Origin of the sequence: Komagataeibacter xylinus NBRC 15237 (assembly GCF_001571345.1) — a bacterium.
Lineage (GTDB): Bacteria > Pseudomonadota > Alphaproteobacteria > Acetobacterales > Acetobacteraceae > Komagataeibacter > Komagataeibacter xylinus.
The window spans coordinates 1-57671 of sequence record NZ_BCTP01000012.1 but is presented as its reverse complement, the minus strand read 5'-3'; the positions used below and the strand labels follow the sequence as shown (position 1 = coordinate 57671).

Here is a 57671-nt window from a genome sequence, read left to right as displayed (position 1 = left end):
TTTTATGGCTCGGCGCCCGACCTCGATGTCCTGCATCCGGATTATCACATGGCCATTCCCTCCATGGGCAGCCCTTATGTGAATTACCGGACCAATTCGCACCAGATCGGCATGTACGCGCAGGATGAAATGCGCTGGAAAGGGCTGGTCGTAACCGGCAGCCTGCGCAATGACTGGTACAGGTCACAACAGAACGAATATGTCAGCCATACATCCACGCATGAAAATCCCCGTCAGATCACCTGGCGTGCGTCGGCCCTGTATCATTTCAACTTCGGCCTTTCACCCTATATCAGCTATTCGACCTCCTTCCAGCCGCAGTCGGGCATTGTCTCCAATGATGGCGGCAAAACGCAGCGCCAGGCCGATCCATCGCTTGGCAAGCAGCTTGAAGGTGGCCTGAAATACCAGGTTCCGGGCACGTCGCTGCTGTTTACGGCTGCGGGCTACCACATCGAACAGACCAATGTGCTCGTTGCCGTGGGCAATCTGGGCTACAGCACCCAGAGCGGGAGGGTCCATTCGGATGGCTTTGAATTTGAAGCCCATGCCGAGCCCTACAAAAACCTGATGATTACCGCAGCGGTGAGCGTGCAGAAAGTACGTGATGATTCGACAGGCAAGCCCCTGATCCAGTCCGGCAAGGGCAATGCGTCGCTGTTTGCATTCTACACCATGCCGTCGGGGCCGGTAAAAGGCCTGGGCTTTGGTGGCGGCCTGCGCTACTCCGCCAAGTCCTATGGCGGCGAGGCCAGTTATGGCAGCGTCTGGGTGCCGCAATACGCCGTGTTTGATGCGTCGCTGCGCTATGATCTTTCGCACCTTTCACCCAACCTGCGCGGATGGACGCTTGCTGCGAGCGTGCGCAACCTGTTTGACAAGAAGTATGTCTCCAACTGCCTGAGCTACGCATCCTATAATCAGGAATGGTGCTATTATGGCGAGCGGCGGAATGCGCAGGCGAGCATTGGCTTTAGCTGGTAACCTTTCGCCTGCTGCTCAGGCCCGGCTGAACGTCGCCTTGCGTGCGCTGGTGGCCGGGCCGGGCGGGTATGGTCTCGCATCGCTTGGTGGCATGGCGCTGGGCCTGTGGCTTCCCCTGTCACGGGCGGACAGGGCCATGGCCGGAACGCTTTCCGGGCTGCTGCTGTGGCCTGTCGTGTTCATTGCGGCCTTTGGCGTCTCCAGTCTCCGGCGGCTTATGCTGGGTGTTGGCGCCTGCATGGGGGCCTGCGCCCTTATGGTGCTTGTGGCCGGGTGGCGGCCATGAAGGGGTTATTCCGCGCCTCCATGGCATGGCTGCATACCACGCTGGGGCTTATCACCGGCTGGGTGCTGTTTGCCATTGCGCTGTCGGGTTCGCTGAGTGTCTATCGGCAGCAAATCACCCGCTGGATGCACCCCGAACTGGCCAGCCCGCCGGTTGATCCCGCGCAGGCCTGCAGCCGGGCGATTGACTGGCTGGGCCAGCATGCAGGCACGGCGGCGGCATGGTACGTGGCCTGCCCCACGCCTCAGGCACCCTTTGCAACCGGCATATGGCCCAATGCGCAGGGTGCATACAGTCAACGGGTTCTTGATCCGCAAACCGGCAGCCCGGACGGCCTGCGTGATACGCTTGGAGGCGAGTTCTTTTACCGTTTTCACTTCGAACTCCAGCTTCCCTATCCCTGGGGCAGGCTGATTGCGGCCCTCGCGGCCCTCGCACTTGTGGTGGCCCTTGTGACGGGCATCATCATCCACCGGCGCATTTTTGCGGATTTTTTCACGTTCCGGCCGAACAAGGGGCAGCGAAGCTGGCTTGACGCCCATAACCTGCTTGGGGTTGCAGTGCTCCCTTTCCATCTTATGATTTCGTTGACGGGGGCGGTAACGCTCGCCTCCCTGCTGCTGCCGTGGAGCACGCAGGCCGTCTATCATCATGATGAGCGGGAATCCTACACGGAACTGAACCCGGCTCTGTACGCCCGCCCCGCCAGCGGTCAGCCGGGGCATCTTGTGCCCATTCTTCCCCTGATCCAGATGGCAGACAGGCATTTCAGGGGCGCAGGCATTGCACAGATCTATGTCTTCAATCCGTCTGATCGTGCCTCTCTTGTCACTTTCATTTCTGGCAACAGCCAGACGGTCAGCACATCCGCCCGGATCATGACGTTCGATGGGGTAACGGGGCAGTTGCTGAACGCGCATACCGAAACGCGACCCGTCATCAGGCTCTATACATTTCTCTATGGCCTGCATGTCGCGCGCTTTGCACCGGCACTTACACGCGGGCTTTATTTCGTGTCCGGTCTGGCTCTTGCCGTGGTTATCGGTAGCGGGATGCATCTGTGGGCCATCAAGCGCCTGCGCCAGCGGCCTCATATCGGGCACGTGATTGTCAGTCGCCTGAATGTTGGTATCCTGGCCGGAACTCCCTTGGCCTTTGCCACCTATTTTCTGGCCAACCGGCTTCTTCCTCCCGCACTCGCGGGCCGGTCCGGATATGAGGTGCGATCCGTTTTCGTGATGTGGGCGCTTGCGCTTGTCTTTGCCCTTGCCCGCCGCCCTGGCCGTGCGTGGCCGGAACTGCTGGGTGGCAATATGCTGGCCTGTCTGGCCATAGCATTGCTCAGCATGCCATGGGCGAGTGCCGCGACACTCGGGGCTGGCAGCATCGCCCTCGGGCTGGCCGGGGCGTTTGGGTATGCCACTTTGCGCACGGCACACCGGGCATGATGATGGCCGCTATCCTGTGCGGGCAATGTGCCATGCTGCTACTGGCCATGGTCTCTGTGCGGGGCAGTGGCATCCTTTTACGCAAAGCCGTCACGCCGCTGGCATGTCGATGCGTCCGGGCGGCAGGGATCGTGCTGCTTGGCCTGAGCTTTTTGCTGCAGATGCAGACGGTGCAAACGCCGGTTATTGCGGCGATCAACTGGGTTGGAGTGATCAGTATTGAAATTGTCATGACAGCACTAACCTGTACGGTAATAAAAAACATACGGGAAAATGGCTGAAATATTTAATTCAGGACCAGACATCATTAATCTGATGAGCCTCAGTGGCGCAACCGCATAGTGCATGATCTTCGGCCGGTCCTGGCCCGCAGCAGGGGTGAGAACGCCAGCCGTCATGACAGACAGCGAGGGAACGGATCTGCGGCATGATGACCCTGTCACACGCGCAGACGTGTGAGGGCATTGGCGTGTTCTCTTGCTATGATCAGCGCCCTGATAACACGGACGGACATTGTCATGCAGGACGATACCCTTTTTTCACTTGCCGGAAGACGCGCACTTGTGACCGGAGCCTCTCGTGGCATTGGCCTGACCCTGGCCCGTGGCCTTGGCCGCTATGGGGCGAAAATTGTGCTGAATGGCCGCCATCCCCAACCACTGGAGGCCGCCCGCGCCATGCTGGAACGCGAAGGGGTGGAGGCTGCGATTGCCCCTTTTGACGTGACGGATCAGGACGCCGTCATTGCAGGGGTTGAAAAGATAGAGGCCGAATGCGGACCGATTGATATCCTGATCAACAACGCGGGCATCCAGCGCCGTGCGCCGCTGGACCAGTTCAGCCGGGCGGACTGGGATGCCCTGATCGCTACGAACCTTAACGCGGTTTTCTTTGTCGGGCAGGCCGTAGCAAAGCATATGCTGCCGCGTGGGCAGGGGAAAATCGTCAATATCTGTTCGGTGCAGAGCGAACTGGCACGCCCGGGCATCGCGCCCTATACCGCGACCAAGGGGGCGGTCAAAAACCTGACCAAGGGCATGGCAACGGACTGGGCGCGTCACGGCCTGCAGGTCAACGGGCTTGCACCGGGTTATTTCAAAACGGAAATGAATGAAAAGCTGGTAGCCGACCAGGCCTTCACCCAGTGGCTGTGCCAGCGCACGCCTGCTGGCCGGTGGGGGAATGTGGAGGAACTTGTCGGGGCGGCTGTTTTTCTATCTTCCGATGCCTCTAGTTTCGTCAATGGGCACGTGCTCATGGTTGACGGGGGCATAACCGCTTCCGTGTAGACAAAAAGCGGACTTCCTGCCCATTTCCGCCACCATGTCCGGGAGGAAATGGGTAGCCTCTTGTCACGTGCTCAGGGAGAGCAGGATCTTGGCGGCCTGCCTGCGGTCTGGCGCAAGGGCAAAGGCTGCGGCAAAATTGGCCAGGGAAAACTGCTGGGTGACCAGAATATCGGCAATTTCGGGCCGTTCAGCCAGTAAGGCCAGGGCTGCATCGAATTCGGTATCGAAACGCAACGTTCCTCTGAAATCGAGTTCACGGTTGATGATCTGGGCAATCGGCACGGGGATGTCACCTGGTGGGAACATGCCAACCTGCACCAGTATGCCGCCCCGCCGTGTGCGGGCTATGGCCGCAGGCAGGGCGGCTGGCACGCCCGTAGCCTCAAACAGGATATCGAATTCTTCTTCCACTGCGGCATGGCGAGTGTTGTAGCACCTGCTGGCACCCAGCCGGGTTGCGCACTGGAGTGGAAAATCCTCCAGGTCGGTTACCACAATCCGTCCTGCCCCGTGATGGACTAGCCCCGCCACGATTAACAGCCCGATTGGGCCTGCCCCCTGCACCATCACGCTGCGGTCGCGCACATCGCCTGCGCGCGCAATGGCATGCAGGGCGACGGATAATGGTTCGGCAAGGCAGGCCTGGCGGAGAGTCAGGCCGGGGGGAAGGGTATGGAGCTGTGTCGCCTTGACAGTCATCGCCCGCCGGAAGCCGCCATCGGTATGGGGATCACGTGCAGCACTTCCCAAAAACTGCATGTTACGACACAGATTGCGCTGTTTCCGCGCGCATTCGGGGCAGTGACCACACGGCTGGGCCGGGTGAATGGCAACGGCCTCGCCAACGGAAAAACCTTTCACATCGCGGCCCAGCGCGCCAATCGTGCCCGAGACTTCATGCCCCAGAACCATGGGGGCATGCAGAATGGATGCGCCAACGCCCCCATGCGCAAAATAATGCAGGTCCGAGCCGCATATGCCGCCCCAGGCCATATTCACCTGCACTTCATCAGGGCCGGGTGGTAGCAGGGGAGTTGGGTCCAGCCGCAGGTCATGCGGCGCATGGATCACCAGTGCCTCAGTCAGGCAGGAACCGACGTTGTTATGACTTGCTTCAGTATACACGTTCAGAATGCTCCCCGCCTGTAAACAGGGCTGTCGCTTTGTCGGGACAGGTTGAGCCGGCATGACGGCCTTGACAGGGCATGGCAAAGGGTAAGGGTTCTGCCCGCTCTAACGAGACAGCAGACAGTCTGGTTTCCGCCATGAAAAGAATGATGTGCGCCGCCTTCGTATCCGTGGCTGATCCGGGGCAGGTTTTATAATGCCGTGCGATAGGGCGCGATGCCGCGTCCCTCATTGTTGACATCAACCCGGTGGCCAACCATGGGCAGGGCGCGGTGATGACAGTTCTCGCGGGTGCACGCACGGCATCCCGGCCCGATGGGAATGATCATCTGCGGGTCATTCAGGTCCAGCCCTGCGGAATAGATAAGGTGCTCAGCATCGGCAATGGAGCAGCCCAGAACCACGGCAGTCAGGCGCGGACGGTCAAGGTAGGAGATGCTGCTGCGCCCGACCGTGCGGGCTATGTTGAGATAAAGCGCGCCATCGGTGGTCTGTGATAGCTGGACCTGCACCTGCTGGGGCGTGCTGAATGCACGGAAAATGTTCCATAATGGGCACGGACCGCCGAAGCGGGACTGGGTAAAGCGGTTCGCACTGAAACTCTTGAGGATATTGCCAGCAATATCCGTCTTGAGAAAGTAAAAGGGTATGCCCTGGCTTCCCGGGCGTTGCATGGTACTGAGCCGATGGCACGCCTGCTCGAAACTGACCCCGAAATGGCGCTGCAGCCGTTCCAGGTCATGGCGGACCTCACGTGCGGTTATCCGAAAACGCTCATAAGGCAGGAGCAATGCCCCGGCAAAATAATTGGTCAGATAGACACGCGCCAGTCCCCGTGCCTCACTTTCGCGCAGGCGGGAGCGGCGGATGGTGCGTGCAAACACGGCCTGATGCTCGATCTGTCCCAGCGCCTGCGCCATCCAGAACGTACTGCTTTCCGCCGGGAGGATGCGCGAAAGGAAGATGGTGCGTGCCCGCCGGTCCATCCGCCACATCAGGCCCCGCTGCCCCAGGCTGAGATCGGTTTCCGTGCGTATGCCATGATGGTCCAGAAGATAGCGGGTAAGCTGTTCGCGGGGGCTTCCTTCATCAAGCCGTATCATCTCGAACTGGCGTTCCGCCGTGCGGTCTACTTCATCAAAATAGTTGCGCTGGAACTGCACCCAGTCATTGACGGCCTCATAAGGTTCCACCCGATCGGGGGCATCATCCTGTCTGGCGGGCGATGGCGCGACCGCGCCGACCAGTGGGGCCGCCGTGTGTTCCTGCCGTAGCAGATAGGCACGATAGAGCCGCACAAACTGGGCGCATAGATCAGGTGCTGCGCGCATGGCGGCCTGGATACTGTCGAGCCTGATGCCGTCCGTATCGAATACGGGGTCGGTCAGTATTTCACGTAGTGCCTGTATGCCCCGTGTTTCTTCAGTATCACTGAAATAATCCGCCCCTACCGAAAAGATGTCGCACAGGGCACCAAGCAAAGGCAGGGGCAGGGGGCGTATGTCATGTTCGATCTGGTTAAGGTAACTGGCTGATATGCCCAGCCGCAGCGCCAGCGCGCTCTGTGTCATGCTCACACGGTTGCGTTGATGACGGATGCGTGACCCGGTGAAGGTTTTGGTGGCGGCTTTTTTCATCTTCGCAACCTTTGCAATTCGCGGCGCGGCGTTCGCCCCTTTAAACGGCAAAACATCTTCCGCCCGCAACCGGGATTTGTCACAGTCCGTGGTAACAAAAGCAAACAAGAGCACATCCTATGAAATGCCATGACGGGGCGCAGCCCCATACCGACAACAGCTTTTTGTGGAACCGGACCGCGCGGGTGACGGCCATCCGCTTCGGTTCCCGGTTGTGGCACGGCGCGCGTATCCGCCAGGTCGGCACACATCCGTCATCGCGTTTTTTCGCGTAAAGCACACGTCGCCTCTCTTTTAATTTATGACTGCATCGCGCGTGATCCGTGCCGGAGCAGTTGAACAATGGGGAACAGGTCCATGATCAGCAGGACTTATGACAACGTGTTCGTTCTGCCTGCCATCCATGCGCGGCAGCACCCTATTCAACCGGCCGCTCATGCAGTCTCGCTGCCTGTCGACCCGCTGCGGCAATATGCCTCGCCCATGCTGAATATCTCTGCCTTGTGCATTGACCGTCATCTCGGCGATCATGCGGACAGGGCCGCGATAATCTGGCCGGGATCAGGCGCGCGGCCTGAGGAACGGGTTTCCTGTCAGGCACTGCATGAGCACGTCTGCCGTCTTGCAAATGCCCTGCTGGACCAGGGCGTGCAGCGCGGTGACAGGGTTGCGATCCATATGCCGTTGATGATGGAAAGTATCGTTGCAGTACTGGCCTGTATCCGTATCGGTGCGGTGCATGTCGTGCTGGCCGGCGTATCGGATGTTCCTGCCCTTGCCGAACGGCTGGCGCAATGTGGCGCTGTTGTCGTTCTGACAGATATTGAAACAGGCGGCATAGAGGGTTCCGTATCGTCAAAGGCCAGACTGGACAGCGCTCTGGCCATTGCCGGTGCCCGCTGCCGGGTGCAGATGGTTCTGGTCGTGGCCCGCGCCGCGGCAGATGTGCCGATGAAGCCGGGCCGCGACCATTTTTATGATGCAGTGGTGGATTGGTACGAGCCTGATTTTCCGCCTGCGGTCATGTTTGCGGATGAGCCGCTGTTTCTTCTTTATCCATCGCACCGGTCAGGTCGGGAGCGGGGGGTGTCCTATACGGTCGGGGAGTACAGCCGCTTGACCAGCTACGCCATGGAAATGCTGGCCCCACAGGGCAACGAAGAAATTCCTTACAGTCTCCTTAACATGGCGTGGAATGCGGGCCAGACTGCACTTGTGGTCAGCGTTCTGGCAAAAGGGAGCACCATTGCGGCCCCCGGCGATGGCCTTCAGCCCCAAAATGGCTGACCTGGACGGGCTCCGTTCACGATTTTGTTTTCAACCTGACAAAACTGGTTCGGTAGGGCAGCGTTTTCAGTCAAGCGTCACCGGTTACTGGTGCGTTGAAATAAACAATAAATAAAAATTCAACATTTGGTTGTTTCCCATACCTGATGCCACAAGACACGCCCCCTGTGGGGGAAGCGTGCCCATTATGGAGAGGGCCTGCAATTGTCCCTGATCATCCAATGAACAGTCCTATCGGTTGGGGCCTGATTGGCGCAAGCAATGTTGCCCGGCAATGGATTGTCGATGCCATTCGTGCGCAGCCAGACAGCCAGATCCTGAACGTGCTAAGTTCGAGCGAAGAGCGCGGCGCCCGGTTTGCCACGGAAAACGGCATCCCTGCCTACACGACGGATATCGACGCGATCCTGACAGACGGAAACGTGGATGCCGTCTATATCAGCACCGCCAACCAGTTCCATTGTAGCCAGACACTGGCGGCAGCCAGTGCCGGAAAAAACATCCTGTGCGAAAAACCGGTTGCCCTTGGTATTGATGATGCCCGGAAAATGATCGCTGCCTGCCATGATGCGGGCGTGGTCCTGGCGGTCAATCATCACTTGCGCTGCAATGCCATGCACCAGAAACTGCGGCAGCTTCTGGAAGCGGGGGAGATCGGCCGGCTCAATGCCGTGCGGGTCTTTCATGCCAATTTCCTGCCTCAGGCCCTGCAGGGGTGGCGTATCAACGACCCCAACGGGGGCGGGCTGATACTCGACAGCACGATCCATGACATCGACACGCTGCGTTTCCTGATCGGCAGCAACCCGACACATGTCATGGCCATGACCCAGAGCGGTCGCCTTGCCCATGATGGCGTGGAGGACGGCATCATGGTGATCATGCGCTTTCCAGGCGATGTCCTGGTCCAGATCCATGGTTCCTATACCGTCCCCTTCTCTGAAGGTGGGGTGGAGTTCTATGGCAGCAATGGTGTCCTGATCGGTCGGGACTGCATGAGCCAGCGGGCCGCGGGGCGGCTGTTCATGCGCAATGCCGATGGTGAAAAGGAAATACCGGTTCACCATCACAATCTCTATCACTACGCCCTTGCCGCATTCAGCAATGCGGTGCGTGGCACGGGGCAACCCGCCGCGACCGGCGAAGATGGCCTTGCTGCACTGGCCATAGCGCTGGCCATTCGTGAATCGGCCCTTACGGGCCGTCAGGTCGAAGTGGAAATTCCATGACACAAGCAGCATTCGGGGCCATCGGCGCAGATGGCCGGATAATGTCTCCCCCGGTTCGCCTTGCCCTGACGGTAAGCGAACTGCGTCGCGCGGCATGGACATGCTCGTTGGGAAGTGCGCTTGAATATTATGACTTCGCACTCTACAGCCTGGCATCGGCACTGGTTTTCGGGCCGCTCTTTTTTCCTTCGGCCACGCCGGTCACAAGTCTTATCGCCAGTTTCGCAACCTATTTTGTAGGCTTTGCCGTACGCCCGATTGGCGGGATCGTGTTCGGTCGGCTAGGCGACCATATCGGTCGCAAGAAGGTCCTGCTGATGACCATAACCCTTATGGGTCTGGCCAGCACGGGTATCGGCCTGATCCCGACCTACCAGACAATAGGGATATGGGCCCCCATCCTGCTCATTACGGCCCGGATGCTCCAGGGGCTTGGGGCAGGGGCGGAACAGGCCGGCGCCGCCGTGATGATGACGGAATATGCCCCTGTGGGTCAGCGCGGGTTCTATGCCTCGCTGCCATTCCTCGGCATCCAGATCGGCACTATCATCGCAGCCGTGGTCTATTGCAGCCTTCTGTTCGGGGTGACGGACATCACGCATTCATGGATATGGCGGCTGCCGTTTCTGGTCAGTGCCGTAATTCTTGTGGTTGCGCTTTATATGCGCCTCAAGCTTCGGGAATCTCCTACTTTCGAAGTAATCCAGCGCAAGGTGGCGGAAGAACGTGAATCGCTTTTCTCCCTCATCCAGGGCTCGTGGCGCACGATTTTGGCCGGGATTGGCGTGAGAATGGCCGAAAATGGCGGTTCCTCCATCTATCAGGTTCTGGCGATCAGCTATCTTGTCAACACTATGGGCCTGGGCGGACTGCTGGGCACGACATCCCTGATAACGGCTGCGGTAATCGGCGGCTTTACCGTGCCGATTGCCGGGCGGCTGAGTGACCGTTTCGGGCGGATCAGGGTCTACCGCGCCTTTGCCATCCTGCAGGCCATCACGGCGTTGCCGGTATGGTATGCCTTCAGCACCGGCCGTCCGCTACCTGCCATTATCGCGCTGTCCATCGCCCTTGGGGTAACCACCTGGGGCATGTTCGGCACGCAGGCCGCCATGCTGCCGGAAATGTTTGGCGCTCGGCACCGGTACATGGCCGTATCGCTGGCGCGTGAAGTCTCGGCCGTGATTGCAGGTGGCATAACGCCCCTTATCGGATCATGCATTATCAGGTGGGTGGCAAGCTTTTCGCCATCCGCGGCGCATCCCGGCCAGATGTCGTGGCTGCCAATTGCAGGTTATGTCGTTTTTCTTGCGGGCATCACCATTGGCACAACTTATTTCATTCCCGAATGCCGTAACCGTGACCTCGTTGCGCAGAACGACATTCTATAGTTGTTTTTTATTTCATTATGGAAAGTGCAGACCGAAACCGTTTTTGTCGGGCATGATACCGAAATTATGGCCCGATTTCCCGCTATTGGCAGTGTAAGTGCCCATTTTGCTTGAACTGGAAACCTGAAATCATGAAACCTGAAATCCTGCTGATTGAACCCATGATGCCCGAAATCGAGAAGCAGCTTGATGCTGCCTATACCGTGCATCGTTTTACCTCGGTTGCACAATTGAAAGAGAGTGCGGGCAGGATACGCGGTATTGCGACAGGCGGCGCGACTGGCGTGCCTGAAGCCGTCATGGACAGCCTGCCTGCCCTCGAGATCATTGCCATAAACGGGATCGGCACGGACGCTGTGGATCTGAAAAAAGCCAGGCAGCGCGATATCCATGTCACCACCACGCCGGGTGTCCTGACCGATGATGTGGCGGATATGGCCATGGGGCTTGTCCTGTCGCTTCTGCGCGGGCTGCCCTCAGGGGATCGGTATGTTCGTGACGGGGCCTGGGGGCATAAACCCGCTCTGCCGCTCGGGCGCAAGGTAACCGGCAGGAAGCTCGGGATCATAGGCATGGGCCGGGTGGGGCGTGCGATTGCGCATCGCGCCCAGGCTTTTGCCATGCCTGTATCCTATACCGACCTGCGGGATTTTGAACTGGAGGGTTATGCTTTTGTGCCTGATCTGCTGACATTGGCACGGGGTAGCGACATTCTGGTCATCGCGGCATCGGGTGGTGCGGGATCGCGGCATCTGGTCAACCGGGAGATTATGGAAGCGCTGGGGGCCGATGGTTTTCTGGTCAATGTCGCCCGCGGTTCGGTCGTGGATGAACAGGCGCTGATACAGGTGCTTGATGCGGAAAAACTCGGTGGAGCGGCGTTGGACGTGTTCGAGCATGAACCCCGATGTACCTGCGCCGCTCCGCCATTCTGCCCGTGCGGTACTGCAGCCTCATCGTGCCAGCGCAACCGTGGAAACGCGGCTGGCCATGGGAGAACTGGTCATAAAAAATCTTGCTGCCCATTTTGCGGATCAGTCATTGCTGACTGCCGTGATCTGAACTGGCGTACTGCTTGTGTGGGATACGTCCGCAGTCAGGCGTATCTTACACATATTGAAGACATCCCTGCGGGCAGGGCGGCTTTAGGCATCTATTTTTCCGGAATGTCGTGATTAAATATTCATGCAATGAATATTTGTTTGATAAACAATAAGTGCGACAGGAACATGGTGGATGCGTGCGTTATTGACGGTTATCATGGAATTATATTGTCAAAAACATGTTTCTAGAACAAAATCCTGGCTCGTCATTGTCATCGCGGGTATGTTTCTATGCAGTCAAGCAACAGCGCAGACTTTTCAGGATAACTCTAATAGTGACGCCAGGCTCCGTGTGGCGACACCACTCATGGCCCATCCGTCAAACGGGCCTATGGTTCCGCCATTTTCCCGGCCGGAAGCCCTGTTTACAGACCCATTCGGCATGACATCATGGCTACGCACGCGTGGCATTGTCTTGACTATGGATAACACAAATGAATTCACGGCCGCCATTTCAAGTCCAACGCCCGGCCACCCGGATTACAAGCAGGGGGCAAGTAACGCAGGGCAGATGAATACCGCTCTTCACATCAACTGGGAAAAGGTTATTGGTCTGAAAGGCTTTGCCACCCATACGCTTTTTACCAGTCGCTATGGCACGACCGCCAACCGCATGATGGGAGACTGGCTTGCACACTCATCGGAAATATACGGGGGAGGGGGCAATGTTGTCGTTCATCTGGTTACGGCATATGGGGAGGAAAACCTGCTCGGTGGTCGCGTCAGTATTGCCGGGGGGAGGTTGACTGAAATGAGTGAATTCAGCGCCAGTTCGCTTTTCTGCAATTTTCAGAATAACGGTTTTTGCGGGCGCCCCAAGGCGGCGATCGATAATCAGTATATTACGTCCTATCCGGCCGGAGAGTGGGGCTTTCGTGTGCGTGGCCGTCCATCACGTTACATTTATATACAGGCCGGTGTCTATTTTGCCGAACGTGGAATTTACGCCAACAGCCAGCACAGGACCGGGTTTCATTTTAATTCATCCAATATTGTAGGGCAGCTTGCGCCGATTGAGCTGGGTTGGGAGCCCCTGCTGGGCCACCAGCATAAACTGCCGGGACATTACAAGATTGGCGGCCAGGTGATCTCCGCTCCCAACCCTGACAATTACTATGATGCTCAGGGTCAGCCTTATGCCCTTTCTGGCAGGGCGGCCCGCACTCATCAGCAGACATGGAGCACATGGTTTGAAATTGACCAGAAGCTCCTCCGCCATTCCTATTCCAATGCCGAAGGCGGGCTGACGGCAATGACCGGAATAATCTATAATGATCCGCGTACCTCATTGCGTAATTACGAAACATATGTGGCATTTGTGGACCGTGGTTTTATCAGAAGTCGCCCCTATGATTCGTTTGGTGTCGTCATGACCTATGTAAAAATTGCGCCTGGTGTTTCAGATACGGATATGCTGGATCTCAGCATGATCCCCGCTAAAACGGCGCCAAACCATGCCACGGGTGTCCAGGGACACGTAACGGTATTTGAGGCAAACTACCAGATTCATGTCATGCGCGGCGTAGTGTTTGCGCCAGACTTCCAGATCTATTTCCATCCCAATGCACAGAAAAACCTGAAGAACGTGGAGTTCATTGGGTTCAAGTCGCAGATACAGATTTTATAACCAGACTGCGGATCGTATCTGTTCTGTATGGAATTCCGCGATGTTGCAAAAACCTGGACATCCGTGATCTGAAAAGATCTGGTAGTTGGAACTTGTCGATTTTCAAAGTAAGCAACACCCTTTGTTGTAATTTTATTCTGTCTAGTTTTAAGGTAAGGAATATAAAATTCCATGATTGTTAACGTGATCGAATGTATCAAGCGGGAATAAAATTATGCCATCCATTTTACTGGATTTATTTATCCTATTTCTGTCAGGATGTCGATGTCTTGAATGCTGATCGGGTCAGTAACGGTTATCTATCGCTTCTTTGCCGGTCGAGACAGGCCTGGGTCGATCATTTTCTCATGATAATATTCGGTAGGATAGGCAATGTATGACATGGGGCAGGATATGGTTTCATTCTCGCATAGGTTTGGTGAGGCGGGACGACCGTGCGTGCTGATTGTTATGGGGGTATCAGGTTGTGGCAAGAGTACACTTGCCCAACTGATAGCCGAACGAATGGGCTGGTCCCTTATCGAAGGTGACGACCTGCATCCTCCTGCCAATATTGCCCTCATGAGCAAGGGCATTCCGTTGACCGATATGGATCGCGCACCATGGCTTGATCTGATTGCTGGCCGGATACAGTCATGGCGCGATGCAGGCCAGTGTGGCATCGTGACGTGCTCGTCGCTCAAGCGCAGTTACCGCAGGCAGATTGGCGGCGACAGCGCGGATGTCTGTTTTGTCTACCTTAAAGGCAGCAGGGAGGACATCATGCCCCGCCTTTCCCAGCGAACCGGACATTTCATGCCGGTTGCCATGCTCGACAGTCAGTTCGCCACGCTGGAGGAACCCGACATGCATGAAGAAGTGGTCATGGTGCTGGATGTCAACGCCCCGCAGGCGCAACTTGCTGAACTGGCCTGTGCACATCTGGCCCAGCTTTCTCTTTAAAAATAAGGCGCGCCGTTGCCATGCTTCTGACGGAAAGCCAGATAAGCGATTATTACGGCGCCCACATGCTGCTTCCAGTCCTGCCGGATACTCACCATCTGATTGCGAATAAGGGTTATGACAGTACCTGCTTCCATGAGATGGAGGGTTCGAAGAACCGTTGATGAAGACCTTTCTGCCTGATTTTGGGTTCGCGGGCTGGTATTGAAGGCTCTGGATGATGATTGTCGTTCTGCGTTTTGAGCAGAGAGAGTTGCATGCTCTGGATTGTGCTACGCGGCGGCGTTAATCCGCTCCAGGAGGAGAATGGACTTGTCCCATTCGACGATCTGGCGGGCCTCCATCGAGGCAGGCTTAATGGGCACAAGTCCAAATTTTCTTTATCCATAAATAAAATAGATCCTGCGTATTGCTGCTACAGTCCTGCTTCTCCCATAAAGACCGAGACAATCTTGCGGTAGGTCCGCTGCAAGAAGCTGGTGGCGGTGGCGTGTATGCGGGCCATTCCCCTGATGCGCCGCCTGATTGGTGGCAGCGGCCCATCAGGCAGGATAATAACCTGATAAACCGCTTCTTCCGGCACGAGCCGGTGGCTGGTCTCGTCCCGGTGTGCCTTGATATGTCCACCATAAAGGGAGGCCTGTTCCAGCGCATCGATTTCAGGGACTGATGCTACCGAAATCGACTGTACATGCCCCGTAATCTGCTTGGCACCAGGGCTATCGGTCATAAAACTGGCCTCTGCTCCGGGCTGTATGAAGCTGATGTCCGTTTCATACACATATGCTTCAATAGTGGCGTGGTCTCTGGTTATGATTGAGCCAATATAATCATGCTGTTTCAATGTATCACCGACATGGATTTCCGGTGGAACATCCACCAGCATGCCGTCAAAGGGTGCGGTGAGGGTCAATTGCCTTATCGCGGCTTCAGCCCGCAGGCGCTCGGCTGTTTCCTGCTCGATCCTGTCACGCGTATCATCAAGCGAGGCGGTATCTTCCACGCCAAACAGTCGTTCCGACAATGTGGCCTCCAGCGTTGCCAGTCGTGCAATTGATACGGCACGGTCATGATCAAGCTGGGGAGAGCGGAGTTCGGCCACGGTCTCGCCTGCCCGTACCAGGCTGCCTGTGGGCAGCAGGCGCACCACCTGGCCAGGGTCCTGCGTGTAAAGCATGCTCTGCCCTTTCGCCCGCAATACGGCAGGCGCGCGAACAGTGTGGCTCCATGGCAGTAAAAGAAGGGCAATCAATATGGCAAACGCCGCACCCGTAATGTGTACGCGGCGGCTACCGGGGGCATGCAGGGCCTGGCGTGCCCACTGCGCCAGCTCTCCCATGATGGGGCGGGCAATAAAGAACCAGATTTCAATGCCCATCAGAACCACGCCCAGCGCGGGAAAAACCGCATGATAGACAACCAGTGCAATCCCGGTGAACAGGAAAAAACGATAAAGCCATGTTGCCATGCTGTAGCCGGTCAGCATGAGCCCCCGATATGTGGGAAAGACTTCGGGCGGGGGCGTATCCATGCCAAACAGGAACTTTCGGGTGCGCCAGCGTGTCCACGCAAAGGCGCGTTCCTGCAGGTTGGGAATGCCCATGAGGTCGGAAAGAATATAATACCCGTCAAACCGCATCAGCGGGCTGAGATTGACCGACAGGGTGAGGATCCATGTCGAACTGCTTAACGTAAACAGGCCATCACGCAGCGGGCCATCGGGTATGACGCTCCAGATAATGGTGGCCAGCGTGGCCAGCATGATTTCGGCCACCATGCCGGCACAGTCGATCACCAGCCGGTCACGCGCACGGACCAGTCGCCATGCATCGGTGGTATCGGTCCATAAAACAGGGCACAGGACCAGAAAGGCCACCCCCATGGCAGGCACCCGGCAGCCAAAATGCCGTGCCGCGATGCCGTGGCCCAGTTCATGCACCATCTTGCTGCATGTCAGCGCCAGGGCAATGCCGATTGCGCCCTGCGGCGTGATGAGATGCATGAACCCCGCAGCGTAAAGGCTCCATTGCTGCACGACCAGAATGACCGCCAACCCCACTGCCAGTGCCAGCCCGATGCAGAACCTGCGGGTAAAAAGCCAGTCCGTTAGCGGCACGCAGCGTTTGAGAACGGGATCGGGATTGCACAGCCTTACCCGCAGGAAAAGATAATGATGCAGGATCCATGACAGCAAGGGCGGCCTGCGCGCCTGCCGGGCCAGCAAAGCGGTGTCTGCGCTGGTCTGCGCCGTCGTCAGCCCGGCCTGTTGCAGGAAGGCGGCAAAGGCCGTGACATCGGCCGACTGCGTATCAAACGTGGTCTGCTCATGCACAATGCGGGCAATCGTGTCCGGGTCAGCCAGGTCCCAGCGTTGCAGGATTTCCATTTCCATGCTGCCAAGGCGCACGTAACGGTGGCGGGCGGGGTCATAGAGGCTCCATGTGGGCGCGCCGGTCACGACGGGGCCCCGTAACAGCTCAAGGTCATCACGCAGGGCAGGCCAGGGGGCGGGGGTGCTCATGCGTCGTCTGCCGGGTCAGCTAGAAGGAAAGCCATTGCCGGACCACGCCCAGTGGTTTGCGCAGGGCCCAGAGCACCAGCATGTGCCGTGGGCCGTAGATGCGCGCAGTGCCGCGCAGGCCAAGGCGGATGTCGCTATCGAGGTCGGCACGCAGGGTATAGGCCAGCGTGCCCGCAGGGGTCGGTGTGCTGGCGTAGGAGGTAAAGACCAGATGCCCTTCTGCCGGATGGTTTGGGTGCACATTGTCAAAAAAACGCACGCGCGCATCGGGGGCGAAATGTGCGGCCTCGGTTGCGGGCAGGCGGATCTCGATCCGGCGCGACAGGGCGGGTGCAACCATGAGAATGCGTTCGCCAGCTTCCACCGGGCGGCCTATCCATTCGGAAGGATCGTTATAAAGCGCCAGCCCGTCTATCGGGGCGGTCAGGGTGGCGCGGTGCAGCAGTTCGCTCTGGTAGCGCATCTGGGCCGCTTCCTCGTCAATGCGGCCCTTGAGTTCACCAGCCTGCGCGCGGGCCTTGGCATCAAGCATGCCTGCCTGAATGGCTTCATCATACTGGGTGCGGGCCACTTCCAGCGCCTTGCGGGCAACAAGGTACTGGCTTTCAAGCTGCGCGCGCTCCAGTTCCACGACCGGTGTACCGGCCTGCACGACTGTATTGGGAGCGACATCAAGCTGGTGGACGATACCGGCAAAGGGCGCGCGCACATAGGTGGGGGCAACCGGCACGACTTCAGCCGGGGCCAGAACCCATGAATGGACCGGGTAGCACGCCACCAGCACGGCAGCCGCCAGTATGGCGCCGATGCGTCTGCGCATTCGTGTATCGCGTGGCCTGGGCGGTTGGGAGGCGATAAGCTGCCGACTTTCCGCATACTCGCCGCCAATCATGCACAGGGCCTGGATGTCGGGCGGTGTCCATGCATCTGCCCGCGCGACAAGCAGCGTGCCCACCGGGCCATGCCGCCCAAGCAGCGGAAGGAGCACGGCATGAGGGGCCATCCATTGCGCCCATTCATCGCGCAGCGTGGCAGGCAGGGTCGCGACATCAAGCGCTCTGGCCTCAGCCTGTGGCGTGATGCTCTCGAACACCCGGCCCAGCCAGCGCACATAGGGGGCGGCGGAATCGAACACCGCCGTGCCGGATATGGCGGTTATCCCTGCCTTGTCCGTGCGGTAAAGGGCGGCCTGCTGGTAGGGAAGGAGATTATGGCTTTCGTTGACCAGCACGAAATCCAGTTCATCAGGCGGGCAGGTCCGCAGGCGCTCGCACAGATGCACAAGGGCTGACAGCCGCAGCAATGCGGCCTGCCGGCCCTGCTGCAGGCGTAAGGGATCAGGCGGGGAGGAGGTCATGATCCGTCAGCCATCCACCTTCATTGACCGAACTGGGCTTCTCCTGTCATGCCCGGTAGCAGGTCAGGGGCGGGGTGGGTCAGTTTGCCATAGACCTTGATGGTCTTGCTGACAGGATCAACCTTGCCCGAAATGCGGCTGACGGTTGCCGGGTAGGTGGCATCCGTTTCCAGTATATGAACCTTGAACGGTGTGCCGGGCTGCAGATGGCGCAGTTCCATGGATGAGACGATCATGGACAGTTCAAGCGAGGTATCATCCAGTATTTCCAGCATGGGGGTTCCGGCTGAAAGATACTGGTAATTATGCACCGTGGTATTGGAGACACGCCCGTCAAACGGGGCCTCGACCTTGCACTGGGCCACAACGGCGCCGGCCATTTCCAGATCGGCATTGGCTGCCTGTTCATCGGCCGCGGCCGAGCGCAGGTCCGATACACTCCATTGCCCGAGCGCCTTCATCTTGTTCTGCACATCCAGCAGGCCACGGCGCTTGATGTATTCGGCATGCGCGTGGGCAAGGGTTGCCTTCTGCTGGCCGCAGCGGAACTCGGCAAGGACGTCGCCCTTGTGGAAATGGTCACCGTCGCGCAAAGGAAATTTTTCAAGCTGGCCCGACATGCTGGCGCTGATCTGCGCACTCACCGGTGCGGTGACCTGCACGCTGGGGGCATGGACCGCCGTGCTGTCCGGCTCCGACGTGGGCGCAAGATCAGGCTGCTGGGCAGGTGCCGTGGCGGTCAGTGTCATGTCAGCGGGTGCGACCGGTCGTGCTGCCTGGGCCAGGACCGTGCCGGGTGCAAGGCCAAGCAACAGTGCCGAGATAAACGAATATATACGCATATATGCAACCAGCCTTCCGGAATATAAGGCACCACTCCCGCCAGGGTGATGGGGCCTTAAAACATTACTTATTAGTAATAATATTCAAAATGGCAGATCAGCCAGGTGTAACGGCAGGCTGTGCCGCATCCGTCTGTGCAACAGGGGTGGAAGGCGGCGCAGCCTGCGGCACCGGTACCGCGACGGGTACCGTGCTGGTGCCCGCATCCGGTTTCCTGACATTATCGGGCAGCGTCAGGTCAGGCAGGCGGCCGTTTTCCCACAGGGCAATGGAATGCTCGACTTGCGCCGTCAGGTGCCTGAGGTCCTGAATATCGGCATTGGCGGGCACAAGGTCCACGCCGATGGAGGCATACAGGTTGGCCAGCGCCTGATGGGTATGGGCAAGGCTGCGGCTGTATTCGAGTTGGCCGAGCAGGGCGGCCATCTGGTGGCGCACGCGATTGGCCTCGGACTGCGCGCCTGCGGCGGAGGCGGAGACGGCAAGCTGCTCCATCTGCAGGCTCACATCGTTGATCTGCCGTGAGGATTTGAGAAAATCCACCGCCGTAACGTATTTCTGCGCGCTCAGGTTGATCTGGGCCAGAATGGCGACGCTCAGCGCAAGGCGGCGCATTTCCGAGAGTTTGACATTGCCCTTGGCCACAGCAATGGCGCGCGGGCCCTGGATCATGTTGATCAGGTTGACGGTCGCCCGCACCCCGATCTGCCCCCAGATGTGGTGGTAGAGCAGGGCATTCGAATCAAAGTTGCCGTTCCCGATGGCGCCAATGCCGGGCATCATCTTCAGGATTTCCTTATAGACATCCTGCCGGTCAACCTTCTGCTGGTACACTTCCATGCGCAGTTCGGGGCGCATCACCAGCCCCATGCGCTCCAGCGTGGGAATGTCGAGGTTGCCCAGCGGCTGCACATCCTGCGGGTGGGTGGCCAGATTGAGCTTTTCATCCTGCGGCACGTTGATGAGCGAGGCGAGCTGGATCTGCGCGCCAACCAGCTCATCCTTGATGCGCCGCATCTCACCCAGGATCTGGATGATGTTCTGCTGGTAATCGAGCAGCGTCAGCGGGGACTGCAGGTGCGCGTTACCGGCATCCTGCGATGCCGCCAGCATGGTCTCCGCATCGTGGATGATGGGGTCGAGCCGGGGCAGCATGACCTGGGCTGCGGCAGCCTCCCAGTAATTGGTGGTGACGGCCTTGACCAGATCATTGATGGCGCGCCTGCGGCGCTCGACGGCAATCAGCGCGCGGAAAGCCTGCTGGCGGGCGGAGAAATAGCTGATCCCCGCATCCATGGCGTTCCATGAAAAGCTGATATCCCCGCTGCCATGGCTGGGCATTTCGGAATAGGAATAATCCAGCGAGCGCTGGTTGCTGAATTCATCAATACTTTCAGCAGCATTGTTGTTGCTTCTGTCAGTATAGCCCGCATCGGCCGCAAGGTGCGGCAGCATCTGCATCAGGGCCAGATCAAGCTGCTTTTCCTGCTGGTTGATCTCAAGCTTGGCGACCTGTGAGTCATAGTTGAACTTGAGCGCGCGCGCGATGGCGGTGCCCAGTGTCAGGTCGCCATCGAGCGGCAGATAACGCGCCTCGATCGTGGCGTGATCGGCATCGGCACGTTTGATATGATCGGCCAGGGGCATGGGCTTGGGCCGCATGCCACACCCCGCCAGCAGCATGACTGTCGAAAGCGCAGCGCAGGAAGCCAGACGTAATTTGCCACGGATAAGCTGATGCGTCACAGGATTTACCATGAATTTCAGGGTTGTATTCAGGTCGTCAAGAGTAATTTCAACACAAGATGGCGGGAATAGAATTGTGGTTATCTGATTATATAGAACTATATAGAGATATATATAGGTATGGTTTTGTAATGCCCGCCTGTTTTGCAGTTATGCTGCGCTCGATACCGAGTGCGGCATGGTAGTTATGGTGCCGTCACATTTCTGTCAACTTCATTTGTTGTAACGTAAGCAAAAAAAATGTAGATGGAATGCGGGAATTGAAAATACGGTCGTGGCGCCCTGCTGAGTGGAAATGATTCATCTCATGGAAACCATAATCTGGTATTCCTAAACAAATTGTTGATAAAAATGGATTTTTCATGCGTCTGATTCTTGAGCAGAGATATCTCTTTGATGGCAGCGTGGCGCATGTCTCCCATCACCATGGGGCAGACAGACACCATCACGAGAATCAGGGGGAAAATGCCCATGATGCCCCTGTTGTGGATGAATCCGTTGGTTCCCTGCCGGATTTACCTGCAACCACTGGTACAGATAAGTCGGTACATGAGCGCAATGGTGGAAAAAAAGACAGTTTTACCGATATCGTCTTTGTGGATTCCCGCGTCAGTGACTGGCGTGAACTCACCGCCTCGCTAGGCAATAACGTGGGCGTGGTGGTGGTGGACAATACGCGTGATGGCATGTCCGTCGTCTCGCGCGTGCTGTCGCACCAGCACAACCTCAACAGTGTCAGCTTCCTCACCTACGGGCAGGCAGGCCAGATCGAGCTTGGCAGTGCCACCATCAATGCCGCCACCCTCATGGCGGACAGTACGCAGGTGGCGCAGTGGGGCGATGCGCTGGGGGCTAAGGGGCAGATCCTGTTCTGGGGCTGCGATGTGGGGCAGGGGGCTGCCGGTCAGGCGCTGGTCGAGGACCTGCATACCCTGACCGGCGCGGGTGTCGCCGCCTCGACCGATGCCACGGGCCTTGGCGTGCTGGGGGGTGACTGGACCCTGGAGCGCACGGCCGGGCTGGATGGCAATGCCGTGGATGCACCCTTCTCGCTTGCGGCCGAGGCCGGTTATGACAGTGTGCTCGACAGCCCGACGGCCACCGTCACCATTTCAAGTTCCACCGATACCAGCAACCTGCTGGGCAATGCCTTTTCCCAGACCATTACCTTTGCCAACAATGCGTCCAATGGCGTGGGCTACGCGCCCTTTGTCGAGATATTCGCCCCGACCAACGCCACGCAGGATACCCCGCTGACCTCCGTAACCTATCTGGGCCAGGACCTGTCCGCCAAGGCTGTCACGCTGGTGGATGTCGATGGCAAGATCGGGGCCTATAATCCCTACAGCAGCGGCACGGATGGCAAGCCGCAGTTTGTCACGGCGCCTGCGGGCTTCAAGGCGGGCGATACCATGTATGTGGTTTCCCTGCCGTTTGGCAGTTACACGCCCAAGCAGCCAACCCTCACGCTTACGGCGAATTTTGCCAATAACACGGTCGAGTCCGTCGATGCGCCCACAGGTGCCGGCGCCCCCGTTACCATCGCCGCGGCTGGTGGTTACCAGTATGGCGCCGATGCGCTCAATGATCCCGGCACCGACCCGACCATCCAGGGTTCGGTCGTGACTAATAGCGTTGACCAGAATATCGTGCAGGTGAGCGCCGGTATCATCACCTCGCCGCGTGGCGAGGATGAAGTGCCGACTGGCCCGGATTATCCCGCCACCTACGAGGTGACCGTCACCCCTGCCGAAGTGACGCAGAACAACGCCATCAAGGACATGACGCTCAATGTCGCCCTGCCTGACAGCGTCAATTACAACAACAGCCCCATTACCCTGACCGGGGCCGATGGCTCGACCATCAGCGGCACGGCCACCTACGTGCCGCCCGCTGACGGCTCAAAGGAAGGCGGGTCGGTCAGGATTACGCTTGATAGCGTGGCCTACAGCGCAACTGCGCCCTACAAGATTGATATTCCGGTTTATGTTGGCCAGACGGATGCGGCCGGGAATTCCATCCTCAATTCTTCTGGCGGCAATTCTTCTGGCGGCACGACAGCGCCCACCACCATTCCGGGCGCTACCATATCCTATACCGGCAGTTGGACCCCGCCTGTGGCAGAGGGCCAGACAGCCACGGCCGTTGCGCTGGACCAGACGGTGGACACATCGCCCACCACGTTCAACGCCAAGGCGTTCGCGGTGCAGGAGACGGATACGATCACGAATGCGGATGGCAGCGCCACGGGCCTGCCTGCCGGGCAGGTCATGCCCGGCGATATCATCACGCATGACATCCATATCGAGAATTCGGATTACTACTCCAGCACCGGCATGGTGGTCACCACCACGCTGAGCGATGGCCAGGCCCTGCAGGCGGGCACCAGCCCCACCTTTACCTATACCGATGCCACCGGCACGTCCCATACCGTGCAACTGGGCAGCGCCTACTGGTCGGCCACGCCGGGCGATAACGGGCAGACCGTGGTGAAAATGAACATCGCCCAGTACCTGGCCGATAACAGCCTGCCTGCCATGGGTGCGGGCAAGCAGGGCACGATCAGCTATGCCAGCACGGTAAGCGACAATTATACCGCCACGAACACCCCGGTCACCGAAGGCGATACGGTCAGCAGCAGCGTGAGTGTCAGCGCGCAGGCAACGGGCCTTGATGGCACCACCTCGCAGGTGCAGGATGGTTCAGGCAGCACGCTTTCCGTGCCCGAGGGCACGACGGGGCTGAAGATCGTGGCCATCAATGGCGTTGCCGTTGAGGGTACGGATACGCCCGTCATCCACGCGGGTGACAAGGTGACCTACGAGGCAATCTATACCCTCCAGACCGGCACCTATACCGACCTGAACCTCTCATCTTACCTGCCCCTGCCGCTCTATGACACGAGCAACCCCACGGGCACCGGCGATTCCGCTTTCACGGCTGCCGACAGCACGGACCCGACCCAACAGGCGGCTGGCACCTACAGCGTGGTGAGCGTGCCAAACGGTGTCGATCCGGGCAAGGTTACGGTCTCGACGCAGTCCGCGAACAACAGCATCAGCTTCGATATGGGCAACAGCAACACGCTTGCCACCAATGATGCTGGCAAGCAGGTGGCCGTGCTGTTCACCCTCAATGCAACATCAAGCCCCTTTGCCGATGGACTGCGCCTGACCAGCCAGGAGCAGTCCACCCTGACCAATGGGCAGAATGCCCAGACGGCCCAGTCTACCCTGCAGTCGATTACGGTTGCCGAGCCCGCGGCCGAGATCAAGACGGGCGTGGTGTCGGTCATGAACGGCGCCAGCACTGACAAATCCGTTACCTACACGCCCCAGACACCGGGTGAAGGGACGGATACCAATCCCACCACCACCTTCAACGCGGCGGGATCGGATGGTGGCGCCTATGCATCGGTTCCTGCCGGTGGCGTGAGCGGCCTTGGCGCGGTCAACGACCTCAACGCCACGGGGGCCGAGGGCGGCGACACGGTGCGCATCGCCTCCACGGTGGAAAATACCGGCTCGGCCGGCATGTACGACCTGACGGTATCGGGCACCCTGCCTGCCGGGTTCTCTGCGGGGGATGTGAAGAATTTCCAGATCACGCGCGCCGATGGCACGGTGGTCTATTCCTCGGCGGCGGATGCCACGACTGCCGCCAACAGCTATTTCACCACCGGCGGCCTGACCATACCGGCCACCTCGGCCACCGATCCGGTTCTGGCCAAGGGGCAGGACCTGACCATTACCTATGACCTGGCCCTGCCCACCGGCCAGAACCTGGGCGATACGCTGGTGGCCAGCGCAACGGTGGTGAACTTTGGCAACAGCGCTGGCGCGGTTGCGCAGGGCAACGGGTTCGTGACCAATGGCGTACCGCTTGGCGGGCAGGCGTCGGACCTGACCGATCCGGCAAGCGTCACCCTGCAGGTGCCCACCATCAGCAAGAGCATTGGCCCATCCAACCTGCCTGAAAACGATGGCGTGGATGCAGCCACCTCCAGCGGCACAATCGTCAGTGGCGAGACGCGGACCACCACCATTACCGTAACCGTGCCCGAGGGTACGCTCAGCAATGGCAATGGGGATGTGACGGTGGTGGAAACCCTGCCCGCTGGCATGGACTATGCCGGAGGCTTTACCGCGACCCTGACCGGCGCGACCGCCTCAGGCGCCGATGCCAGTGGCAACCTGCCCGCGCCAACGGCGGTCAGGAACGCCGATGGCACCACCACCCTGACCTTTGACCTTGGCAAGACGGTTACCAATTCCAGTTCCACGCCCGGCACCATAACGCTGGCCTATAACGGTTATTATGGCGAGAACAATGCGCCAGCCAATGCCGCCACGATCACGTCATCGGCCGTGCTGAACTACAGCGCGCATGATGACACGAGCACCATAGCCGAACAGGCCGGGCCCGCCGATGTGACCGTAACCGAGCGCAAGCCCTCCCTGACCGAAACCATTACCGATGATACGAACGGCCAGCCGCTGTACAGCGGCCAGCAGGTTACCTATACCCTGAAGCTGGGCAATAACGGTGATGTCACGGCCTATGACGTCGATCATGCCATTACGCTGCCTTCGGACCTGACGGGCGTCACCATTACGGGTGGGGGGCAGACCATCACTGTCGCCGCCGGCCAGACATCCGTCGCCCTGTCCCAGCTTGCCTCTCTCGCTCCCACCGATGCCCCGGTCATCTACACCATTACCGGCACGGTCGCCTCCGACCTGCCCGCAGGCACGAAGCTTGCGGTAACGGACAACTACACCTGGCATTCGGCGCCCAGGAGCAACGAATTCATGCCGCCATCGGGCACCCCGTCCGGATCGGGGGATGCGCCGGTGACACCGCAGGACGTGCCCGAAGCGTTCAAGGGCACGGCCAGCGATGCGCCAGCGGTTGGCAATTTCACGTCCGTGCTCGACATCGTTGGTGAAAGCAACGGCACCACCAGCGGCATTTCCCCCACTAAGCCCGTTACTGCGGCCGATACCGTGCCTGGCGACCAGGTGACCCTGCAGGGCGAGGTCTCGATCCCCGAAGGGCAGAACCAGGATGTGACGCTGACCCTCAAGGTGCCGGACAACGTGCAGCTTGACCCCACATCGCTGCGCCTGCTGCTGGCCAGCCCGAACGGGGAAGTCACATCATCCGGCTTTGGCAGTGCCGAGCAGCTTGCGGAAGGCACGACATCGGCCGTGCAGATGAACGGCAAGACCTTTACGCTTACGGATGCGGCGGAGGCCGCGCTTAACGGTAATGGTGCGGCCATAACCGGCGTGACAACGGATTCCTCCGGCCAGACCGTGCTCACCATCAATCTCGGCACGGTCACCAACAACGACACGTCATCCGTTCCCAACTATGCCATCATCCAGGTGGCGGGCACGGTGCTCAATACCACGGCCAACAAGGATGGTAATCCCGCTTTCAGCGAGAGCCTGACGGCCAGTACGTCACCAACGCCCACATCAACCCAGTCCTCCGCCGCATCCATCGTGACCGAAACGGTCAGGGAGCCCACCGTCACGCTGGGCAAGGCGGTGACCGCGATCGACTACACTGATGATACCGTCACCTTTACCGATACCCTGACCAATACCGGCGATGCCACGGCCTATGATGTCGCCCTCAATGACCCACTGGTGGCGGGGCAGGAAACCGTTGCTGGCGCTGTTGCAGCCAAGGGCGCTGGTACGGTGGACACCACGATCAATGCCAGCGGCAGCGTGGCGGCTGCCGATGCGAACGGCGTGACCACCAACGGCCTGACTCTGGCCGCCGGTGCCAGCGAGACCGTGACCTATACGGTCAAGCTCTCTGACCTGACGCAGGGACTGGCGCAGACCACGACCAGCGTGACGTGGGAATCGCTGGCCGGGGCTACTCCCGCCGCCTCGGGCGGCACGGCGCAGAGCCGCGATGGCTCGGCCGGGCAGGCGGGCACCGCAGGTTCCAACCCCGCCGATACCTATGAGCGCTCGGTCACGATGGGGCTTGGCACGCTGTCGGGCCAGATATGGCAGGCGCTGGGCAATACGCCCGGCACCTATGACAGCGCCATCGATACCCCACTGAATGGCGTAGGCGTTACGGTGACCGCGCGCGGGCAGGACGGCACCTATGCCACCGGCCTTGTGCAGACCGGCATCACGACCAATGCCAGTGGCGACTATGCGGCGCTGGTGCCTGTTTATGGCACGCCCACAGCCTCCATTGCGGAAATTACCGTGCCGACCACGGGAGGCACGGATGGCGTGCCTGCCAGCGAGACGGAGGTGTACAACCATGATGGCGCGGTAACATCTGCTACAACCGCTGTCAGCCCCGATGCGGATTCAGCCAGTGGCATGAGCGCAACCCATGCTGACCTGGCCTATGAACTGCCCGATACCGCGCCCACCATTACAGGCTGGCAGGACACCACGCCGCATGTCGCCACCGCTGGCACCGCCACGGCAATCGGCGATGGCGGGGTAGCGGTGGATGACCACGAACTCGATACGCTGACCACAAAGGAAAGCGGCACCTATACCTATGCCGGTACCACGCTGACGGTGCAGCGCTATGTTGATGGCAAGGCCACTCCTTCGGCCACGGACAGCTTTGGCGCAACGGGCACCGACGTGAGCATGGCGGGCGGACAGGTGAGCGTGAACAACACCGTAATCGGCACCTATACCGACACGGGCGGCGTGCTGCAGTTCACGTTCAATACAAACGCCACCAAGACCAGCATCGCCACACTGGCGCAGGACCTGACCTATACCTACACGCCCACGGCAACCGATCCGGCAACGCAGCTTGATGTCACGCTCGGAGCTACCTTCTCCGATGGCAATACCGACCTTGCGGGCCAGCAGGCCACCACGGGCGCGCAGGGCACGGGGGGCGTGCAGACCAGCGCGCCCATGTTCACGCATGTGAGTGTTGGTGGCACGACCTTTGCCACCACATTTACCGAACCCAATGACACCCCGGCCGCGGCATCGGCAACCGCGCTTGGCTCCTATGTCTCGGTAGAGGATGCATCGGGCACGGGTGCGGGGTCGATCCAGAAAGTAGTGGTGCAGGTCGGTTCCGCCACGGCGGAGGACGTGCTGGCCGCCACGACGGCGGGCGGCATTACCGCGAGCCTCGATAGCGCAACCGGCGCCCTGACCCTGACCGCAGGCACCGCCACCACGCTCAAGAACTGGCAGGCCACGCTGGCCAGCCTGACATATTACGACAGCTCCGATACGCCCATCGAGGGCACGCGCAATGTGAGCATATCGGTCTATGAAAACGGGGCGAGTGCGCCCATCGTCACCAACGGCACGATTGCGGTCACCGCTGCCAATGATTCCCCGGTGCTTGATCCCTCGGTCCCGGTTTCCCTGAACGATGCGCAGGAGGACTCCGCCCCGCCGCAGGGCGCGGTGGGCACGGCGGTTTCGCAGCTTGTGGGCTATGCAGGGGCAACAGGTGGCGCGGGCAACGTGACCGACCCCGACGGCGCGGGCCTGACCGGCCAGGGTGCCGCAGGCGCCACGTCGCTGCCCGGCATTGCCATTACCAGCGCCGATACCACACACGGTACATGGTGGTACAGCACCGATAACGGCAAGACATGGACCGAATTTGCCGGTAGCGGCGCAAGCAATGCAGTTGGCGGTGGCAATGCCCTGCACCTGATCGATAACGGGCAGGCGCGAGTGTATTTCCAGTCCACCGACCCGAACTGGAACGGCAAGGTCAATGATGCCCTGACCTTCCGCGCATGGGACCAGTTTGATGGCGCGGCCAATGGCAGCATTTCCGCCCTGCCCGCTACAGTGGGGCTGGGCACGGGCACCAACACGCCGGGTTCCGCCTATTCAGCAGCCACGGATAGCGTGGCGCTGATGGATGACAACGTGAACGACGCCCCGAACGTGGTGGCCGATAACACCACCCCCGGCGCGACCCCGGTCACGGGGGACCAGCCCGCCTCGTGGAAGGTAACGGAAGACACGCCGCAGGTAACCAGCGTGCAGGGGCTGTTTGGCAGCTACTTCTCCGACCAGACCGACCAGCAGCACAGTGCCACCAACCCCGATGGCTCTACCGCCAACACCATGGCGGGCGTGGCCGTGGTGGGTTACACGCCCTCGGCTGCGGGCACATGGTCGTATTCCACCGATGGCGGCAAGACATGGACACAGCTTTCGGCTGCCGTCTCGACCACGAATGCGCTCGTGCTGTCCAAGGATGCGCAACTGCAGTTTACGCCTGCGGCCAACTATAATGGCCAGCCTGTCAGTGGCGATGACCTCAAGGTCGTGCTGATCGACAATTCGGGCGCCTCATCGGGCAGTCCGGCCCTGGTGGGGGCGAACGGGCAGGCCCTGACCACGACCGACGGCACGCCGCTGACCGGGGCCGCGCTGGATTCCGGCACGATGGCGATAGCCGGCGCCGATGTTTCGACCCGTGGCGGGCAGACCGCGCTGAGCACGGGCACGGTTGACCTGTCCACCGCGGTGACGCCGGTCAATGATCCGCCTACCATGGCGGCAGGCCCCTACACGCTGCCTGATGTGACCTCCAACAGTGCTGACAGCGCCAATACGGGCACCACGGTTGCCGCCCTGTACTCCAATGCCGTGCAGGACGGGACCGATGCGCAGCAGAACGCGACCGACCCCACCGGCTCCACTGCCGACCATCTGGCTGGCGTGGCCATTACCGGCAATACGGCCAACCCCGCAACCGAGGGCACGTGGCAGTATTCCACCGATGGCGGCAAGACATGGACGGACGTGCCCGCCAATGTTTCAGGCAGCAATGCCGTGGTGCTGGGCGATCAGGCCAAGGTGCGCTTTGACCCCGTGCCAAACTTTACCGGCACGCCGGGCGGGCTGACCACGCAGGTTGTCGAGACCTCAGCCGACGTGCCCCTGACCGGCACCAGCGATGGCGTTGCCACCAGCGTGACCGGGCAGGCGCTCGATGGCACCGCCACGGCCCTGACGGGCGTGAACATAACCCAGATGCAGCAGGATCACCCCAACGGGTCAGTCAACACCAACAGCCAGCCGCTGGATATCAAGGTTAATCCGGATGCCCATACGGCTGTAAACATTCCTCCGGGCACGGAAGACCAGCCGGGCACGAAGCAGACGGTTTCTCAACTGTTTCCTGCCTCGGATGCCCCCAATGGCGTGGGCGGCGTTGCCATTACCGGCAACGCCACGCCCGCCAGCGAAGGGACATGGATGTATTCCGTGCCCGGTGGCACGGCGCAGGCGCTGCCGACCGGCCTTTCCACCACCAGTGCGGTCGTGCTGCCCGGGGATGCGCAGATCTGGTTCCAGCCTGCGCCCAACTTCAATGGTGACCCGTCCAGCATCTCGTTTACGGCAACGGTGATCGATAACACGACCGCCAACGCCTTCACGGGGGCGGATGGCAAGGCTGTGGCGGGTAATGCCATAACCGGCGTTGCAACAGGGGTTGATGTCAGCAACACCGGTGGCGGTACCGCGCTTGATGTGGTGCCGGTGCAGGTGAGCACCAGTGTTGAACAGGTCAATGACGCGCCGGTAGCCAGCGGCAGCGCCACGCTGCCTTCGGTCGATACCAGCAACCAACAGGTCAGGGGGGATAGCGTATCCTCCCTGTTCGGGCCCACTTTCTCTGATCAGGCCGACCAGCAGCATAGTGCTTCCAATCCTGATGGCTCGGTAGCCGACCATCTGCAGGGCGTTGCCATTGTGGGCAATACGGCCAACCCGGCAACACAGGGCACATGGCAGTATTCAACCGACGGGGGCCGGACATGGCAGAATGTCAGCACCTCGGTTTCCGCCACGACCGCCCTTGTGCTGCCTGCCAGCGCGGAACTGCATTTTGCGCCGGTAACAGGCTTTACCGGCACGCCGGGCGGGCTGTCTGCCGCACTGGTCGAGACCAACAGCACGCTGGCCACGGGCACGGCGGCACAGGTGGCAGATGTCTCGGCACTGATGGCTGATGAGACCAGCCATGTCTCGCAGACCACCGTGGCACTGAACACGAACGTGACACAGCAGGAGGGCAATCCCGCCCTTTCGGGTTCGACCCTCAACAATGACCTCAGTTCTTCCGACCTGCTCAAGACATCGGTGGAGGACGGGTTCGAGAACGAGTTCCAGCGTGGCTTTGGCGTCGCGCACCAGACATGGATACGCGGAACGTCACTCTACCGGTTTGTGACAACCAACCAGAAATACGATATCGATGTGCCGGCCGGTGCCTTCATCAGCTCCGATGGAACGGACCTCAACCTGACCATTACGGCACGCCAGGCTGGCGGCGCGCCGCTGCCGGACTGGGTCTCGTTCGATGCGGATCGCCGCTGCTTTTCCATGATCGCGCCAGATGAGGCCAGCGGCTCCATTGACCTGGCCCTTATTGGCCGCGATGAATATGGCCATGAGGCCGAAGTGGATGTGCATGTGGTGATCGGGCACGAACACCCCGCGTGGGAAATGGGCAATGATCCGTCCATTCCGCAGGCGGTGGAGCGCGCGATGCAGGTGGTGGAGCAGGACATGAACTGGCTTGCCTTCAACCCTGATTTCCATCGCGGCAACCATCACGCCAACGAGCCAACTCCCGGCAAGAAGGGGCTGCGGGCGCAGATGCGCCAGATCGGCCAGAGAGCGGCATATGCGCGCAGTCGCGATCTGGTCAATCACTGAGACACTGTTTGAAAACAACTCATTGATGAAAAATAATAGGGGCTGACATAGGGTAAGCCGATAAAGGCTTGATATATCCTATGAAAGCACGTCGTCGCAGCCGACTGCCTGTTGGCACCCAAAAACGGCTTCTGGAGCACTTCGTTGCGGGCACGCCCGCGCGGAGTGCCGCCGAACCCGTGGGCGTCAATCGCAATGCCGCGACCCTGTATTACCGCAAACTGCGCGAAATCATCGCTGAACAGATTGCTCATGACGCGCCCTTTTCCGGTGAGATCGAAGTCGATGAAAGCTGTTTCAATGGACATCGCAAAGGTGAACGGGGCAGAGGCGCTGCCTGAAAAGTTGCCGTTTCTGGTCTGCTGAAGCGGTCTGGCCGCGTTCATGCGGTCATGATCCCCAATGCTGGCCACCAGACGCCGGTGTCTTTCATCCGGCAGAAAGTTCTACCGGATTCAATCGTTTACAGTGATTTATGGCATGCCGACGACAAGCTCGCTGTGTCTGAGTTCCACCACGAGCGCGTCGACCACAGCAGGCATTTCACCCAGGGAAGAGACCATATCAATGGCGCCGAGAACTTCTGGAGCCAGGCCAGGCATCATCTGCGACGATACAATGAAATACCACGCAAGGACTTCCATCTCGTTCTGGCCGGGTGCGAGTGGCGCTTCAATACCCGCTCTCCCGCAAGGCTCGTGAAAATCCTTACCGGATGGGCTAAGCTTCCTTCCTAACCCGTCCCAATAAATGCTTACCTATGCCAGCCCCTTTGTATTTTACTGTAGTGAGGAGAAACCCGCGATGCCCAGAACGGTTATTGTGCAGCCGCCCGGCGGCTTCGATCATGTCATCATGTCCGACCAGCCCACCCGCGCGCCGGCACACGGTGAAATCAGGGTCAGGCTGCATGCCTCCTCGCTGAACTATCATGATTACGCGGTTGTCAGCGGCATGTGGGGTCCAACAGTGCCGCGCATCCCCATGGCCGATGGCGCGGGTGAAGTGGTGGAAGTGGGCGCAGGTGTGAGCGAATTCGCGCCTGGCGATCGTGTTGTCAGCACGTTTTTCCCCACCTGGCTGGGGGGCGCGCCAGAGGTGATCGGGTTCACCACCGTGCCGGGCGACGGCGTGGATGGCTATGCACGTGAGGAGGTGACAGCACCAGCCACCTCCTTTACCCATGCGCCGCGCGGCTGGTCGCATGCCGAGGCGGCCACACTCACCACGGCGGGGCTGACGGCATGGCGCGCGCTGTTTGTTGATGATGCGGTCAAGCCTGGTGATACGGTGCTGGTGCAGGGCACGGGCGGCGTGTCGATCTTCGCGCTGCAATTTGCCAAGATGGCGGGGGCTACGGTCATTGCCACTTCATCGAGCGCTGCAAAGCTCGAACGCCTGCGCGCCCTTGGTGCGGACCACGTCATCAATTACCGCGAAAACCCGCAATGGGGCACCACCGCATGGGAACTGACCGGCGGGCGCGGCGTGGACCATATCATCGAGGTGGGTGGCCCCGCCACGCTGGCACAGTCGATGGCGGCCATCCGGGTGGCTGGCCATATTTCCGTCATCGGCATTCTGACGGGCGTGGCAGGGCAACTGGAAGTGGTACCCATGCTGCTCAAGCAGTTCCGGCTGCAGGGCGTGCTCGTGGGCAGCCGGGCCGACCAGCATGCCATGGTGCGGGCTGTTGAGGGCAATGGCATCCGCCCGGTCATTGACCGCAGCTTTGCGCTTGAAGAGATCGTGGCGGCCTTTCGTCATCAGGAAAGCAACCGGCATTTTGGCAAGATCTGCCTGGAGTTCTAGTGGCTGACAGGGTTTGATACAGTCTGCTGTCGCAGTAATGAGGATGGTGGAAAATGCGGCTGTTGCTTCATATGGCGTGGCGACAGCCCGCCATTGCTTGAGCCGTGCCCGCCGGTTCTCGATGCGCGCCGCGTCCTCCAGGCAGGTCCGGGCCTGATCAGATAAAAACCGCCTGCATCTTGCTTGTTACGAACAGTCCTGTCGTTCATTTTATTTCCATGATGCTACTTTCAGGTCAAAATAGTCATGATCTGTCGCCACCTTTATTGCAAAAGGTGGCGATTTTTCATAACGCCGTGTTGCCTGCCTTTCAGATCAGGCCATAGCGGATCAGAAGATCGCCAATTTCCGTGCCATCTGCCATGTGACGCACCACACCTGATGCGGGGATCTTGCGGGCATCGCGCAGTTCGGCTGCCGCCTGCAACAGCATGCGCACATCATAAATGCTGCCAAACACTTCCGGCACGGCGCGGTCAATATCGAGCAGCGTATAGACCGCCTCCATCGCGGTGCGGACCGAATATTCGGTCGTGAACACCGTATCGCGCGGCGTTTCGGCAAACTGGCCGAGAAAGGCGAGGTTGACGCTGCAATCGGGCACCACCTTCGGTCGGTCGCCTGCCGCGCGTGGCATGAACTGCGCGGTGATGAAGGGCATCATGCACGGATGGGTGGTGGCACCCGTGGCGGCCATGTCGTCAATCTGGTCTTCCGGCACGCCCATGTGGAACAGCCATTCGCGCGTGATTTCCTCGCCGGTGCAGTCCTGCATGGGTTTCTTGACATAATTGCCCGGCACGTCGCTGAACAGACCGTACAGCCACGCCACCATCTGCCCTTCAGGCTGGCCCTTGAAATGCGGTTGTCGGCTGACGACCCAACTCATCAGCCACGCGGAATCGTGGATGGTGATCGGCCCGCCCGTAACCGTACGGCCAGAGAAGGGATCGCGCCCCGTTACCCTGTGCACCAGATCAGGAATGCGTGCATCACGCGTGGTGACGGTGGCGGACTCCCAGCGTGATTTTGTGGTGTCGCCACAGAACACGTCTGGCCGGCCAAAGGCAGGGTCCTGTGCCGCGATGTTGCGCCACAACTGCCAGATATTGCCCTCGGCAATGCCGGTTTCGATCGGGGCAGGGGTGTGATGGTCGCCCCAGCGGGCATTTTCCACCATGGAGCCATTGGTCACGAACACCAGATCATCCGCCTTGATGTCGATCCCACCCGACTGGCCGTTCTCGAGCAGGTCGATGCGGGTGGCGACCTTCTTGCCGCCTGCCGTATCGACACGCACATTGGTTGCCTGCACGCCGTGGCGGAACACCACGCCCTGCTCGGCCAGCCACGTGGCCAGCGGCTTGCTGAGCGATTCCTGCTGGTTGAATTTCGTAAATTTGAGCGTGTGCAGGTCCTTGAGGCCCAGGATCTGATGCACGAAGCGGGCGAGGTAGCGCTTCATCTCGATGGCGCTATGCCATGTCTCGAACGCGAACATGGAGCGCCAGAACAGCCAGAAATTCGATTTCATGAAATCGGCTGACAGCACATCGCTGATCGTCCTGCCATCGAGCCTGTCTTCATCCGTCAGGATCAGGGTCAGAATCTCGCGCCGCGCCTTGCCGGTCAGGGTCAGGCTGTCACGATTGGGCAGGGGCTGGCCGCGCGCGTGCATGGCACGGATGGGGCTGCTGCTGGGGTCGGCGCGGTTGAGGCGGTAGAACTCATCAAGCACGGAGGCACCAGGCACTTCAAGCGACGGGATCGAGCGGTACAGATCCCACAGGCACTGGAACTGTTCTTCCATTTCCCGGCCACCACGAATGAGCCAGCCGGTCTCGGCGTTACCCGTGCCATCGAGCGCGCCGCCATTGTCGGCTGAGGCTTCAAGAATGGTGATGTGTGCAGGCGGCATGCCCGCATCACGGATCAGGAAGGCGGCAGCGGCCATGCCGCCAAGACCGCCGCCTATGATCCAGGCCGCGCGGGTGTCAATTCCGGCTGGTTTTTCAGGGCGGACGAATGCTTCAAAATTGCTGTGGGCATATCTCATGGAATTTGCGCCTTGCTGGGGCCATGGATCATGGTCCTGACCTTTTCCCCCGGTGGGAAAGTCTGCTGAGTATAGCGCGATTTTTTTGGTATTGATGTCGTTGATATTTATCAATTGGCAAGGCGGGGATGCAAGCGACGGGTAGGCCGGATGCGGCACGCCCTGCGCCCCGTGCGGCGTGCAGGTCAGGGCAGTATATGACACTTTTATGAAAACATATTTCACAAGATGTGGCAGGCCCTGCCTTCATGTGTCGTGACTATATGGCGGGAATGCCCCTGCCTGAAACAGGGTTGACCTGATGCTCTTCCTCAAGAGGATAGTGCGGCCTGTTTGTCAGCCTATGGCCCCGTGCGTGGTGGCGGGAATGGGTTAGGCGCGCCCTGACTGGTGCCGTGAGAATTTATACAGATCCATGTCAATAAAGAAGATAAAATGAAAAGCATTATTATAGCCTTTCTCTGTATTGGCCTGACAACGCCGGTTTATGCCCAGTCGCATATCGATGTCGGTTTCTCGCCAGAGGGATCGGCAACCGAACTGGTGCTCAACGTGATCAGAAGTGCAAAGAGCCAGATCCGCATGATGGCGTTCTTCTTCAGCGCCGATAACGTGGTCGAAGCCCTGATCAAGGCCAGAAAGCGCGGGGTGGATGTGGCGATCGTGCTTGATGAGGAAGGCAATCAGGGCAAGGGCAACCAGATGGCCATCGCACGGGTCAGGGATGCGGGTATTCAGGTCAGGATGGATGATGTCTATGCCGTGCAGCACGACAAGGTCATCATTACAGATGGCCAGAATGTCGAGACCGGCTCCTTCAATTTCACCAAGGGCGCGCAGCGCAAGAATAGTGAAAACGCCCTTGGTGATCTGGGATGATCCCGCCCTTGCGCAGGCTTATCTGGCCCATTGGCAGAACCGGTGGGACCATGCCCGCTAGGCATGGCCGCTCGCCTCCCGGCCAATAAGTGCCAGCAGGGCTTCCGCCGCCGGGCTGCGGTAGCGCTCCTTGTGGCGCAACCCGTAAGTGTGGCGCTGGTGCGGGTCATGGTCGGAGGGTAGGGCGGTGCGTGCGGGATGGAAGACTGCCATCCCGCACGGCAGGGTCAGTCCTGGTCCTTCAGGGCTTTTGCCTCTTCAGCGCGCGTGGCGAAGGGCACTTCCTGCCTGTCATCAAGTTCATCCATGCTGCCGCCGGAATTGCCGAGGTTTTCCTCCAGCCAGGCCTGTTCGACGGGCTCTCCGTTCGCATCGAGCGGCACGGGTGAGTCAACGGGGATCTGGCCCGCGTCGGGGTTGCTTTCCATCCCGATCAGTTCCGATGCGGCTTCGCGGTAGGCTGCGGCACCGCAGCCGGGCTTGCCGTCGGCTTCCCACAGTTCCTGGGCTTTGGCGGTGATGCGGGCTTCGGTCTCTGGTGTTGTGGCCAGGGGGTTCTGCATGATCATGTCCTTGGTCGCGTGTTCGGTTTGAAATCAGTCGAGGGCGACGGCGGCCTCGCTGGTCAGTACCCGGAAGATAAAGCTTTCCTGCAGGTAAAGTTCGACCGTGTCAGCCGTATGGGCCAGATAGCCGATCGAGAAATCCTGCCCGATATCAAGCTGCAGGTCGCCGCCGCGCAGCGAGATGACAAAGGCCCCTTCAATGGCGGGCGCCCAGACCAGCTTGCCGTCAATCAGGCTTTCGATGTGCTTGCGCACCGGGTAGCCCGCGTCATCGCCGCCGCTTACCGCCTCATATGCCTTCGCGCCAAGCACGATGGCATAGGGGCCGTTGACGCCCGCAAGGCGTAGCGCGGCAAGGGCATCGGCAAAGGCCTGCGGGTAATCCCTGACCGATGCGGGCAGCTTGACATGGGCGTTGGATGTCGCCTGCGCGATGCCCTTCATGCCGGCTGCGCCGTAGCCGGTGAAAATGGCGCGGTCCTCGGCAAAGGCGATCTTTCTGGCAGCGTCCTTGACCGGCTGCCAGTCGGCATCGCGCGCGCCGCGTTCCACCGCATCGATTTCCGCGCGTGACAGGGTGAAGGGCACGCGCAGTTCCACCACCGGCAGCACGTCGCGTATCACGGCCTGCACGCCGTCGGTGGGTGCATCGATGCGCCGGTCGCGCCCGGTGCCCACGGCGGCGAAGGCCGTGCCTTTGGGTTCGGAAACATCAACCACGCGACGCCCCGCAAGGTGGCGGCGCAGGGTGCGGGTGGCTTCTTCCTCGATTTCGGTCCAGGCAGTGGATGAAACGGGGGCGAGGTGTCTGTGCAGGTTGTTCATGTCTGGTGTCCTTTACTTCAATGATCCGATGCCAAGCGAGCCGGCCGCTTGCGCCACGGGTTGCGGTGCCGCGGGCGGGGCGGCTGCAACACTCGCCTGCGGCGCGGGCAGGTCGGGTGCGGCATCAAGGAAATCAGCAGTGGGGATGAAGAACAGGTTGCCGGTCACCGCCGTGCTCACATCAAGCAGCCGGTCGTAATTGCCCGGCGGTAGGCCCACGAACATGTTGTCCAGCATGCGCTCGATGCGCGCGGGCGAGCGGGCATAGCCGATGAAATAGGTGCCGAATTCGCCCGTGCCCACCGTGCCAAAAGGCATGTTGTCGCGCACGATCTGGAGCTGCTGGCCGTTTTCTTCAATATTGGTCAGCACGTTATGGGCATAGCTGGGCTTGGCGGCCTCGGGCAGTTCGATATCCGATACTTTCCTGCGGCCGATGATGTGCTCCTGCACCTCGGTGGGTATGGCATCCCATTTCTTCAGGTCGTGCAGGTATTTCTGGATGATGACATAGCTGCCGCCCGTAAAGGCGGGGTCTTCATCACCGATGAGCGTGGCATCACGGGCGGGCTGGTCCACCGGGTTTTCGGTGCCATCGACAAAACCGAGCAGGTCGCGGGCATCGAAATACTTGAACCCGTGCACTTCATCCACCACCGTGGCAACACCTTCGAGCCGCGAGACGATGGCGGTTGCAAGTTCAAAGCACAGGTCCATCCGGGTGGCGCGGATATGGAACAGAAGATCGCCCGGCGTGGAAGGGGCGTGGTGCACGCCATTGATCTCGGCAAACGGGTGCAGGTCCATCGGGCGCGGTGCGCCGAACAGGCGGTCCCATGCCTCGGACCCGATGCCGGTTATGCAACTGAGCCTGCCATCATCAATGCGGAAACCGACACCGCGCACAAGTGATGACAGGTCTCCCATCAGGTCGCGCACCTGCGGGCCGACCTCGGTGTCGGCGCTGAGGGTCAGGACAAGAAAAACCGCGGCCTGGGTCAGCTTTGTGTCAATGGGTTGGGGTGTGGCCAATGCTCTCGAACTCCCTGCGGACAACGCTTGTAGCGGGGCCTAGCATAGGCAGGTGGCGGGGCGTGGCAAGATGGGGCGGCAGGGGGCAGACAGGCGGATTGAACACGCGGCTGCGCTGGTCAGGGGCTGGCGGGCGGTCTTTTAAAATATTTCCATGATTTTATGGCGGTCGAGCACGATGCGCTGTGACGAGAGGCGTTTGATCAGCCTCATGTCTTCCAGTTCCTTGAGCATGCGGCTTGTCGTTTCAACGGCAAAGCCAAGGTAGTCGGCAATATCCCTGCGGTCCATGGCCAGGGTCAGGACATTGGAGTGCCGGTCATAGAAATCGGCCTGCTTGCTGCATTCAAGCAGAAACCCCGCCAGCCGCTTGACCACAAGCGGGTAGGTGGCCAGCAGCAGGTGGCGTTGCGCGGCCTTTGTGTAATTGAGCGCCTGCTGCAGGAACAGGGTCTGGATGCGCGGATGGGTCTCGATCAGCTTGAGCAGCGCGGCGTAGGGGATCTGGAACAGGTAGGTATCCACCAGCGCAATGGCGGAGGCGGGATAGACCCCCTCTTCAATGACGCCGAACATGTCGTCTGGCCATATGAAGGCGAAGATATGGTTGCGCCCGTCATGCAGGTGATGTTCCAGCCGCACGGCGCCGGAACGGATGCGGTAGACATATTTGCCCGCTTCGCCCTGGGTATAGATATGGCGCTTGGCCGGCCTGTGTATTTTCGTGGAGATCGTGTTTAACGCCTCCCGTTCTTTGTCAGTAAGCGTGAAATCTCTGAACATCATGAACATCTATTATGCAGGAACGCGTTGTTTTTGTGTGTTCGTCAAGGATCTGCCCCCTATTGTGGGTGGTGGCGGGGCATGCTTCTGCGGGGCGGCGTTTCATCGGACGGCTCCAATGCGCGTCTTTTCTGGCCATCGGGGTTGCATTGGTCGGCACCGTCGTCATTCCCTTCCAGGGCCACCCGTCAGGGATTGCATCATTTTAATGCTCATATATACGATACCGTATCGTATCGCAACATAACATATAGAAAACCCCTGTAAAAAATGATCTGTCGCGCCGTTTGACACCCTCCAGGAAAAATGCCGCCTTCCTGAAAAAAAGACGGCATCGCAAAACCCTTATTTCTCCTGAACGCAGATGCCTGAAATAAAGATCTGCCAGGCCCGTTCAAAGAAGCGCGTGCGCATCTGCGGGTCATGCATCTTGTTCAGGCCAAGCATGGTGTTCTGTAGGGGCCAGCCCAAAAACAGGCTGATCAGGACGCGGGTTGTCTCTTCATGGTCGGTGGAGTGGATGCGCCCGGCATCGGCAGCGGCCTTGATCAGGCGGCTCAGCGTGGCCACGAAGGGTTCCACGATGGTGTGCATCATGTCATCCACGACGGAGGCAATGCGGTGTCCGTCCGCAATGACAATGCGGTAGGCTTCAAGCGTTTCGGGCCGCAGCATGAAGTCAAGGAAGAACTGGCATATTTCACGCGTGGCGAGTAGCGGGTCGGTGGAGGAGGCCTCGACCGCGCCTGCGGCCTCGAGCAGCAGCTTGCCCCGTGCCGCCACCACCGCGCGGAACAGTTCTTCCTTTGAGGCGTAGCGTCGGTACAGGCTGGCCTTGCTGCACTCCGCCACGCGCGCGATCCGTTCCAGCGATGTGGCGGCGTAACCCTGCCTGATGAACAATGCCGTTGCAACTTCAAGAACATGCCGGTCGAGTTGCGCCGAGCCTTCGGGCGTCGGGCGTCCGCCCGTATGTGGCGGTCTTGATGATACGTCAGACATTCTTCGTCCCTTAAACTCCAGTCGCCAGTCAGTCACATTATATCACGAAACATAACATGATATGCGGGCCGGGTGTCATTCAGCCGTGCAATCCTGCCTGTCGCCATGGGGATGCCAGAACGGCGGCGCGTGTTCAAACGGTCATTGCGAATGGGTGGCGCGCCCGTGTTCGGGGCTACAGGCCGCCCTTCAGCCGAAATGAAAGCCGCGCGATCTGCCCGGACAGGAAAGCGCCCCGGGTGTGTGCGGCGAGATTGATGTCCACGCCCCGGCCATTTTCCATGACCAGGCCCGCCGTGCCATGATGGATGGTGGCCGTGCCGCCTACGCTCCAGTAAGTGCCATTGAAGTCAGACAGGCGGCCAAGGTTGCGCACGCAGCCCTGCCCTGACAGCGCCATGCCGCCCACGCTCAGCATGCCGCCGCCGCGAATGGTGAAGGGGTAGGCATGCGTGCCATCATACAGCGTGCCCCGGCCCCAGATGTAACCGACCCCTGCCGCGATATGGTGCGCCGAGAGTTCGATCCGGGCATCGGTGGGCGCGCACGCGGCCTGCGCCGTGCCATGAAGGGCCAGGAAACTGGCGAGGGCCACAAGGGCTGCATGCCGGAAGCGGTTCATTACATGATCCAGTGACAAGAAGGGCGGGAACCATTCGGTACCCTGAACGGAACGGTTCAGTTTCGTTTAATTGAGGGCAAAACGCCCGTCAATGACAAAACAACGCTGTTCTGCGGCTTTCCGCGCTGGATGCGATAGGTTCTGAACCGTTGCCTGCAAACAATGCAGCAGTATAATAACGTGCAATTATCAAAGTTTCTGGCAAGTTTTTTCAAGAAGTATTGAAAGCTGTTGCCTTTTTGAAAAAAAACAAAAGCTGACAGGCTCTGATGCGACGGGTGTAATATAATTGAAAGAGACAATAAGAAATGACAGGATCATATATAATATTATTGCAGGTTGATCCCAAACTTATGAAGTTTGTGGAAGGCATATCACAAGAAAAGAGAAAGTTTATTGCACGCATGGTCGCTGTATGGGCGTGCGATGTCAGTGGTGCCAACGACCATATCGATGATGATGTTCAGTCATATCTTGCTACAGGAGATATATCAAAAATAAATATTAATAATATAGGCCATATGGTTGAGTTTTTGGACGAGGAATATTTCAATATAACAGATCGGAATGACGGGTTGGACTCTACTGGCATGGCGATGTGCTGGTTCCGGAAAGCCAGGGCAGTCAATTCGGTTATGTACGCTGCTGGTTGCGAAAGCCTGCAATCGTTTTGTGATGTTCTATACGAGGCTTATACTGCCACGAACGATTTAAAAACAATAGAAGCGATATGTTATAATACTTGAATGTGGTTCACGGTCAGCCATCGGTCTGGCAGACTTCAAGTGATATACCTTCAGTCTTCAGTCTGTCATGTAAGGCGGGCGGGATCTGTGCATCTGTCAGCACATGATCGAAAGCATCCAGACCGGCCAGTCGGTAAAGGCCACCCTTGCGGAATTTTGAACTGTCCACCAGCAGAACCGTCTGGTCACAGATTTCCATGAGGATGCGCTTGATCTTGATGATGTCAGGGTTGTTCTGGAAAGCCGTGCCATCATGGACGACGGATGTGGACAGGAACATTGTATTGGCATGCAGCCCCTGTGCCGCCTGCTCGCATATCAACCCGAAAAAGGCGTTGCGGGGCCTGTTGTAATCACCGCCAAGGCAGATCAGGCGCAGGTCAGGGTAGGGGGCGAGTGCCTGGATCACGCCCATGGCGTTTGTGATGATGGTCAGCGGTGCAAGCGCAGGCAGCAGGGGCAGCATCTCGGCTACGGTGGTTGAATCATCCAGAACAAGGATCTGTTCGGGTCGGATCAGCGATATGGCGCGCGTAATGATCGCCCGCTTGCCCTCTCGCGCACGGGTTGTGCGGTAGCTTACGGTCTTCTGTGTGGCGGTGCGGTTGCGCAGGGCCAGGCCGCCATGCAGCTTTTCCACCAGCCCCTGTTGCGCCAGGGCGTTGGCATCGCGGTGAATGGTCATGCGGCTGACGGCAAAATGGGCGGCCAGCGCGTCAATGGTGGCGTTACCCGTTTCAAGCAGCAGGTCAAGGATGCGTTGCTTGCGGGCCGTGCTGTCGCCCCGGCGGGCAGATCGGGTGGAAGGCGGAAAATGTGACAGGCCCGTGTTGTCGGTCATACTGGAAATCGATCTTCATCCGCAGGTCAACAGGAAGGCGCCTAGCGTAAGGGATACCTGTTACGGTGTCACATTCAATGTGGCCACCGCAATGGCTGCGCTGCCTTTTGCACGCCATCCGATCCGGTTCCCGGCCTGTGGGATCACATTAATATGCGTTATATATAACACTATACTTGTTATATATAACATCGTGAATCCGTCATCATGCTGCTGGATATCAGGAGGTCGAGGATGCGCCGGAACTTCATTATCGGAATAGACTGCGGCTCAACCACCACCAAGGCGGTCATTTTTTCCCCCACGGGGGAAATCGTGGGCACGGGGCGCAGTCGTGTAGTCCAGCACATGGACCGTCCGCATCATGTCGAACGTGACATGGGCGAGGTCTGGCAGGGTGTTGCCGCAACCATCCGCATGGCGCTCGATGATGCGGGGCTGAACGGTCAGGCCATTGCCGCGGTGGGTGTCACGGCGCATGGCGACGGGCTGTTCCTGCTCGACCGCACGGGCAACCCGCTCGGGCGCGGGATCATGTCGCTCGACAGCCGCGCGACCGACCTGCACGACCAGTGGCGGCAACGCGGGGTGCTGGACCAGCTTGTGCCGCTGGCGGGGCAGCGGCCCTATGCCTATTCCGCCAATACCCTGCTGGCATGGATCCGCGAGCATGAACCTGAGCGCTATCACGCCATCGGCTCCATCCTGTTTGCCAAGGACTGGATCCGGCTGTGCCTGACGGGGGAAGTCGCAACAGACATAACCGAGGCCAGCACGGCCTTTACCGATCTGCATACGCAGCAGTACAGCGCCGCCATCCTCGATATACTGGGGCTGGAGGCCATGCGCGGCTGCCTGCCGCCCATGCTGGATTCCTGCGCACGCGCCGGAACGGTCACGGCCAGCGCCGCCGCGGCAACGGGCCTGCTTGCGGGCACGCCGGTTTCAGCGGGGCTGCATGATGTAACGGCCGCCGCGGTGGGGATGGGCCATGCACGGTCGGGCGACATGTCGCTTACGGCGGGCACGTTTTCCATTAACGAGGTCTTTCGTGACAGGCCCGTCACCGGGGAGGGCTGGGCCTGCCGTGCCGGTTACCGGCGGGGATTGTGGAACTGCATGGCCATCTCGCCCGCGTCATCGAGCAATCTGGAATGGATGGCCCGCCTGCTCCTGCCCGGCAATGCGGATGCCACGACGATATTGATGCATGAGGTGGAACAACGCCTGACCGCTGCCCGCCACGCGCGCACGGTTCCGCTCTTCCATCCGTTCCTGTTCGGCTCCCCTTATGCGGCGCCTGCCAGTGCGTCATTTTTTGGCGTGCAGTCATGGCATGACCGGACCGATCTGCTGCAGGCGATGGTGGAGGGCATGGTGTTCAATCACCGCATGCATGTCAGCGCTTTGTGCCAGACGGGTAGCGTGACGCGCGTGGGCATATCGGGTGGTGGCAGCGGCCAGCCCGCCATCGCGCAACTCTTTGCCGATGTGCTGGACATGCCGGTCGATGTCTCTTCCGTGCGTGAAGCGGGCGCGCTGGGCGCGGCCCTGACCGGGGCGGTGGCGGTTGGCATGCAGCCGGATCTGGAACACGCCGTGGCGGGGCTGGATGTAGCGCTACGGACCTATGACCCGCAACCGGCGCAGGTGGCGGCGTATGACGGCATCTATCGCCGTTACGTGGAACTGGCGCAGGCCATGCGCCCGTTCTGGCGCGCGCTATATGATACGTCGCCCCCGGCACACGCACAGCCAGAGCCTGTATCCGGTGCCCATCCCGCCCTGCATCCGCATGCCCATCATGCGACAGCGATGGGAGGGATTCCGTCATGAATGCCGCCCTGCCTGCCGGGGAGGATTATGATGTCATCATCATCGGCGCCGGGATCAATGGCGCGGGGCTGATGCGTGAACTGGCCGTGCAGGGGGTGCGCGTGCTGCTGGTGGACCGGGGCGATATCTGCAGCGGTACTTCCAGTGCCCCCTCGCGCCTGATTCATGGCGGGATCAAATATCTTGAAACCGGCGAGTTCCGCCTTGTCGCGCAATCCACGCTGGAACGTAACCTGCTGCTGCGCAATGCGCCGCATGTCGTCCATCCCCTGCCCACCACCGTGCCCGTCCGCTCATGGTTCGGTGGCATCGTGCCGTCCGTGCGGCGCTTTCTTCGCCTGGGCGGCAAAATGACGGACCGGGGGGCGCTTGTGCTGGAACTGGGCCTGCAGATCTATGACTTCCTTGGCCGCCATGCCCGCGTCATGCCCCGGCACCGCCTGTTTTCAGCCCGGCAGACCCGGGCACGCTGGCCCCATATGAGCAGCGCCGTCATGGCCTGCGCGCAGTATTACGATGCCGCCATCAGCCAGCCCGAACGACTGGGCTATGAATGCGTGCATGATGCATTGCATGCACAGGAAGGCTGTCGTGTCGCGACCTATACCCATGTTGAAGCGTTTCGTGATGGTGTTGTGATGCTGCATGACCGGCCACGCGGGCAGTCATGGCACGCGCGTGCGCCCGTCGTGGTCAATGCAGCCGGTGCGTGGATCGATCAGGTCAATGCGGCCCTTGGCGTGCCCACCCGGTATATCGGCGGCACCAAGGGGTCGCACCTGCTGCTGCGCCATGACGGGCTTTTGCGCGAACTGGATGGGAACATGGTGTATTTCGGCACGCCGGACGGGCGTATCTGCCTGGCCTATCCGTTTCTGGATCACGTGCTGGTGGGGTCAACCGATATCCCTGTCTCCAACCCGGACGCAGCCATCTGCACCGATGCGGAACAGGACTACATGCTCGATATGCTGGGTGCGCTGTTCCCCGGTTTTAGGTTTGAGGCATCCGACGTGATCTACCGCTACAGTGGCGTGCGGCCCCTGCCTGCGAGCAACGCGTCCGACCCCGGCGCGATCAGCCGTGACCATATCGTGCATGAGGACCGGTTGGGAGCCGTCGCGCTGTTTTCGCTGGTGGGCGGAAAATGGACAACGTTTCGCGGCCTGGCGGAGGAAGTGGCAGATACCATCCTGCCCCGTCTTGGCCGGGTGCGGCAGGTTTCCACCCGGTCGCTGCCAATCGGGGGCGGGCGTGGTTATCCCCGTCGCGCGAACCTTGAAGCCCATATCGACCGTTTTGCCGCAACCAGTGCCATCCCGCGTGAACGGGCACGCATGCTGTTTGGCCGTTACGGCACGCTGGCAATGGACATTGCACGGTTCTGCGCTCTTGCGCCCGATGCGCCGCTGCGCAGCCTGCCATCCTATACGAGCCGGGAGATCATGTTCATCGCCCGCCATGAACAGGTGCGTCATGTGGCGGATATTCTCTACCGCCGCACCACCATTGCCCTATCCGGCGCGTTAACGCCCGACGTCACGCATGAAGTGGCAGGCATTGCGGGTGAAACCCTTGGGTGGGATGCCGCCACGATCCGGCATCAGGCCGGTGAAGCCTGGCAGGAAGCCGAAACGCGACACCATCTCGCCGACCGCATGCCTGCCGCAAACCCCATGCAGCCCGAACCGATCGGAGCCTGAACAATGAACCGCTATGAAACCAAGATTGCCCGCATGGTCGCAGGCACCGACACGCGCGCCGACTTTATCCTGGCCGATGCCAAGGATGCCGATATGGCCGCAGGCATCAGCGCCATGGGGCGGAACCGCACCATGGGCGGCCTGTCGCCCTATCGCTGCCGCGAAGACTATCTGGATGACATCCGCGCCATGCTGGAGCTTGATGTTGTCGATATCATGCTGGTCTCGGCCTCCACGCTGGAGACGCTGGTGCACGAAGGCGCCTTTAACCACAGCCACGTGCAGCCTGCCATCCGCGCCAATGATACCACCGACCTGTGGCGCGGGCGGGGCAGCCCCTACGCCACCCAGCGTTCCGTGCCGTTTCGCAGCGCGTCACTGGCCGGTGCGCAGACCCGGCTTGGCCTGTATTCCATGACCTTCAATGGCAATGCGGAACATGATGCCCATGCGCTGGAATGCTTCCGCAGCTTTCGCGAGGAGGCGCAGGCGCAGGGTTTTTCCTATTTCCTTGAAGTCTTCAACCCCAATGAAGGGCGGATTGCGCAACCCGACTGGGGCTTTTTCCTTAATGACATGATCATCCGCGCCCTTGCGGGCCTGCGTCAGGCGGAGCGGCCCGAGTTCCTGAAAATTCCCTTCAATGGTGCCACGGCCCTGCGTGAACTCTGCGCCTTTGATCCGCGTATGGTGGTGGGAATCATGGGGGGCGGCAGCGGCACGACGCGTGACTGCCTTGAACTGCTGCATCAGGCCCAGGCCTGCGGCGCACGCGCAGCCCTGTTCGGGCGCAAGATTGTCGATGCCGATGATCCGCTGCTGCTGGTACAGGCCATGCGGCATGTGACGGATGGTGACCTGTTGCCAGAGGAAGCAACCTGTTTCTATCATGATGCCCTGGCGCGCGGGGGGCGGCGTGCCGAACGCCCGCTCGGCGCTGATCGCTGCATAACCGAAAACATGCTGCTGGCGGCTTCGGCACCGTGAGCTGACTATGGCAGTTGCCCCAATACTGTGTGTTTGTGAATTTTATTTTGGAATGGCAGGGTATTATTTCCTGTATTTCTGAAGATCATGAGAACGTGAACATTCTCATGTCGGGCACGGCGCAACGATAACGCCACCAATGATATATATATCATGTAATCTGTTATGTATGGACAGCCTGCCAGATAGGGAGCCGCGTGATGCATTCCAGACCGTTATGGATTGGTACAAGCTGGAAAATGAACAAGGGCCCCGCCGCCGCCATCGAGGCCGCGCGCGCGCTGGCTGCTTTTCATCCGCCCGGCGGGGTGCAACCTTTTGTCATCCCGCCCTTTACATCGCTCAGGGATGTCTGCGCCATACTGGACGGCACATCCGTCATGGTGGGGGCGCAGAACACCCACTGGGAGGATGAAGGCGCATGGACGGGGGAAATATCGCCCGTCATGCTGGCTGAATGTGGCGCCACACTGGTCGAGATCGGCCATTCCGAACGTCGCGCCCATTTTGGTGAAACGGACTGGACCGTCAACCTGAAGGTTCATGCGGTGTTGCGCCACGGCATGCGCCCGCTGGTGTGTATTGGCGACACGGCGCAGGAACACGCCTTTGGCGTGACGCATGATGTGCTGGCCCGCCAGTTGCGCATTGCGCTGCACGGTGTGCCGCCCGCCCGCCTGGCACAGGTACTGGTGGCGTATGAGCCGGTCTGGGCCATCGGGGCGGGGGGGCAGGCGGCGGATACCACGTTTGTTGCAGCTGCCCATGCGCGGCTGCGCGCTGTGCTGGTCGAGATGGCGGGGGAGGCAGTCGGCTTTGAGATCCCCCTGCTGTATGGCGGCAGCGTTACACGGAACAATGCATGCGGCTATGCCCGTATTGCCAATGTAGATGGTGTCTTTATTGGCCGGGCTGCGTGGAGCGTTGCTGATTTCAGGCAGATTATCGGGAGTGTTGCCCATGAACATGTTGCATCTGGCTGAAACCGGCACCGTCGCCACCCGCAGGCGCGCCATGGTCGATTATGTCATGGGCCGGGGTAATGTGGAGATTGATGAACTGGTCACGCGTTTTGAAACCAGTCGCATGACCATCCATCGTGACCTGCACGCACTCTCGGCGCAGGGGTTGCTGCGCCGGGTGCATGGGGGCGTCACCACCCTGCCCAATGGCATTGCCGAAAGCAGCATGCTGTATCGCAGGCGTCGCGCCATGCGTGAAAAGAAAGCCATGGCAGCGCTGGCGGCGGGCATGATCGTGCCCGGTGATGTCATCGCACTCGATGATTCAACCACCGCATGCTGCATGGTGGATCACGTGGCGACAATGGGCGGCCTGACGGTGGTCACCAACAGCCTTGGCATTGCCTCCGCCCTGGCATCCATGCCCGCCATCAGCCTCATGGCGCTGGGGGGACGGTACCATCCTACCTTTGATGCATTTTTCGGGCTGATGTGTGAACAGGCGATCGGCGCCTTGCGGGTGGGCACGCTGTTCATGTCCGTATCCGCCGTGCATGGCGTGAACGCCTATCACCAGGAACAGGATATCGTAAAGGCCAAGCACGCGCTCATGCGCAGCGCGGACCGGCGCGTGCTGATGGCCGACAGCACGAAGTTTGGCAGCAACGCGCTGAACCGCCTGGCGGACCTGTCCGAATTCGATGTGGTGATAACCGATGACGGCCTTGATCCCGCAATGCGTGATCGCCTGCTGGATCATGGCGTTACACTACGCGTGGCACGTCTATGCGCCAGTGATGCAGTAAAAAACTGAGTAAAAATACACTCCATTACCATAATAGGAGAAAAACGATGCGTATAGCCATTGGTGGCGATAGCGCCGGTAACGGCATGGCGGGCATGCTTGCGCAGTACTTGAAAGATCAGGGCAGGCACGACGTGCTGGACATGTCAGCCCCCCCCGGCGGTGGCAGCGAACTGTATGCCAGCCTGAGCGAGAGGGTGGGGCAGGCCATCATGTCCGGGGAATTCGACCGGGGCATCCTGTGCTGCGGCACCGGGATCGGGGTGTGCATTTCGGCCAACAAGATACCCGGCATCCGCGCGGCACTGACGCACGATACCTATTCAGCCGAGCGGGCGGCCCTGTCCAATAACGCCCACATCATTACCATGGGCGCGCGCGTCATCGGCCCGGAGGTGGCCAAGAGCATCGTGAATGCGTGGCTCGCCTGCTCCTTCGACCCGCATGGCCCCTCGGCAGGCAATGTGGCGGGTATTGATGCACTGGGTGAAAAATACACCCATCCAGAGTCTGTCGTTACCACCTGCTGAACGCTGGCTGCATATGCAGCCGGATGAGCGGTAAAGCGAAAGAACAATAAAAATGAAAACAGCTTTTCTTCTTGCCACGGCACTGGCGCTCGCGCCCATGGCGACATGGGCGGCAGATGATCACGCGCCGCTGCGTTTCGTACTGATCCCCAAAACGGTCCATCCGTGGTTTGACAAGGTGAATACCGGCGCCCAGGCAGCGGCCGACCTGCTGGGAAAGACGACGGGGCGCAAGGTGGAAATTGAATACCGCGCGCCTGAAACGGCCGATGTTTCCTCACAGAACGATATCATCGAACGCGCGATCGCAACCCACCCCGATGGGCTGATCCTCGACCTGCTCGATGAAAAGGGCAACCACGCCACCATGCTTGAGGCCGTGGATGAAAAGGTGCCCATGACGGTGTTTGACTCCCTCCCGCCCGAAGGGATGGACGTCACCGCAGTCGGGGCTGATTTCTGTGAACAGGGCACGATCGCGGCACAGCGCCTGGCCGGGCTGATCGGGGAAAAGGGCGAGGTCGCGATCATGATCGGCGTGCCGACCGCCCCCAACCATGCCCGCCGCGCGGAATGCGAACGCGCGACGTTTGCCAGGTATCCGCAGATCAGGGTGGTCGCGACCGGTATTGATAACGACAGTATCGAAACCGCGCAGAAACAGGCTTCCGCCATCATGCAGGCCCATCCCGATCTTGCCGGATGGGTGGCGTGCGATGCGGCAGGCCCGGTGGGCATCGGCCAGGCCATCCGCGAAAGCGGGCGTACGGGCAAGGTAAAGGAAGTGGGGCTCGACAACCTCAACGACATGATCCAGCTCATCCGTGACGGGGTGGCGGATTCATCCGCCTCCAGCCGGCCTGAAATGCAGGGCTACTGGGCTGTCATCGCCGCATGGCAGCGCGCGCTGGGCCAGAAGACGCCCAAATACATAGATACCGGCATAGATGTCCTGACCAAGAAGAACATCTGATCTTTCCGGATAGTGATGGAGTAACGACCATGACGGTTCTCCACGTTTCATCCCTGCGCAAGACCTATCCCGGCGTTGTGGCGCTGGACCATATCGACCTGACGCTGGAAGCGGGAAAGGTCCATATCCTTGCTGGAGAAAATGGCGCGGGAAAATCCACGCTGATCAAGGTGCTGACCGGCCTCGTGACCCCGGATGCGGGGCGCGTGGACATGGAGGGCCATGACGCGCTGGCCGATCATGCCCTGTTTGCCCGCGTGGCGTACGTGCCGCAGGAACTCAGCCTGTTTCCCACCATGACGGTCGCGGAAAACATGTTCATGCCCTTTGCCAAATCCGGTTTCGGGCGCATGACCGTGTCACGCACGGCAATGGAAGCGGCAGCGCAGAAGCTCATGACCCGCTTTGGCATGCATGCCCGGCCGGGGCAGAAGGTGGGGCATATCAGCGTGCCCGACCAGCAGCTTCTCCAGATTGCGCGCGCGGCCAGCGCCGGGGATTTCCGGGTGCTGATCCTTGATGAACCCACCTCCTCGCTCACATCGAGCGAGACGGAACATCTGTTTTCCATCCTGCGCACGCTACGCGATGAAGGCTGCGCGATCGTGTTCGTCTCGCACCGGATGGAGGAGATTTTCGCGCTGGGCGATACGGTCACCGTGCTGCGCAACGGGCGCAGCGTGGGCACCTACCCCATGACGGAACTCGATGAAGGCGAACTGATCCGCCTCATGTCGGGCAACAGCGTGCAGCTTGATGAACGCTTCCAGCCCGGCGTTGCATCGGCAACGCAGGACATCATCGTCGATGTGGCGCACCTGTCCGGTCCCGGCTTTACGGATGCCTCCTTCACCCTGCGCCGGGGCGAGATACTGGGTTTTGCCGGGCTGGTAGGGGCAGGGCGGTCGGAACTCATGCAGACCATGTTCGGCTATCACCGCGCAACGGCGGGAAGGTGCGTGCTGGACGGGCGTGAGATCCCGCGCGGCAGGCCGGACCGGGCCGTGGCGATGGGCATGCTCTACCTGCCTGAGGAGCGGCGGCACCACGGCATTTTTCCGCTGCTGAGCGTGCGCGAGAACATTGCCGTATCGGTCATGGACCAGATCATGGGCGGTGGCGTCATTTCATCGGGCCGGGAGCGGCGCGTGGTGGCCGATGCCATCGCGCGCTTCGATGTGCGCACGTCATCGGCGGAAAAGAAGATCATGTACCTGTCGGGTGGCAACCAGCAGAAGGCGATCATCGGCCGCGCCATGGCGCGCAGGCCGCGCGTGCTGATCTTTGATGAACCGACCAAGGGCATCGACATCGGCACGAAGTTCCAGATCTACCGCATCATGCAGCAACTGGCGGAAGAGGGGGTGGGGATCATCCTTGTCTCCTCTGAAATGGCGGAACTGCAACGCTGCGCCACCCGCATCATCACCATGCATGCCGGGCGGATCACCGGTTCGTTCGACCAGGCCACGACCGACATCAATACACTTGTGGGCGCGATTATCGGTGCGCCGGAGGTTCGTCATGTCGCTTGAAACCACATTCCCCACCACGCCGCCCACCCCGCCACGCCTGCCGCCCCTGCGCAGGCTAGCTGCACGCTGCATGCGCAACCCGCTTGGGGGCGTCATTGCAGCCCTTGTGCTGATTTTTGGCGTGTCATGCCTGCTGTCGCCGCATTTCCTGACCGGCTTCAACATGATGATCATGGCCCGTGCGCTGGCCTTTATCGGGCTGGTCACGATCGGGCAGTCGATCCTGATGATCCTTGGCGAACTCGACCTGTCGGTGGGCGCGATTGGCGGGCTTGCCGGTATTACGGGCGGCATGCTGATGGTGCAGGCGGGGCTGAACCCGTGGCTGTCGCTGGTGCTGTGCCTGTTGCTGGGCACGGCATGCGGCATGCTCAATGGCGTGCTGATCACGCAGTTGCGGCTGCATTCGCTGGTGCTGACCATCGGCATGGCGGGCGTGTACGGCGGCGCGATCCTGGTGGCGACCAAGGGGGTGGCGATTACCGGCGTGCCCGTTGACATCTCCTTTCTGGGCCGTGGGCTGGTCTATGGCGTGCCGGTGCCCTTCATTGTGCTGCTGGCCTGCCTTGGCGTGGTGGCCTTTGTCATGGTGCGCACGCCCGTCGGGCGCTACGTCTATGCCATTGGCAGCAACCCCGACGCCGCCCGCATGCTGGGCCTGCGGGTGGATGCCATCCGTATTGCCGCCTTCGCCACGGCGGGCTTCCTGTCAGCCCTTGCCGGCATCCTGATGGTGGCGCGCCTGGGCACGGCGCAGCCCTCCATTGGCGATACGTGGGTGCTGGCCCCAATTGCCGCCGCCGTCATTGGTGGTGTGGCCACCACGGGGGGGTTGGGCAGCCCGGTGGGGGCGGTGCTCGGTGCCGTCATTATCGGCATGATCGAGAACATCATCGTGCTGTTCGGCATCTCGCCTTACTGGCAGTCGGTGGTCAGCGGCGGGATTGTGGTGCTGGCCATCTCCTTTGATTCCCTGGCGCGTCGCTACCTGCACCGTGAGGCATGACCATGCCGTGCTGCGATGTTTCCTGTTAGCTGAGGATATATGCAAATGACCAGAATTTGCGGCAATGCTTCCGAATTCGCCCACTCCGCGCTGCATGGCTACAGCCTTGTTCACCGTGACCTCGTGCGCATGGTGCGCGGTGGGGTCGTGCGGGCAAAACCGGGCCGGGCAGGCAAGGTGGCGGTGGTTGTGGGGGGTGGTTCAGGCCACTACCCCGCCTTTAACGGCTATGTCGGCACGGGCTTTGCCGATGCGGCGGTGGCGGGCGACATCTTTGCCTCGCCTTCCACGCAGGCCATCTATTCCGTGGCGCGCAGGGCCGAGCGCGGCGGGGGCGTGATCCTTGGCTTTGGCAATTATGCAGGCGACGTGCTGAACTTTGGCATTGCAGCCGAGCGCCTGCGCCGTGAAGGGATCGACACCCGCCTGCTGGCCACCACCGATGACGTGGCCAGCGCCGATGCACACGACATGGCCCGCAGGCGTGGCATTGCGGGTGACATGACGGTGTTCCGCATTGTTGGCGCGGCAGCGGAAGCCGGACTGGACCTTGATGCGGTCGAGGCAGTCGGCCTGCGTGCCAACAGCCAGACCCGCACCTTTGGCGTGGCGTTTGAGGGCTGCACCCTGCCCGGCGAGGCGGACCTGCTGTTCCATGTGCCCAAGAACCGCATGGCGCTCGGTCTTGGCGTGCATGGTGAACCGGGCATAGATGAACAGGACATTCCGCCACCCGCGCAACTGGCGCATGTGCTGCTTGACCGTATTCTGGCGGAACTGCCCGTTGACGCGCCCCGCCGGGTTGCGATCGTGCTCAACGGGCTGGGCAGCACCAAGCACGAGGAACTGTTCGTGCTGTGGGAGGCGCTCGCCCCCCTGCTGGCGCAGGCGGGGCTGACCGTTATCGCGCCACTGGTGGGGGAATATGTGACCAGCCTCGATATGGCAGGCTGTTCCCTGACCATGACGTGGCTGGATGAGGAACTGGAGCACTACTGGCGCGCGCCGGTTGATACGGCAGTCCTGCGCCATGCGGGCATTACGGGTGAGCCTGACGCCACTGACAGCGTGATGGAGGAAGAGCCCCCTGTTGTTTATGCGCAGGCCGCAACCCCGGCTGGCCAGCGTGGTGGCCTGTGCGTGGCGCAAACCATGGCGCGAGTGGCACAGGCGCTTGCTGCAGCGGAGGGCGAACTGGGCCGTATTGATGCCGTGGCCGGAGATGGCGACCACGGGCAGGGCATGGCCCGTGGGTCGGCCGCAGCCCATCAGGCTGCCCGTCAGGCGGCCAGTGCCCACGCCGGGGCCGCGACCGTGCTGGCGGCGGCGGCGGATGCATGGGCTGATCGTGCAGGCGGCACGTCAGGCGCGTTGTGGGGCGAAGGGCTGCGGGCCTTCAGCACGGCGCTCGATGATGTATCCATACCCGATGCGCCACAACTGGTTCACGGTGCGCGGTACGCAATGGAACGCGTCATGCAGCTTGGCCGGGCGCAGGTTGGCGACAAGACGCTCATGGACGCGCTGGTGCCCTTTGTCGAAACGCTGGAACGCGAGTGCGATCGTGGGTGCGCCCTGCGCGACGCATGGCAGGCGGCAGCCGATGCAGCACAGAAGGCAGCAGACGGCACGCGTGACCTCCTGCCGCGCATGGGCCGTGCCCGCACCCATGGCACGCGCAGCCTGGGCCACCCTGATGCCGGTGCCCTGTCGCTGGCACTGTGCCTGCGTGTGGTGGGGGAAGGCATGCCTTCGGTTGAAGCCGTGCCTGCATCGATACGCCCCAGGGCGCATATGAGCGGACAGAACCCGGTATTGGATGCGTTTCGCTCCTGAGCCTGTCCCGCCCCGGTGCACTCAGGCATCGGGGCGGTTCTCAGTAAAAACCAATACCCGCATTAAGGCACTATTTGAAAACAACGCATTGATGAAAGTTTTTGGGTGCCGCCTTTTTTCAAAAAGGCGGCGTTCTTCGAAGCTTTTTGAAAAAAGCTTCACCAAAAACTTTCTTATGATTGCTGGATGTTTCCTGATCTGACTGTTTCAAACAGTCTCTGAGCCTGTCCCACCCCTGAAATCCTGCCCCTGAGCGGAAGGGCAGGATTGTACGGGCAGCCTATTCCCCGATGATAACGCTTTCCGCCTCGATCTTGCCTTGTCGTGCCTTCTGTGCCCGCAATTGCGCGGGCAGGAAGGGAAAGACCAGGTATTCGTAGGCCGTGGCTCCCACCAGCCCCCCGATCAGCGGCCCGACAACAGGCATCCACCAGTAATGTCCGGCTGCGGGCAGGGCGGCTTCATGCCAGCCGGCCATATAGGCGAACAGTCGCGGACCAAGGTCACGGGCCGGGTTGATGGCCCATGCTTCGAGATACCCCATGGACGCGCCAATGGCCGCAACAAGAAAGCCTATGATCAGCGCGCCAAAATTGGCACCCGGCGCCATTTCATTATACTGTTCGGTAATGGCGAAGATGCCGAATACCAGTATGGCGGTCAGGATGATTTCATCGCTGAAGGCATGCCATAGGGTTATGCCCGCCCCCGGCGCGGTAAAGAACACGCCCGCCCCACCCCCGCCCGCGCGGGTAAGCTGGTGGAGGTCATTGAAGTGGTCGATGACGGGGTAATACAGCGCGTAAACCAGCCCCGCCCCCAAAAAGCCACCCACGGTCTGCGCAAGCCAGTAGGGCACCACCTTTTTCCATGGAAAGGCGCGGTAGGTTGCCAGCGCAAGGGTAACTGCCGGATTGGCATGCGTGCCCGATACGGATCCAGTGGCGTAGATGGCAACCGTCACCCCCAGCCCCCATACAATGCACACCCCCCAATAGGCCTGCAGGTAAGGGCTGGGATCATAGAGGAGATACATCGCCGCCACGGAATCACCAAAGGCGATGATGATGAACACGGCAAGCGCTTCAGAAATCAGCTCACCCAGGAATTCCCTGTTCATTGCCTGTTTCCTTACATGTGTTCGGGGGCGGGTCATTCCGCCCAGTCAAAGGATTTCTCTACTGCCTTCTTCCACCAGCCCAGGTAGCGGCTGCGCTGCTCCGGCGGCATGGTGGGCTGCCAGGTGTGGTCCACTGCCCAGTTGGCGCGCAGGTCATCGATGTTTTTCCAGTATCCCACGGCCAGACCGGCGGCGTAGGCGGCGCCGAGTGCGGTGGTTTCCACCACCTTCGGGCGTACGACCGGCACGTTCAGGATATCGGCCTGAAACTGCATCAGCAGTTCGTTCGCCACCATGCCGCCATCCGTTTTCAGGCTGCGCAGTATGATGCCGCTGTCTGCCTCCATGGCGGCGACCACATCGCGCACCTGATAGGCCGTGGCCTCCAGCGTTGCGCGGGCAAAATGCGCACGGGTGACATAGCGGGTCAGCCCCACAATGACCCCGCGCGCATTTTCCTTCCAGTACGGGGCATACAGGCCCGAAAAGGCGGGGACGATATAGACCCCGCCATTATCCGCCACGCTGCGGGCCAGCGGTTCGATCTGTGTTGCCAGGTCAAACAGCTTCAGGTTATCGCGCAGCCACTGCACCAGTGCGCCCGTAATGGCAATGGAGCCTTCCAGCGCGTAGCGCGGTTCTTCCGTGCCAAACTGGTAGGCGAGCGTTGTCAGCAGCCCTGCCTTGGACTGCACTGGCTCGGTGCCGGTATTCATCAGCAGGAACGAGCCGGTGCCATAGGTATTCTTGGCCTCGCCCGGTGCAAAACAGGTCTGCCCCACCAGGGCGGCCTGCTGGTCGCCCAGAATGCCGGCAAGTTTCGTGCCCTGCAGGCTGGGGATGACGATCGTGCCGTAAACCTGTGAGGAGGGAACGATGCGGGGCAGGCAGGCGGCGGGAATGCAAAAGGCTGCCAGCATGTCCTCATCCCACGCGCAGGTTTTCAGGTTCATGAGCTGGGTGCGCGAGGCATTGGTCACATCGGTAATGTGGATGCCCCCTTTCACACCGCCCGTCAGGTTCCATGAAAGCCAGCTGTCTATCGTGCCAAACAGGGCCTGCCCGCTTTCGGCTTTCTCGCGCGCGCCTTCCACGTTATCGAGCAGCCAGCGCAGTTTCAGCCCGGCAAAATAGCTTGCCAGCGGCAGGCCCGTAATGGCGCGGAAACGGTCCTGTCCGCCATCGCGGCCATAATCGCTGACCAGTTGATCCACGCGGGTGTCCTGCCACACAATGGCGTTATGCAGCGGCTGGCCTGTTGTTTTGTCCCACAGCACGGCGGTCTCGCGCTGGTTGGTGATCCCGACCGATGCTAGGCCGGCCGCGCCCAGATTGGCGCGGGCCATGGCCGCACCAATCATTTCATTCGTGTTTTCAAGAATTTCCATGGGGTCGTGTTCAACCCATCCGGGCTTTGGGTAGATCTGGCGATGCTCCTTCTGCGCAACGGAAACCACGTTTCCCTTCCGGTCGAATATCATGAACCGGGAACTGGTCGTGCCCTGGTCTATTGCACCAACGTATTCCGTCATGCTGCATTCCTTTATTGTTATTTTCAGTAACGCTTCATGTGTCCAGTATTTTTTACTGTAAGGCAGGGTTTACAGATTGGTGGTGAACTGGAAGCCGACCACAGCGGCATCATGGAACGTGGTTGTGGCACCAGGCCGCTGGAGGT

General features: G+C 60.3%; 41 protein-coding genes and 3 pseudogenes (1 of these 44 running past the window's edge). 27 read left to right on the top strand and 17 right to left on the bottom strand.

Annotated features, from left to right (window positions below; all coding sequences use genetic code 11):
- The 5 genes from GXY01S_RS07105 to GXY01S_RS07085 form a co-directional block, all read left to right on the top strand.
- Positions 1-984 carry the end of a TonB-dependent siderophore receptor gene (locus tag GXY01S_RS07105; protein WP_370664429.1) on the top strand. 1173 nt of this gene lie to the left of the window's left edge, so only the last 984 of its 2157 coding nucleotides appear in the window; its start codon lies beyond the left edge, outside the window; it ends in the stop codon at positions 982-984.
- Positions 968-1270 (top strand): hypothetical protein, encoded by a 303-nt coding sequence (locus tag GXY01S_RS07100; protein ID WP_129551385.1) that lies wholly within the window; start codon positions 968-970, stop codon positions 1268-1270. The genes GXY01S_RS07105 and GXY01S_RS07100 overlap by 17 nt, the downstream gene beginning before the upstream one ends.
- Complete coding sequence (locus GXY01S_RS07095; protein ID WP_082770767.1) at positions 1267-2718, top strand: PepSY-associated TM helix domain-containing protein; 1452 nt, start codon at positions 1267-1269, stop codon at positions 2716-2718. Before GXY01S_RS07100 ends, GXY01S_RS07095 begins: the two co-directional genes overlap by 4 nt.
- Positions 2715-2999, top strand: coding sequence for a hypothetical protein (locus tag GXY01S_RS07090; protein ID WP_129551384.1), 285 nt, complete (start codon positions 2715-2717; stop codon positions 2997-2999). Before GXY01S_RS07095 ends, GXY01S_RS07090 begins: the two co-directional genes overlap by 4 nt.
- Positions 3000-3200: 201 nt before the next feature.
- Positions 3201-4007 (top strand): SDR family oxidoreductase, encoded by an 807-nt coding sequence (locus tag GXY01S_RS07085; RefSeq protein WP_061273536.1) that lies wholly within the window; start codon positions 3201-3203, stop codon positions 4005-4007.
- A gap of 63 nt (positions 4008-4070) precedes the next feature.
- On the opposite strand, the gene GXY01S_RS07080 is transcribed toward GXY01S_RS07085, so the two are convergent.
- Together GXY01S_RS07080 and GXY01S_RS07075 are read right to left on the bottom strand one after the other, a co-directional pair.
- Complete coding sequence (locus tag GXY01S_RS07080; RefSeq protein ID WP_174520926.1) at positions 4071-5132, bottom strand: L-idonate 5-dehydrogenase; 1062 nt, start codon at positions 5130-5132, stop codon at positions 4071-4073.
- Between the two features lie 194 nt (positions 5133-5326).
- Positions 5327-6772, bottom strand: coding sequence for a helix-turn-helix transcriptional regulator (locus tag GXY01S_RS07075; protein WP_061273531.1), 1446 nt, complete (start codon positions 6770-6772; stop codon positions 5327-5329).
- On the opposite strand from GXY01S_RS07075, the gene GXY01S_RS18505 reads away from it, so the two are divergent.
- The 7 genes and pseudogenes from GXY01S_RS18505 (at position 6732) to GXY01S_RS07045 (ending at position 14351) form a co-directional block, all read left to right on the top strand.
- Positions 6732-6905, top strand: a complete 174-nt coding sequence (locus GXY01S_RS18505; protein ID WP_165165580.1) for a hypothetical protein — start codon at positions 6732-6734, stop codon at positions 6903-6905. The two genes, GXY01S_RS07075 and GXY01S_RS18505, sit on opposite strands and share 41 nt — an antisense overlap.
- 224 nt (positions 6906-7129) lie before the next feature.
- The gene (locus GXY01S_RS07070; protein ID WP_061273529.1) at positions 7130-8059 is read left to right on the top strand and encodes an AMP-binding protein; all 930 of its coding nucleotides are present in this window, start codon (positions 7130-7132) and stop codon (positions 8057-8059) included.
- Between the two features lie 221 nt (positions 8060-8280).
- The gene (locus tag GXY01S_RS07065; protein WP_061273527.1) at positions 8281-9288 is read left to right on the top strand and encodes a Gfo/Idh/MocA family protein; all 1008 of its coding nucleotides are present in this window, start codon (positions 8281-8283) and stop codon (positions 9286-9288) included.
- Between the two features lie 41 nt (positions 9289-9329).
- Positions 9330-10679 carry an MFS transporter gene (locus GXY01S_RS07060; protein WP_255210379.1) on the top strand — a complete coding sequence of 450 codons (1350 nt, stop codon included), beginning with the start codon at positions 9330-9332 and terminating at the stop codon, positions 10677-10679.
- Positions 10680-10810: 131 nt separating this feature from the next.
- A pseudogene (locus GXY01S_RS07055) lies at positions 10811-11741 on the top strand (2-hydroxyacid dehydrogenase).
- A 174-nt stretch (positions 11742-11915) separates the two neighbouring features.
- Positions 11916-13409 carry a carbohydrate porin gene (locus GXY01S_RS07050; protein ID WP_242501358.1) on the top strand — a complete coding sequence of 498 codons (1494 nt, stop codon included), beginning with the start codon at positions 11916-11918 and terminating at the stop codon, positions 13407-13409.
- 372 nt (positions 13410-13781) lie between these two features.
- Positions 13782-14351 carry a gluconokinase gene (locus GXY01S_RS07045; RefSeq protein WP_061273521.1) on the top strand — a complete coding sequence of 190 codons (570 nt, stop codon included), beginning with the start codon at positions 13782-13784 and terminating at the stop codon, positions 14349-14351.
- A 415-nt stretch (positions 14352-14766) separates the two neighbouring features.
- On the opposite strand, the gene GXY01S_RS07040 is transcribed toward GXY01S_RS07045, so the two are convergent.
- The 4 genes from GXY01S_RS07040 to GXY01S_RS07025 all read right to left on the bottom strand — a co-directional run bounded on the left by GXY01S_RS07040 (position 14767) and on the right by GXY01S_RS07025 (position 20818).
- The gene (locus GXY01S_RS07040; protein ID WP_061273519.1) at positions 14767-16872 is read right to left on the bottom strand and encodes an HlyD family efflux transporter periplasmic adaptor subunit; all 2106 of its coding nucleotides are present in this window, start codon (positions 16870-16872) and stop codon (positions 14767-14769) included.
- Positions 16873-16891: 19 nt separating this feature from the next.
- Positions 16892-18229 carry an efflux RND transporter periplasmic adaptor subunit gene (locus GXY01S_RS07035; RefSeq protein ID WP_242501357.1) on the bottom strand — a complete coding sequence of 446 codons (1338 nt, stop codon included), beginning with the start codon at positions 18227-18229 and terminating at the stop codon, positions 16892-16894.
- A gap of 20 nt (positions 18230-18249) precedes the next feature.
- Positions 18250-19071: an efflux RND transporter periplasmic adaptor subunit gene (locus GXY01S_RS07030; RefSeq protein WP_061273517.1), complete on the bottom strand. Its 822-nt coding sequence runs from the start codon at positions 19069-19071 to the stop codon at positions 18250-18252.
- A gap of 97 nt (positions 19072-19168) precedes the next feature.
- The gene (locus GXY01S_RS07025) at positions 19169-20818 is read right to left on the bottom strand and encodes a TolC family protein (RefSeq protein WP_061273580.1); all 1650 of its coding nucleotides are present in this window, start codon (positions 20816-20818) and stop codon (positions 19169-19171) included.
- Between the two features lie 362 nt (positions 20819-21180).
- Here GXY01S_RS07025 and GXY01S_RS07020 point away from each other — a divergent pair, with 362 nt between their 5' ends.
- The 3 genes and pseudogenes from GXY01S_RS07020 to GXY01S_RS07005 all read left to right on the top strand — a co-directional run bounded on the left by GXY01S_RS07020 (position 21181) and on the right by GXY01S_RS07005 (position 33348).
- On the top strand, positions 21181-31536 hold the full coding sequence (locus GXY01S_RS07020; RefSeq protein WP_061273515.1) for a DUF4347 domain-containing protein: 10356 nt from the start codon (positions 21181-21183) through the stop codon (positions 31534-31536).
- Between the two features lie 80 nt (positions 31537-31616).
- Positions 31617-32273: pseudogene (locus GXY01S_RS16995) on the top strand (IS1595 family transposase).
- 67 nt (positions 32274-32340) lie between these two features.
- Entirely contained in the window at positions 32341-33348 is a 1008-nt protein-coding gene (locus tag GXY01S_RS07005; protein ID WP_061273576.1) for a zinc-dependent alcohol dehydrogenase family protein, read from the top strand.
- Between the two features lie 310 nt (positions 33349-33658).
- Here the strand turns inward: GXY01S_RS07005 and GXY01S_RS07000 are convergent, their stop codons facing one another.
- A complete protein-coding gene (locus GXY01S_RS07000) occupies positions 33659-35404 on the bottom strand; it encodes an oleate hydratase (RefSeq protein ID WP_061273513.1) in 1746 nt (581 codons plus the stop codon).
- A 435-nt stretch (positions 35405-35839) separates the two neighbouring features.
- On the opposite strand from GXY01S_RS07000, the gene GXY01S_RS06995 reads away from it, so the two are divergent.
- Positions 35840-36283 carry a phospholipase D family nuclease gene (locus tag GXY01S_RS06995; RefSeq protein WP_255210378.1) on the top strand — a complete coding sequence of 148 codons (444 nt, stop codon included), beginning with the start codon at positions 35840-35842 and terminating at the stop codon, positions 36281-36283.
- Positions 36284-36340: 57 nt separating this feature from the next.
- Here the strand turns inward: GXY01S_RS06995 and GXY01S_RS19190 are convergent.
- The 7 genes and pseudogenes from GXY01S_RS19190 to GXY01S_RS06965 form a co-directional block, all read right to left on the bottom strand.
- Positions 36341-36439 (bottom strand): annotated as a pseudogene (locus GXY01S_RS19190) (LysR family transcriptional regulator); the annotation flags it as partial.
- 71 nt (positions 36440-36510) lie between these two features.
- Complete coding sequence (locus GXY01S_RS06990; protein ID WP_061273574.1) at positions 36511-36846, bottom strand: DUF2934 domain-containing protein; 336 nt, start codon at positions 36844-36846, stop codon at positions 36511-36513.
- A 33-nt stretch (positions 36847-36879) separates the two neighbouring features.
- Positions 36880-37674 carry a family 1 encapsulin nanocompartment shell protein gene (locus GXY01S_RS06985; RefSeq protein ID WP_061273511.1) on the bottom strand — a complete coding sequence of 265 codons (795 nt, stop codon included), beginning with the start codon at positions 37672-37674 and terminating at the stop codon, positions 36880-36882.
- Positions 37675-37686: 12 nt separating this feature from the next.
- The gene (locus GXY01S_RS06980; protein ID WP_061273509.1) at positions 37687-38706 is read right to left on the bottom strand and encodes a Dyp-type peroxidase; all 1020 of its coding nucleotides are present in this window, start codon (positions 38704-38706) and stop codon (positions 37687-37689) included.
- Positions 38707-38847: 141 nt separating this feature from the next.
- A complete protein-coding gene (locus GXY01S_RS06975) occupies positions 38848-39492 on the bottom strand; it encodes a Crp/Fnr family transcriptional regulator (protein ID WP_255210377.1) in 645 nt (214 codons plus the stop codon).
- Between the two features lie 342 nt (positions 39493-39834).
- Positions 39835-40491, bottom strand: coding sequence for a TetR/AcrR family transcriptional regulator (locus tag GXY01S_RS06970; protein ID WP_082770762.1), 657 nt, complete (start codon positions 40489-40491; stop codon positions 39835-39837).
- Positions 40492-40666: 175 nt separating this feature from the next.
- Complete coding sequence (locus tag GXY01S_RS06965) at positions 40667-41113, bottom strand: hypothetical protein (RefSeq protein ID WP_061273505.1); 447 nt, start codon at positions 41111-41113, stop codon at positions 40667-40669.
- Positions 41114-41421: 308 nt separating this feature from the next.
- Between GXY01S_RS06965 and GXY01S_RS06960 the strand changes: the two genes are divergently transcribed.
- A complete protein-coding gene (locus GXY01S_RS06960) occupies positions 41422-41859 on the top strand; it encodes a hypothetical protein (RefSeq protein ID WP_146222775.1) in 438 nt (145 codons plus the stop codon).
- A gap of 13 nt (positions 41860-41872) precedes the next feature.
- Here the strand turns inward: GXY01S_RS06960 and GXY01S_RS06955 are convergent, their stop codons facing one another.
- Positions 41873-42700: a DeoR/GlpR family DNA-binding transcription regulator gene (locus GXY01S_RS06955; protein WP_061273501.1), complete on the bottom strand. Its 828-nt coding sequence runs from the start codon at positions 42698-42700 to the stop codon at positions 41873-41875.
- A 234-nt stretch (positions 42701-42934) separates the two neighbouring features.
- On the opposite strand from GXY01S_RS06955, the gene GXY01S_RS06950 reads away from it, so the two are divergent.
- From GXY01S_RS06950 to GXY01S_RS06905, 10 genes are all read left to right on the top strand, one after another.
- On the top strand, positions 42935-44536 hold the full coding sequence (locus tag GXY01S_RS06950) for an FGGY-family carbohydrate kinase (RefSeq protein WP_061273499.1): 1602 nt from the start codon (positions 42935-42937) through the stop codon (positions 44534-44536).
- Positions 44533-46239, top strand: a complete 1707-nt coding sequence (locus GXY01S_RS06945) for a glycerol-3-phosphate dehydrogenase/oxidase (protein ID WP_061273497.1) — start codon at positions 44533-44535, stop codon at positions 46237-46239. The genes GXY01S_RS06950 and GXY01S_RS06945 overlap by 4 nt, the downstream gene beginning before the upstream one ends.
- A 3-nt stretch (positions 46240-46242) precedes the next feature.
- Positions 46243-47226, top strand: coding sequence for a beta/alpha barrel domain-containing protein (locus tag GXY01S_RS06940; protein ID WP_061273495.1), 984 nt, complete (start codon positions 46243-46245; stop codon positions 47224-47226).
- Positions 47227-47426: 200 nt separating this feature from the next.
- On the top strand, positions 47427-48209 hold the full coding sequence (locus GXY01S_RS06935; RefSeq protein ID WP_061273493.1) for a triose-phosphate isomerase: 783 nt from the start codon (positions 47427-47429) through the stop codon (positions 48207-48209).
- A complete protein-coding gene (locus tag GXY01S_RS06930; RefSeq protein WP_061273491.1) occupies positions 48187-49002 on the top strand; it encodes a DeoR/GlpR family DNA-binding transcription regulator in 816 nt (271 codons plus the stop codon). The genes GXY01S_RS06935 and GXY01S_RS06930 overlap by 23 nt, the downstream gene beginning before the upstream one ends.
- Positions 49003-49040: 38 nt before the next feature.
- Positions 49041-49523: a D-erythrulose-4-phosphate isomerase gene (derI, locus tag GXY01S_RS06925; protein ID WP_061273488.1), complete on the top strand. Its 483-nt coding sequence runs from the start codon at positions 49041-49043 to the stop codon at positions 49521-49523.
- Between the two features lie 52 nt (positions 49524-49575).
- Positions 49576-50496: a substrate-binding domain-containing protein gene (locus GXY01S_RS06920; RefSeq protein WP_061273486.1), complete on the top strand. Its 921-nt coding sequence runs from the start codon at positions 49576-49578 to the stop codon at positions 50494-50496.
- Between the two features lie 29 nt (positions 50497-50525).
- Positions 50526-52031: a sugar ABC transporter ATP-binding protein gene (locus GXY01S_RS06915; protein ID WP_061273483.1), complete on the top strand. Its 1506-nt coding sequence runs from the start codon at positions 50526-50528 to the stop codon at positions 52029-52031.
- Positions 52021-53037: an ABC transporter permease gene (locus tag GXY01S_RS06910; protein ID WP_061273481.1), complete on the top strand. Its 1017-nt coding sequence runs from the start codon at positions 52021-52023 to the stop codon at positions 53035-53037. The genes GXY01S_RS06915 and GXY01S_RS06910 overlap by 11 nt, the downstream gene beginning before the upstream one ends.
- A gap of 45 nt (positions 53038-53082) precedes the next feature.
- Positions 53083-54873, top strand: coding sequence for a dihydroxyacetone kinase family protein (locus GXY01S_RS06905; protein WP_082770761.1), 1791 nt, complete (start codon positions 53083-53085; stop codon positions 54871-54873).
- Positions 54874-55153: 280 nt separating this feature from the next.
- Here the strand turns inward: GXY01S_RS06905 and GXY01S_RS06900 are convergent, their stop codons facing one another.
- Positions 55154-55993 carry an MIP/aquaporin family protein gene (locus GXY01S_RS06900; protein WP_061273480.1) on the bottom strand — a complete coding sequence of 280 codons (840 nt, stop codon included), beginning with the start codon at positions 55991-55993 and terminating at the stop codon, positions 55154-55156.
- 32 nt (positions 55994-56025) lie between these two features.
- Positions 56026-57525 carry a glycerol kinase GlpK gene (glpK, locus tag GXY01S_RS06895; RefSeq protein WP_061273478.1) on the bottom strand — a complete coding sequence of 500 codons (1500 nt, stop codon included), beginning with the start codon at positions 57523-57525 and terminating at the stop codon, positions 56026-56028.
- Positions 57526-57671: the final 146 nt, after the last annotated feature.

Coding starts and splice junctions, on each gene's coding strand:
- GXY01S_RS07095 (WP_082770767.1), top strand. CDS start 1,267: ATGAAGGGGTTATTCCGCGCCTCCATGGCATGGCTGCATACCACGCTG.
- GXY01S_RS07090 (WP_129551384.1), top strand. CDS start 2,715: ATGATGATGGCCGCTATCCTGTGCGGGCAATGTGCCATGCTGCTACTG.
- GXY01S_RS07085 (WP_061273536.1), top strand. CDS start 3,201: ATGATCAGCGCCCTGATAACACGGACGGACATTGTCATGCAGGACGAT.
- GXY01S_RS18505 (WP_165165580.1), top strand. CDS start 6,732: ATGCGTGACCCGGTGAAGGTTTTGGTGGCGGCTTTTTTCATCTTCGCA.
- GXY01S_RS07075 (WP_061273531.1), bottom strand. CDS start 6,772: ATGAAAAAAGCCGCCACCAAAACCTTCACCGGGTCACGCATCCGTCAT.
- GXY01S_RS07070 (WP_061273529.1), top strand. CDS start 7,130: ATGATCAGCAGGACTTATGACAACGTGTTCGTTCTGCCTGCCATCCAT.
- GXY01S_RS07065 (WP_061273527.1), top strand. CDS start 8,281: ATGAACAGTCCTATCGGTTGGGGCCTGATTGGCGCAAGCAATGTTGCC.
- GXY01S_RS07060 (WP_255210379.1), top strand. CDS start 9,330: ATGTCTCCCCCGGTTCGCCTTGCCCTGACGGTAAGCGAACTGCGTCGC.
- GXY01S_RS07050 (WP_242501358.1), top strand. CDS start 11,916: ATGCGTGCGTTATTGACGGTTATCATGGAATTATATTGTCAAAAACAT.
- GXY01S_RS07045 (WP_061273521.1), top strand. CDS start 13,782: ATGTATGACATGGGGCAGGATATGGTTTCATTCTCGCATAGGTTTGGT.
- GXY01S_RS07040 (WP_061273519.1), bottom strand. CDS start 16,872: ATGAGCACCCCCGCCCCCTGGCCTGCCCTGCGTGATGACCTTGAGCTG.
- GXY01S_RS07035 (WP_242501357.1), bottom strand. CDS start 18,229: ATGACCTCCTCCCCGCCTGATCCCTTACGCCTGCAGCAGGGCCGGCAG.
- GXY01S_RS07030 (WP_061273517.1), bottom strand. CDS start 19,071: ATGCGTATATATTCGTTTATCTCGGCACTGTTGCTTGGCCTTGCACCC.
- GXY01S_RS07020 (WP_061273515.1), top strand. CDS start 21,181: ATGCGTCTGATTCTTGAGCAGAGATATCTCTTTGATGGCAGCGTGGCG.
- GXY01S_RS07005 (WP_061273576.1), top strand. CDS start 32,341: ATGCCCAGAACGGTTATTGTGCAGCCGCCCGGCGGCTTCGATCATGTC.
- GXY01S_RS07000 (WP_061273513.1), bottom strand. CDS start 35,404: ATGAGATATGCCCACAGCAATTTTGAAGCATTCGTCCGCCCTGAAAAA.
- GXY01S_RS06995 (WP_255210378.1), top strand. CDS start 35,840: ATGAAAAGCATTATTATAGCCTTTCTCTGTATTGGCCTGACAACGCCG.
- GXY01S_RS06990 (WP_061273574.1), bottom strand. CDS start 36,846: ATGCAGAACCCCCTGGCCACAACACCAGAGACCGAAGCCCGCATCACC.
- GXY01S_RS06985 (WP_061273511.1), bottom strand. CDS start 37,674: ATGAACAACCTGCACAGACACCTCGCCCCCGTTTCATCCACTGCCTGG.
- GXY01S_RS06975 (WP_255210377.1), bottom strand. CDS start 39,492: ATGATGTTCAGAGATTTCACGCTTACTGACAAAGAACGGGAGGCGTTA.
- GXY01S_RS06970 (WP_082770762.1), bottom strand. CDS start 40,491: ATGTCTGACGTATCATCAAGACCGCCACATACGGGCGGACGCCCGACG.
- GXY01S_RS06965 (WP_061273505.1), bottom strand. CDS start 41,113: ATGAACCGCTTCCGGCATGCAGCCCTTGTGGCCCTCGCCAGTTTCCTG.
- GXY01S_RS06960 (WP_146222775.1), top strand. CDS start 41,422: ATGACAGGATCATATATAATATTATTGCAGGTTGATCCCAAACTTATG.
- GXY01S_RS06955 (WP_061273501.1), bottom strand. CDS start 42,700: ATGACCGACAACACGGGCCTGTCACATTTTCCGCCTTCCACCCGATCT.
- GXY01S_RS06950 (WP_061273499.1), top strand. CDS start 42,935: ATGCGCCGGAACTTCATTATCGGAATAGACTGCGGCTCAACCACCACC.
- GXY01S_RS06945 (WP_061273497.1), top strand. CDS start 44,533: ATGAATGCCGCCCTGCCTGCCGGGGAGGATTATGATGTCATCATCATC.
- GXY01S_RS06940 (WP_061273495.1), top strand. CDS start 46,243: ATGAACCGCTATGAAACCAAGATTGCCCGCATGGTCGCAGGCACCGAC.
- GXY01S_RS06935 (WP_061273493.1), top strand. CDS start 47,427: ATGCATTCCAGACCGTTATGGATTGGTACAAGCTGGAAAATGAACAAG.
- GXY01S_RS06930 (WP_061273491.1), top strand. CDS start 48,187: ATGAACATGTTGCATCTGGCTGAAACCGGCACCGTCGCCACCCGCAGG.
- derI (WP_061273488.1), top strand. CDS start 49,041: ATGCGTATAGCCATTGGTGGCGATAGCGCCGGTAACGGCATGGCGGGC.
- GXY01S_RS06920 (WP_061273486.1), top strand. CDS start 49,576: ATGAAAACAGCTTTTCTTCTTGCCACGGCACTGGCGCTCGCGCCCATG.
- GXY01S_RS06915 (WP_061273483.1), top strand. CDS start 50,526: ATGACGGTTCTCCACGTTTCATCCCTGCGCAAGACCTATCCCGGCGTT.
- GXY01S_RS06910 (WP_061273481.1), top strand. CDS start 52,021: ATGTCGCTTGAAACCACATTCCCCACCACGCCGCCCACCCCGCCACGC.
- GXY01S_RS06905 (WP_082770761.1), top strand. CDS start 53,083: ATGACCAGAATTTGCGGCAATGCTTCCGAATTCGCCCACTCCGCGCTG.
- GXY01S_RS06900 (WP_061273480.1), bottom strand. CDS start 55,993: ATGAACAGGGAATTCCTGGGTGAGCTGATTTCTGAAGCGCTTGCCGTG.
- glpK (WP_061273478.1), bottom strand. CDS start 57,525: ATGACGGAATACGTTGGTGCAATAGACCAGGGCACGACCAGTTCCCGG.